This is a genomic window from Thermoanaerobacter sp. RKWS2 (genome assembly GCF_026240795.1).
Classification (GTDB): Bacteria; Bacillota; Thermoanaerobacteria; order Thermoanaerobacterales; family Thermoanaerobacteraceae; genus Thermoanaerobacter; species Thermoanaerobacter ethanolicus.
In genome coordinates, this window is the sequence record NZ_CP110888.1 from 1747844 (window position 1) to 1805514 (window position 57671).

Consider the following 57671-nt stretch of genomic DNA (forward strand, 5'->3'; position numbering starts at 1 on the left):
ATAAGGTAACAAAAAAAATATTAGGACATAACACGCTCCCAATAATGCACCTAAAAAAAGCTTAATAGGTTTGCTGCCCTTTTTAGAAAATTTTCGTGTAAGGGATAAAATAAGATAGTTAATAATTAAATTTTCGAAAAAAATTACGTCTAAATACATTCATACCATCCCCGGGGACTCTTTTAATCCTTATACAATGTATATTCCCATTTGCTTATTTTATTCATATTATAAAATAAAAATCTCAAATTTATTGTAATATTTTGGAATAAAAATAAGGTTGTTTTTGTAGAATTTTTGCATAAAAAAATCTGCAAAGAAACCTTTGCAGATCAGACTGTAGACAAACTTTCGTAAAGGAGATATTTTGCATAAGGAGCGACTTGTTACAAAGCGGTAACAAAACTTAGCAAGACCGAGGGTGGAGGCAGGGCCGAAGCCATGGATGGCGAAGGCGGGCACCTTAAGGCATGGATGCCGATTGTGCCCGGTACCCTGCCGGAGCCCGAAGGTCGAGCTTTAGTTTTGTCGCTTTGGAACATCGGAGCGACGATGCAAAATATCTCCTTTGAATATTTTTTAACTTTGTCAACAAACTGATCTGCAAAGAAACCTTTGCAGATTTATCGTCTCCCTCTTCTTAAAAAAGTAGGTATATCTAAATCATCACTCTCTATAACATTTTCTAATTTTACTTCAGGCTCCCTAGTGTCTTTTTTCTTTGCTGTATCCTTAGATTTTTCATTTCTTTCAAATCCTGTAGCTATAACAGTAATCCTTATTTGGTCCTCTAATGCCTCGTCTATTACTGCACCAAATATAATATTTGCATCAGGGTCTGCAGCTTCATAGATAAAATTAGCCGCTTCATTAACTTCAAATATGGTTAAATTTGGACCTCCTGCAATATTAAGTAATATTCCTCTTGAGCCTTCAATTGAAGTCTCTAATAATGGACTATGGATTGCTTGTTTCGCTGCCTCAGTCGCTTTATTCTCCCCAGAAGCTATACCTATTCCCATATGTGCAAGTCCTGTATTTGTCATAATAGTTTTAACATCAGCAAAATCCACATTTACAAGTCCAGGGACTGCGATAAGGTCGGATATACCTTGAACACCCTGTCTTAAAACATCATCTGCTAATTTAAAAGCATCAATCATTGAAGTCTTTTTTTCAACAACTTGCAATAATCTATCATTAGGAATAGTAATAAGAGCATCTACATGTTTTTTAAGTTCTTCAATGCCCATTTCTGCATGGGCCATCCTTTTTCTCCCTTCAAAGGTAAAAGGCTTGGTAACTACTCCTACAGTCAAAATTCCTAATTCTTTTGCTATTTCCGCCACAACAGGAGCAGCTCCTGTTCCTGTGCCTCCTCCCATGCCAGAAGTGATAAATATCATATCAGCACCTTTTATAACTCGTTCTATTTCTTCTCTAGATTCTTCAGCAGCTTTTTTCCCAATTTCAGGGTTTGCTCCTGCTCCTAACCCTTTTGTTAATTTTTCACCAATTTGTATTTTTATTTCAGCTTTCGATAAATAAAGAGCCTGCTTGTCTGTATTAATTGCAATAAACTCAACACCGCGAAGGCCAGCATCAATCATTCGATTTACAGCATTTCCGCCTCCACCACCAACTCCTATTACTTTAATAGCAGCAAATTGTTCCATATCAGTTTCTATACCTATCACAAAAAACCCTCCTCTTTACGCCCAAAAATCGCTAAATATTTCTTTGAGTTTATCAACTAATTTAGAACTCTTTTTCTCTTTTTTATCAGTCGGTTGGACATTATGCATAAACCTCTTATTGTTATATACATATTTTACCACTCCTACCCCTGCCGAGTAAATAGGAGTTGCTACTCCGATATTTTGCGGAGAACCAATGCGAATGTTTCTATTAAAAATTTTTTGTGCCAACTCTATATTTCCCTTTAAAAAGGAAATGCCTCCACCTGTTATGACTACATTTGTAACAATGTCTTCCAGAACTTTTGCTTCTTCCAATCTCTCATACACAAGCATTAAAAGTTCAGAAACCCTCGCTTCTATTATATCAGATATTTCATTTACATCTGTAGCTGATTTGCTTTTACCTGCTAAACTAGCAATTTTAATTGGTTCCAGCTTTTCAGGGGATAATTTTTCTAAAGTTCCATATTTCTTCTTTATATTTTCGGCTTCTTCAAAAGAAATCTTTAACCCTATAGATAAATCGTTTGTGATATGCCATCCACCGACTGCTATCATAGATGAATAAATAAGGCTGCCATACTTAAAAACAGAAATATCAGTCACTCCTGCACCCACATCAATTAATGCAACCCCCAACTCTTTTTCATCTTTTAAAAGTACTGCTTCGCCCGTAGCTAAAGGGCCTACAATTATTCCCTCTACCTCTAACCCTGCTTTTTTAACGCACTTTTCCATATTTTGAATAGCGGTAACACTACCTGTTACTATAGCGGCATTTACCTCTAACCTTATACCCGCCATTCCAACAGGGTCTTTTATTTCCCCATACCCATCCACAATATATTCTAATGGTATAACATCGATAATTTCTTTATCAGAAGGAATAGCAATGATTTTAGCAGCTTGTAAAACTCTATCCACATCTTGTTTTGTTATTTCTCTATCTTCTCTCGATACTGCTACTACTCCATTGTTTTTATATATAGTCGTCAACCCTCCATATATTTTCAAATACACAGAGGATATTTTTTGGTTGGCCATTCTTTCCGCTTGCTCCACAGACTTTTTTATAGAATAGGCAGTTTCATCTATATCTACAATAACCCCTTTTTTAACCCCATAACACGGATAATAGCCAATCCCAACAATATGCAGTTCTCCATTTTTATCCCCTTCTCCAATAATTGTACATACTTTAGATGTGCCAATGTCTAAACCAACTATTAAATCACCCATTATCAAATCCTCCTTCAGGAGACTGCTATCTTTTTCGCATCTTGTCTATCAGATATCTCCTTATATATGCAAAATTGACAAATAGCCTGCTTCCAAATACAAAAATTGCCGCAAGATAAATAGGAACTCCTAACACATCTCCAATATAAGCAAGGCCTCCTGCCAATATCGCATTGCCAAAAAAGCCAGTTATAAAAATAAGATTATCAAACTTCTCTTCAAGACTAGCTCTAATACCACCAAAAACTGAATCCAACGCTGCAAGAATAGCAACAGATAAATAAGAAACATAAGTGCTGGGGATATTAATTGGCAAAATAAAACCTATCACTATTCCTATTAATAAACTAACTATTATAATATAAGCCATTACTTGTTCTCTCCTTCAACTAAAGGTTTTGCATATCTAAACTTTATCACTCCGTCATATTTTTTAATCAATATATTGTCCGATTTTTTGATATTTACCTCTATTCCCCAAGTAGCTAAAGTATCTACTACTCCACCCTTTAGCTTAAGAGCAGCCTCTAATGTATCAGGGTCTCCAATAGCCTTTATGACATACGGCGCAGAAAAACGCACAGAATTTACATTTACTGTAGGACCAACGCACCTAATTTCTGAAGTAGCAATTAATCTTTGGTCATTTAAAGATATGGCCTCCGCTCCTGCCGCTCTTAGCTCATTTACAACTCGCAATAAGTCCTCATCGTGGACCAGAAATAAATTAGGGTCTTGTCCTGGGGGAACGGCTTGTTTGCTATCATTTATAGTTACAATTACTCCTGGACCTTGAAGGTCAGTCAGTCCTGCTAATTCTTTATATTTTTCTACATCATTTTTCAAAGTTTGAGTAATTACGCTATTCTTGGACGCAGAATCTTCGTAAGCATTTATTTTTGCTTCTAAATCATTAATCTGTTTTAGAAGAGCATCTTTTTCTGACTGCAGTTCCTTTAATTGAGCTGCCAATTCTTCTGCTCTCTGCACAGTAACTACGCCGCTTTTTTTTACTATTTTAAATTGAGTAGAAAGCATTATTCCTAATACTATTGAAACTAAAGCTACGGAAATATATACACTTTTTTTCATAAGTACCCCCATCCTCTATGGCATAAATACTGGATTGCTGTCTCCAATAATTTGAATTGTACCTTTATGATACCCTTTTTCAACCAAATCTTTTAATATTAATTCGGCAAATTTGAAAGAATAATTAATATCAGAAGGATTGTCAAAAGATATATCTATGCCATTTTTTGTAACTAATATAATTTGTCTTTCATTCATATATTTTATAACAGAACAAAAATCAGTACCTTCTATGAGTTCTAAAAGCGTTCCCAAATAACTTTTTTCAAAAATATCATTCAACTTTTTGCCAATTTGATATTTCTCAACTTTTATTCCTTCTATAACAGGAAGTTCAGGGTTATAATCGTCCTTTTTTATTACCACTCCTTCTTTATCTATCATTAAATAGTCTTTTTGATATTTGACTTGTGCAACTATTTGTCTTTCTTTTATAAATATTTCTACAGTATCAGGATATTGAATTTTTACTTTGCTTTCTTTTATATAGGGGTTAGCAAGTAAATTACTTTCTATTTTTTTAGGAGTAACTTTAAAAATATTCATTCCATAATCTATCATAGCCAACTCTTTAATATCATTATAAGATAAAATTTGATTGCCTACAACTTTTATAGTTTTAATCTCAAAATAATTTGATTGAAACATAAAAAGGTAAAGCAAAACTATAAATACTAGCATCACAAACATAAATATTAAAAACCGCTTCTTAAAAGCCCTTTTAACCATTAAACCATCCCCTGCTTGTACTTTTCTTTCGCATATGTAAAACAGCATGACGCTGTTTTACATTATTCTTACAATATCCCCTCCCACACTTTTTAAAGCCTTTTCGATTGATTCATATCCTCTATCAATGTGTTCTGCTTCTTCTACTATTGTAGCACCTACTGCCCCCAAACCTGCAATAATCAAAGCAGCTCCTCCCCTTAAATCTCTTGCTACTACTTTTGCACCCATTAGCTTCTCAACACCACGTATTACCGCTACTCTTCCATCCACTTTTATATCTGCTCCCATTCGTATAAGTTCTTCTGTGTATTTAAATCTATTATCAAATATTGTCTCCGTAACAATAGATGTCCCATCTGCTACAGATAAAACCGAAACCATCTGAGGCTGCAAATCTGTGGGAAAGCCAGGGTATGGCAATGTAACAATCATATCTACTGCTTTGGGGCGCTTATCGCCTATAATTTTTATATAATCATTTCCAGCATGTATTTCGCATCCCGTCTCTCTCAATTTTGACAGCAATGGTTCTAAATGTTCTTTTAAAGCATTTACTACTGTTAATTCTCCTCGTGTCATCGCCGCAGCACAAAGATAAGTACCTGCAACAATTCTATCTGGAATTATGGTGTATTCCGCATCATGCAATCTTTTTACTCCTTCTATGATAATCGTGTTAGTACCAGCTCCTGATATTTTCGCCCCCATAGAGTTTAAGAAATTCTGCAAGTCTTCTATTTCCGGTTCTTTTGCCGCATTTCTAATGATGGTAATACCTTCTGCAAAAACTCCCGCCAACATAATATTTTCTGTAGCTCCTACACTAGGAAGGTCTAAGTGAATTTCATTTCCTCTTATCTTCCCACCTTCACATTTAATATATCCATAAGACTCTTCAATTTTAACTCCTAATCTTCTCAAACCCTTAAGATGTAAATCTATAGGTCTGTGTCCTATATCACAACCTCCTGGAAAACTCATCAAAGCTTTTTTGTTTCTTGATATTAAAGCCCCCATCAAAAATATAGATGACCTCATGGTTCTCATTAAGCTATCAGGTATTTCACTATCTTTTACATCCCTTGCATCTACAATAATATCTCTGCCTTTAAAAGTTATCTTACACCCTAAATGTTCTAAAATTTCTATCATTGAATAAACATCTTTTAATTTTGGACAATCATGTATTACAGAAATCCCTTCATTTAAAATTGATGCTGCAAGGATGGGTAAAACAGAATTTTTAGCGCCATTTACCTTTAACTCACCATACAGCCTGTTCCCTCCATTAATTTTAAATTTCCCCATCTTATCACCCCTAAATTTAATACAGCTTACACCATATACTATGCATAAATAAGATGGGGTGTTACATAAGGTATTAAGTTATGCTTTTTATAAGCTTGTATATCTTCTCCGCAGCATCAATTTTAGAAATTTTTCGTGCATTATCTCTCATTCTAGAGAGTACTTGAGGATTATCAAGAAGATATTTGATTTTTTTGTACAATTCTTCTGCTATCAAATCCTTCTCTAAAATAACATAAGAAGCTCCGGCTTTTTCTAACACCCGGGCATTATACTCTTGGTGATTATTAGCAACATAAGGAGAAGGAATCAAGATTGAAGCAACACCTTTTGCAGTAATTTCTGCCAAAGTAATAGCACCAGCCCTACAGATTATAATGTCTGCAGCAGCATATACATCCTGCATATTGTGACAATAAGGAATTATTTTAACTGTTTCATCTATGTTTATAGTTTCAGTTTTAACTTTTTCCAACACTTTTTCATATTGATTAGCTCCTGTAATTATTAAAACTTGCAGGTTTTTATCCTTTTGCTTTAAAAATTCTACCATTGTAAAATTTATTTTTTCTGCTCCTCTACTTCCCCCTACTGATACTATTAAAGGTTTATCAGAATAAAAACCCAAATTTTTTAAACCTTCCTCTTTAGTAACTTTTAGCAATTCTCTTCTAATTGGATTACCTGTTACCACAACTTTTTCTTTATTTTTAAAATATTTAACTGATTCTTCAAAACTTACCGCTACTACCTTCACAAATCGTGATAGTACCTTATTTGTAAGGCCTGGAAAAGCATTTTGTTCATGAATCAAAGTAGGTATCCCTTTTAAAGCCGCCATCATTAAAACAGGACCACCAACATATCCCCCTGTTCCAATTACTACATCTGGTTTAAATTCTTTTAAAATATCATTTGCTTCCTTAAGCCCCACCATTGCTTTATAAATAGTTTTTAATGTATCCAATGATAATTTCCTTTTAAATCCTTGCACAGTAATTGTCTTTAATTCAAAACCTTCTCTTGGTACCAATTCATTCTCTAAACCTTTTTTTGTACCTACAAATAAAATTTGAGCATCTTTTTCATTTTTTAATATTTCCTTAGCAATGGCTATGGCAGGATAAATATGTCCTCCAGTACCTCCACCAGCAAACAAATATTTCAATTATCATCAACTCCTATCTAAATTTGCAGATCGTGAAATATTTAATAGTATTCCTACTCCTGCCATCATAATAACAGTAGAAGTACCTCCATAACTTATAAAAGGAAGAGACACCCCTGTAGGTGGCATAGAAGAAGTTACAACCGCAACATTTATAAGTGTTTGAACTCCTATAAGACTTGTAATTCCTGTAGCTAAAAGACATCCAAACATATCTGGAGCTTTTGCAGCCACTCTCAAACCTCGCAAAATAAGGTATAAAAACATCAAAAGTATAGTGACTGTACCAACAAGTCCTAATTCTTCTCCAATTATGGAAAATATAAAATCATTGTAAGGCATAGGCAGATACATAAGTTTTTGCCTGCTTCCTCCGAGTCCAACTCCAAATAGTCCTCCCGAGCCTAATGCATAAAGGGATTGTACGATTTGATATCCAGATTTTTGAATATCCTGCCACGGATTTAAAAATGTAAATACCCTTTCCCGTATATACTTAAAAGATGAAAAAACAACGATAGCTGCCCCAATTCCTGCTCCAAATAAAGCTCCCATAAAAGATAATTTAGCACCTGCTACAAAGAGAATTATTACAGCCACAATAAATATAATACCAGCTGTACTAAAATTAGGCTGTAACATTATAAGGCCAAAAAGCAACCCTGCCAATCCTAAGACAGGCATAACTCCCTTTTTGAAACTCTTTGCATAATCGGGATGTTTGTCAAAATATTTTGCCAAGTATATAATAAGAGCATATTTTGCCAATTCAGAAGGCTGGATTGTAAAGCTTCCAACTCCTAACCATCTGGTCGCATTATACCTTTCAACTCCTATTCCAGGAATCAAGACTGCAATAAGCAATCCAATCGAAATAATAAGTAAAGGACCAGCTAACTTTTTTAAAATAGTGTAATCAAAATTCATCATAAAAACCATAGCAAAAAAGCCCAATATTACCCATAACAATTGCCTTTTTAAAAAATAATAGGCATCATTATACATATACTCAGCACTGGCAGAACTAGCACTAAAGACCATAATTACACCAATGGAGACTAGTATTAAAACTGTGAGTAAAATGCCATAATCCACAGGGTACTTTTTTTCATTATTTTACCTCCTCAACTCTGCCACTGCCTTTTTAAAGATTCTTCCCCTCTCTTCAAAATTCCTAAACATATCCCAACTGGCACAAGCTGGTGATAAAAGTACACTATCTCCCTCTTTCGCACTTTCATAAGCTTTTTTAACAGCTTCTTCTAAGGTACCAGCAAAAAGTATGTCATCCTCAGGATAAGAATACTTCCTTGCAGTATCTCTGATTTTTTTTGCAGTTTGCCCTATCAAAATCAATTTCTTTACTTTCCCATTAAAGGCTTTTACAAACTCATCAAATTCACTACCTTTATCATAACCACCAGCAATTAAAACTATAGGGGTTTTTAAGGCCTGTATTGCTTTAATTGAAGCGTCTGGGTTAGTCCCTTTAGAATCGTTATAAAATTTTATACCATTTATTTCATCAACAAACTCAATCCTATGTTCTACACCTTTAAAAGTTTTTAAAGTATTTGCAATAACATCTGCACTAATTCCTGAAAGATATGCTACTGAAGAAGCGGCCAATGCATTCTCTAAATTGTGTTCTCCGGGAATATAAATTTCCTCTATGTCAATAATTTTTTCAGCATTTCCATTAACACTTATATAAATACTTCCATCTTTTACATATGCCCCATTTTCTAATAAACTTTTTCTACTAAAAGGAAAAACTCTGCATTTAGCCTTATTTTTTAGACTCCAAGTAACAGGGTCATCGTAATTGAGAACAGTATATTCATCTTCTCGTTGATTTTCAAAAATTCTTCCTTTTATATCCCTATAATTTTCAAAGGTTTTATGTCTGTCTAAATGATCAGGAGTAATATTTATTATACAGCTTATTTTAGGTTTAAACTCTTTTATAGTCTCTAATTGAAAGCTGCTAATCTCTGCTACTATGAAATCCCCCTCTGTCGCTTCCATGACAGCATAAATAAGTGGATAACCTATATTCCCAGCAACATATACCTTTCTCCCTGCATTTTTAAACATTTCGCCTAATAAAGAAGTAGTAGTTGTTTTGCCATTTGTACCTGTAATTGCATAAATAGGAGCTTTAGAAAACCTATATGCAAACTCCACTTCTCCCAATACTTCAATTTTCTTTTCTTGTGCTGTTTTTACTATATCCGAATCAATAGGAACACCTGGACTTAAAACGACCAAATCTATGCCTTCTAAAAATTCCCTTTTGAATTTACCAAACCTAAAATCTATGGACAAACTTTTAATTTCTTCTAAATTTTCTTTTAATACATCATATTCTTTTCCATCATAAGCTATTACTTTCGCTTTCAAGCTGTCCAACACTTTACACAAAGCTATTCCGCTAACTCCTAAACCTGCCACAAAAATTTTTTTACCCTTTAGCTCCATAATTTGCACTCCTTAGCTTAAACTATAAAAAGATATAAACATAGCAATTAGAGTAACAATCCAAAAAGCGTAGACTACATTTTGTTCTTGCCAACCTGACAATTCAAAATGATGGTGTAAAGGACTCATTTTAAAAACCCTTTTACCAAACAATCTAAAAGACAATACCTGAATAATCACTGAAAGAGCTTCAGCCACATAAATAATGCCTAATAAGGGCAAAATCAAGGGCAATTTAGTCAAAACCGCGGCAGTAGCTATAGCTCCTCCAATAGCTAAGGAACCAGTATCTCCCATAAAAACCTCTGCAGGATGACGATTATACCTCAAAAATCCTAACAATCCTCCTGTCAAAGCAGCGCTAAAAGCTCCATAAGTTATATTATTTAAAAATAAAGCTGTCATAGTGAAAAAAGCCATAACAATAAAAGATACACCAGCTGCTAATCCATCAAGCCCATCTGTCAAGTTTACACTGTTTACTGTTCCAACTATTACAAAAACCATAAAAGGAATATATAAATTGCCAAGGTCAATAGTAGTTTTTAAAAAAGGAAAAATCACTTCTGTTCCCACATATTTTTGAGCAAAATATGAAATGATTGTCGCAAGTAAAAACTGTCCAATAAGTTTTTCTCTCGCTCTCAAACCTAGAGGCCTTTTAAAATAAACCTTTAGAAAATCATCTGCAAATCCTATTAAACCATATCCCAAAAAACCTAATAACAAAATAGCTAAATATTTGTTCCAATGAGAAAAAATTAAAGTAGAAATAACTGTGGCTGTAATAAACATTATTCCCCCCATTGTAGGGGTTCCAGATTTTTTTAAATGGCTTTTAGGCCCATCTTCTCTTACTTTTTGCCCAAATTTTAATTTTCTAAGATAAGGTATAAAAAGAGGACCAGACACCAAGCTTAGCACAAAAGCAACAACTGTAGCCAAAATTATCTTTTGTAACATTTTACTTTACCCTCTCCTGCAAAAATTGTACTATTTGTTCCATTTTCATACCTCTTGAACCTTTTACTAAAATTGAATCCCCTTCTTTGATAATATCTTTCAAAATTTCATTAACCTCTTCATTAGTGTTACAAACAAAAATATTGTTCCCTTTCATCCCACAAACCTTGGATTCTTCTGCAATATATTTCGACATATCACCAGACGTTATCAAAATATCTATATGGCTATCTGCCACCAATTTTCCTATTTCTTTGTGTGCTTCTACTGCATACTCACCTAATTCCAGCATATCTCCTAAAACTGCTATTTTTCTCTTAGCAGGTAAATCCCTTAATACACTTAAAGCTGCTTTCATAGAATCCGGATTAGCATTATATACATCGTCAATAATTTTTATATCACCTATTTCTATTATATTGAGTCTCCTTTTGCCTGGTTGAAAATCTTTTAAAGCCTCTGCCATGTCCTCTACATTAATGCCAAACTCTAATCCAACACAAATAGCAGCAAGAGAATTGTACACATTATGAATACCAGGAATCGAAAGCTTTATTTCTTTCTCCAAATTTTTATATTTTAAAGTATATTTTATATCTTTTTCTCCTTTTTCTATATCGCAAGCTTTAATTTCTCCACTTTTTATACCATATCTGTAATACTTACTTGAATACTGCAGAGGAATTTTTGATAGCATATCATCATCTGCATTTAATACAATCACATTTTCCTCTTTAAAATTTTCAATTAACTCAGTTTTTGCTTTTAATATATTTTCTCTTGAGCCTAATTTTTCGATATGAGCAACTCCTATATTTGTAAAAACTGCTACTTGAGGCTCTGCAATATTCTTTAGCCTCCTAATTTCTCCAAAACCACTCATTCCCATTTCCACTACCGCAATCTGATGAGTATCTTCCAAATTAAAAATTGTCAATGGCAAGCCAATTTCATTATTAAAATTTCCCTCTGTTTTCAAAACTTTATACTTTTTAGACAATATTTGTGCAATCATATCTTTCGTAGTAGTTTTTCCACTGCTACCTGTCACAGCAATAAAAGGAATATTGAATTTTTTTCTATAATAAGAAGCAATTTTATGCAAAGCTTCTAAAGTCTCATTAACGTAAATGACATCAACTGAAAAATCTTTCAAACACTCTACATTTTCCAACCTCGCAGTAATAACTGCAATAGCACCTTTGTCTATTGCATCTTTTACGAAATCTTCTCCATCGTATTTTTCCCCTTTCAAAGGGATAAATAATTCATCTTTTTTGACTTTTCTCGAATCAGTTGAAATTCCTATTACTTTATCCTTTAAACTTCCTTTTATCAATTTTCCCTCAGTAGCTCTTACAATTTCATCTATTAAAAGTTCCATCATCTATTACCGCCTTCAGACAAAATTTCTTTAACTATTTCTCTCTCATCAAAGTGAATAACCTTATCTCCTATAATTTGATAAGTTTCGTGTCCTTTACCTGCAAGTATTATTACATCGTCTTTTTGAGCATTAGTCAGAGCGTAGCTTATCGCTTCTTTTCTATTTTCTATTACAACATAAGGGCAATTAGTCTTTTTTATGCCTTCCTCAATTTGTGAAATTATTTCTCTTGGGTCTTCCGAACGAGGATTATCCGAAGTCAAAATGCAAAAATCCGCATACTTCCCTGCAACTTCTCCCATCAAAGGCCTTTTAGTTTTATCCCTATCTCCTCCAGCACCGAAAAGAAGTATTTTTCTTCCAGTTTTATATTCCTTCAATGCCTCCATTATATTCTGTATTCCGTCAGGAGTATGGGCATAATCTATAATCACATAAAAGTCTTTTCCTGTCTCCACCAGTTCAAATCGACCTTTTACTGTGACCTGACTTAAAGCTTCTCTCACACTTCGCAAAGAAATACCAAGAAAATCAGCCACTGTAATGGCAGCTAAAGCATTGTAGACGCTAAAAATTCCTGGAATTTTTAATGAAATCTCTTCTTTTTTATCTTCAATCTGAACTTTAAACTTTACACCATCTAAACTATTCCTAATATCCTTTGCCATAACATAAGCAAAATCTTTTATACCATAAGTCAAAACTTTTGCTTTAGAACTCTCAATCATCATAGAAGAGTATTTATCATCTATATTGATGACCGACGCACTCTTCGCCATCTTGAATAACTTACTCTTTGTCTTAGCATACTCTTCCATGTTCTGGTGAAAATCTAAATGGTCTTGGGATAAGTTGGTAAAAACTGCTATATCAAATTCACATTCGCCTACTCTATTTAATGCTAAAGAATGAGATGATACCTCCATAACCACATACTTAACACCTTTGTTCACCATAATGCTAAAAAGCTCCTGCAAATCCAATGATTCAGGTGTGGTATGTACAGAAGGTATCACTTCATCCCCTATCATATTTTGTATAGTCCCCACTAGGCCCACTTTATTATTTTGCCTTTCTAAAATCGCTTTTAGCATATAAGTAACAGAGGTTTTGCCATTTGTTCCTGTTACACCAATTAAAGTAAGTTTGCTGGTGGGGTTATTGTAAAAATTAGAAGCTATTTTTGCCATGGCAGCTCGAGCATCTTCTACTAATACTGTTGTAATTCCGGGATATTCTTTTATTTCCCTATCTGTAACAACAGCAACTGCCCCATTTTTAATAGCCTCTTCCACATAGAAAATACCATCGGTTTTAAACCCTTTTATAGCGATAAATAAATATTTATTTTTAGATTTACGGGAATCGTAACACACCCCACTGATGTCTATATTAGGATCTCCTTTTATCTCGCAGTTGACTCCTTTTAAAATATCTATAAGTTTCATGTTAGGCCTCCTCACAAAAATATCTAAAAAGCATACCACCACTAAATAGTATAGCACAATTATAGATTTTGCATAGAGGAAGTTTAATTTTCCTTAGGCCTAAACTCCACTTCTACAGTTTCACCTTTTTTCAAAATCGTACCTTCTTTCGGACTTTGATTTACAGCAAAACCACTGCCTTTTATTCTTATTTTAAGTCCTAAAGAATTTAGAATTTCTGTAGCTTCTTTTACGCTCTTACCAGTTAAATCAGGAACTACTACTTCTTGTATTTTTTCAGCATTTAAGTACAAAATAACTTGTGTGTTTTCTTCTACAATTGCTCCTGGTTTAGGCATTTGGTCAAAAACGGTATCTCCATTTCCTTCTATTATAAAATTAAGCTTATTCGACAAAATAATGTTTTCTGCTTCATAAAGTTTCATATTCCTCACATCCGGTACCACAACCGATGCAGGTTTTTCTATTCCTCTTGGCTGTACTTCCAAATATCTTAAGGTATCTTCTAAAATGCTCTTTACTACAGGTGCAGCCAATTGGCTTCCAAAATGGGTTTCCGGATTATTAGGCTCATCTATTACCACCAACACAATAACTTTTGGATCCTCCGCTGGTGCAAAACCTATAAAAGATGCCACATATTTGCCTGGCATATATTTTTCTGTAGTACCAGTCTTTCCAGCTACATCAAATCCTTCAATATATCCTGCTTTGCCTGTTCCCTCTGACACTACACTTTTTAGTATTTCTCTCATTGTAGAAGAGGTCTGTTCAGAAATGACTTGCCTCACTACTTTTGGTTTAAATTCCTTCACTACTTTTCCATTTGAATCTACAATTGATTTCACAATTAGAGGTTGCATCAATTTTCCTCCATTGGCTATTGCGGAGACAGCAGTAATCATCTGAAGAGGCGTCACAGCAATACCTTGCCCAAAAGAATTAGTGGCTAACTCAACAGGCCCAACACTACTTTCTGCCAATACAAGACCTGGAGCTTCACCAGGAAGAAGTATTCCTGTCCTTTGTCCAAATCCAAAATCATGTATGTATTTATAGAGTTTTTCTACTCCTAGCCTTTGTCCTAACGTCACAAAAACTGCGTTGCAGGAATTTTGAACACCTTGAACAAAATTTTCACTGCCATGGGTAGCCCAGCAATTTATTCTATGTCCAGAAACTATAGTATAGCCCGGACAATAAAACTGTTCATTAAGACCTACAAGTTTTTCTTCTAAAGCTGCAGAAGCAGTAATTGTCTTAAAAACAGAACCAGGTTCATAAGAATCAGAAATAGCTTTATTTCGCCAAGCTTTATACCATTCCTCCTGCGGTCCTTCAAAAGGATTATTAGGATTAAAATTTGGTCTATTAGCCAAAGCCAATATTTCCCCTGTTTTGGGGTCCATAACAATGGCTACTGCTCCTTTTGAAGGCTTAGAATGAACCATCGCTTGGTTAAGAGCCTTTTCTGCAAAATGCTGAATAGTTTCATCTATTGTAAGCACTACGTTATAACCTGGAAGAGGTTCAAAATACTCATCCTCTCCCACATCCATCTTTCTACCTATAGCATCCATTGGAGTAGAAATTCTTCCCGGAATACCTCTTAAAAAGTTGTCAAATGCTAATTCAATACCATCTAAACCTTGGTTGTCAATTCCAGTAAAGCCCAAGACATGAGATGCAAGAGTATTATTTGGATAAAATCTTTTCATGTCCTCAGAAATTATTATTCCATCTATATTAAGCTTTCTTATCTCTGCTGCCTTTTCGTCATCAACTTGTTTAGCAATTAACACTTCTTGTAAGTTTTTATTAGAAATCTTTTGAAGAACTTTTCCTTTATCTAAATTTAATATTTGGGCTAAAGCTTCAGCTACTGCTTCTCTTTGAGAATCAGGTATTTCTTTGGGGATAACACTTATTTTATTAACACTTATATTTTCTGCTAATACTTTGCCATTTCTATCAAATATATTTCCCCTTTTGTCGCTAACAGATACGTCTAAAGTCCATTGAGGAAGTGCCATCTTTTGATATTCTTCACTTTTTACAACCTGTATCCAAAAAAGTCTAAGTATAAGTCCAAAAACTACTATAGAAGATAAAAAAAGTAAAAAAAGAATTCTTCTCTTTACAGATATGGTTGGATATATTTATTATCCCCCCTATCTATTCAACACCCCCAATATCCTCATAAAAAAGTTACTTCTATCTTGTGATTTCTCTTCACCTTTTTTCTCTTCAGCTACTTTAGGCTTTTCTCCCACATTTATATAGACTATCTGATTTTCTTCTGGCAATTGCATTCCTAATTTTTCTTTTGCAATCTCTTCAATTCGAGCAGGATTGCTTAAAGAAGCAATTTGGGCTTTTAATTGTTGATTTAAATTTTCTGTATATTGTACTTGTTTTTCCATTTTATCTAAAGCAATTGACCTTTGATAAATTACAGTATACCTGTAAAGTATCAAAATGCTTAGAGAACTTATAAAAACTACCAAAAGTAAATTCTTTAATTTCCTGTTTTTTTTAGTTTTTCTTACTTGCTCTTTCTTTTCTGAGGTATATGGGGGATACTCGTAATTATATTCTCTTTGTGCTACTATCAATTTATTCTACCTCCATTTCTTTTAGAACTTACAGTTTTTCTGCAACTCTAAGTTTTGCACTGCGAGACCTTGAATTTGTCTCTATTTCCTCTTTGGAAGGTAGTACCGGTTTTTTTGTGATGATTTTTATCAAAGGTTCTTTGCCACAAGTACAAGGCATATTATGTGGACAAGTGCAGGGATTTTCTAATTTTTTAAAAGTATTCTTCACAATTCTATCTTCCAAAGAGTGAAATGTGATTATCGCAATGCGCCCTTTCCCCCGTAATACCTCTACCATATCCTCAATCGCCTTATCTAAACCTTTAAGTTCTTCATTGACTTCTATTCGTATGGCTTGAAATGTTCTTTTTGCTGGATGTGGTCCTTCTCTCCTGGCAGAGGCAGGAACAGCATTTTTTATAATCTCTACTAATTGGAAAGTAGTTTTTATTTCTCCTTTTTCTCTTTCTTTTGCAATAAATTTAGCAATACGCGATGCCCATTTCTCTTCTCCATATTCTCTTATCACTCTTTCTAATTCTTGCTGTGAATACTTGTTCACCACATCATAGGCAGAAAAAGGTGAATTTTTGTCCATTCTCATATCCAGCGGAGCATCTTTCATATAAGAAAAACCGCGTTCAACTTCTTCTAATTGATAAGAAGATACCCCCAAATCCAAAAGGATGCCATCAACCTTGTCAATATCCAAACTTTTAAGTATCTCTTTTATATTTTTAAAATTATCATTTATGTACTCTACATTTTTGTAATTTTTAATCCTTTCTTTGCTAGCTTTTATCGCATCCAAATCTCTATCTATCGCAATTAACTTTCCGGTGGTAAGCCTTTTTAATATTTCTTCAGAATGACCTCCACCACCTAAAGTACCATCTACATATATTCCCTCTGGTTTTATATTTAAATATTCAATTGTCTCCTTAAGCAAAACACTTTTATGGCTATATTCCATTCTTTATCACACCTATATATTTAAGTCGTCAAGATGCTCAGCAATCTCTTCAAAAGAAACATCTGTATTATTAGAATACTCTTCCCAAACCTCTTTACTCCAAATCTCAACCCTTGTAGAAACTCCAATAAATATAACATCTTTTTCTATTTTGGCATGCTCTCTTAAATTAGCAGGTATAAGTATTCTTCCCTGTTTATCAATTTCACATTCCACAGCTCCAGCTAAGAAAAATCTCGTAAATGCTCTTGCGTCTTTTTTGGTAAGTGGCAAAGTTTTAAGTTTGGCCTCAATATTTTTCCACTCATCCAGTGAATATACGAATAAGCAATTGTCCAATCCTTTAGTCAATACAAACCTATCCCCCAGCTCTTCTCTGAATTTAGCGGGGATTATGACTCTTCCTTTTGCATCAATTGTGTGTTCGTATTGACCCATCAACATACAAAACACCAAACTTTCCCTTCACATTCTCCCACTTACCACCACATTGCACCACTTAATATGTTATTCTATATAAATTTAAAAAATCCTGCTAAATTTTTATAAAAAAATAAAAAAAACAGGCTTTGCGCCTGATTTTTATTTTTTAATAGGATTCACAACGGAAAGCACACTATTCTCTTCTCTCAGATGATTTTGAAATCTTTCTCTAACATCTTCAAAGCTTATACTATAAAGCAGATCTAAATAATCCAGTAAATTTATTTCCTTCATATAAAAGTTTATAAAACTGTAAGCTATACTATCGACCGAATTAAATGTTCTTAAAAATTTTCCTATGTATTTTTTCTTTATTCTCTCAAAATCTTCTTCCTTTAAAAATTGTAGATTATTTATTGCATTTAAAATGATATCTCTCACTTTAAAAGGATCTTTAGATTGACCTCCTATTATAGAATAACCGTAATCTATCTCTCCACCGTAATCAAAGCTAAAAGTGCTGTCAATAAGCCCTTCATTGTAAAGCCTCTCATACAAGTCAGAACTTCTGCCTAATGCCATTTCCAAACCTATTTGTATCTCTAAATTTTTCTTTAATAATTTCTTTCCCCCAAAACCCACATCTGTATCTTTAAAACCTAGATTAAAAAGAGGAATGGATACTTGCATATCTTGTACAACTTCTTTTTTATAAACGCTTGAAGGCTCTTTAGGATATATCCTTTCTATTTCTCCCTGTTTTTTATCCTGTCTCACATTTTCTTTTATAACGTCAAGAGTTTTATCTATATCAATATCTCCTACAGCAAACAATACCATATTTTCAGGATGATAAAATGTGTAATAACATTTATACAAGATTTCTTTATTTATTTGCGAAATTGATTCAATCGTACCAGCTATGTCTTTTCTAACTGGATGTACATGATAAAGAGCCTCTAATGCGTTAAAATAAACTCTCCAATTGGGGTCATCTTGATACATCCTTATTTCTTGAGCTATTATTCCCTTTTCTTTTTCCACATTTTCATCTGTAAAATAAGGATTTTGTACAAACTTCACTAAAAGTTTTAGATTTTCATAGAAGTTTTCAGTACTCGCAAATAAATAAGCAGTTGTAGTAAAATTTGTATAAGCGTTAGCTGAAGCCCCTAATTTTGAAAACTGCTCAAAAATACTACCTTCTTCCTCTTCGAACATTTTGTGTTCCAAAAAATGTGCAACCCCATCAGGTACCTCCGTTACATTAGTATCCCCTGGAGCGATAAACTTACTGTCATTAGAACCAAAATGGGTAGCAAATATTGCAAACTGCTTTGTATAACCTCTTTTCGGCATTATATACACTTTCAGGCCATTATCCAATTCTTGTAAAAGTATTTTTTCGTCTATTCTCTCATTGTACAACTGCTGCATAATTATTCCTCCTTTTTGCCGGTCATAAAATACACCGTATCTAATTTAACCTTTTTAGCAACTTCCACTACGTCCTCTTTTGTCACCTTTTCTACTTTTTTAATAAATTCTTCTATATTTAAATCTGCTCCTGCAATTTTTTGTGACAAATAGTAGTCAGATTTAGAAGTAGCATTGTCTTTCATTGCATTCAAAGAGGTCTTTAAGGCTTTTATTGTGGAATCTAATTCATAATCTGAGATATTACCTTCTTCAATTTCTTTTAACTGTTTAAGTATTATATCAAGAGCTTTGTTGTAATTTTCTATCTCTATGCCGCAACTTACCACCATTAAACCTTTAAATCTCTCAAGCCTTGAATAAGCATAATAAGCAAGACTTGCCTTTTCCCTCACATTCATAAAAAGTTTAGAAAAAGGTCCTCCTCCTAATACACCACTGTATACCAAAAGAGGAAAATATTCCTCACTGTTAGCCGGCACATTAGTTCTAAAGCCAAGAGTAAGCTTCCCCTGGGTTACTTCTAAATTTTCTGTCACATATTTTACTTCCTTTACTTCTTTATATATATTTGGGGAAGGAATATTTAATATTTGTCCTCTTTGAAAAGCAAAATATTTTCTAAAAACCTCTTCTACATATTTAGGGTCTACGTTTCCCACTACATATATATCCATCGGCAAAGTATTAATACAATTTTGATAATAGTGGTAAAGATTTTTTTCATCAATAACCTCTAAGTCCTCACTCTTGCCTAATTCGAATATAGCAAAAGGCTCCCCTTTACACATCTCTTCATAACAACGGTCTACCGCATATTTGGTTTTGTCATTTATTCTTGAATCTATTAAATTTTTGTGAATCTCTTTTTCTTGAAGTACATAATCTTTATTAAAAGCATTTCCTTCTGTAAGAGGGTTGAAAACTAACTCTTTTAAAAATTTTACTCCCTCTTCTAAAATATTCTCTTTTATGTACTCCTCTTGAGGTAATTCCAATCTATATTGTTGAAGGTGCCTTTCTCCTTTTTTATACACAGAAACAGCCATAGTAGTGCCGTATAAGTTTTCTAAAAACTTCACCATTTCTTTATAGGTTTTAATACTAGAAGTACCCCTTTTTAAAACAGCAGGCAGCAAAGCGTATTTTGTAGCCTCTTTTCCTAATTGATTGTGGATATAAAGATTAATTGTCACTGTTTTAAATTTGTCTGTAGTATCTATGTACAAATTTATTCCGTTGTTTAATTGTTTCTCAATTAATTCCATGGAATCAACTCCTTCTAAAATAATCCAATTATTTTTTGATTATATGATAATTGTATCACAAAGTCAATAATACATAAACCCGGGGAAAAACCCCAGGTTTTTTACATGCCAGGCGTTATGCGCTTAATAATTTCTGATATCTGTTTTGCAAATTCAGAAACTGGTCTTCCCTCTGAAATACCCTTAGCAATATTATCTATTCTCTTGTACAAATCTGGGTCAGCAGTTATATAAACTCTTTTTATAGACTTATCTGTGTCTTTTACTGTTTTTTCTATTTTCTTTTTCACATCAGTTTCATGAGCGCCTTGTACCCTTGCCTTCATATCCACACCTACAATAGCATTTGTCCCTGAAATTACCACTGTAGCCTTGTTTACTTCTGGTATTTTGGCAACATTTGAAGCTATCTTAGAAGCCCTTACACTCTCAGGTGTCGGTTTTCTTACAGCAGTTGGAGCAGGTGTAGGTGTTGTCGGTGCAGGTGCAGTATATCCTGGGGCTGTCTTAGAAGGCGCAGGAGTAGTCCTTGTAGGGGCTGGTGTATAACGGGCAGGAGTAGGCTTTTTAGTCGCAGTTTTGCATCCTGCCATTGAAACCATTATCATTATCCCAATAAGCATTATTGTAATTATACTTTTTATTTTTTTCAAAGCTATGCACCTCCTCAAAATATATTTTTGCACTTTTATTAAAAAGTATTATGCTAAATTATGGAATTTTTATGAAAAACATTTGAAAAAATTTTGTGAGTAATATATAATGCATATGTAAAACTATTGGAGGGAAGATGAAATGGAAATAGGAATTGTTGGACTACCTAACGTCGGTAAAAGCACTTTGTTTAACGCAATTACAAAAGCAGGTGCAGAATGTGCAAATTACCCCTTTTGCACTATTGAGCCAAATGTCGGAATTGTATCTGTGCCTGATGAAAGGTTAGATTTTTTGTCAAAAATTGAAAATCCCCAAAAAATCATACCTGCAACTATAAAATTTGTTGACATAGCAGGACTTGTAAAAGGGGCAAGTAAAGGAGAGGGTTTAGGAAATAAATTTCTTTCTCATATTAGGGAAGTTGATGCTATATTAAACGTGGTAAGATGCTTTGAAGATAGCAACATTGTCCATGTAGAAGGAAGTATTGATCCTATAAGAGATGTTGAAATAATAACTTTAGAGCTTATACTTGCTGACATGGAAGTTATTGAAAGGCGTCTTCAAAAAACATCAAAACTTGCGCGAAATGATAAAAAAGCAGCCTTTGAAGTGGAAGTACTTGAAAAAATAAAAAAAGGATTAGATGAAGGGAAACCTGTAAGGGCTCTTCAATTTACTGAAGAAGAAAAAAGTTTTGTAAGTCAACTTATGTTGCTTACCTATAAACCTGTTATGTATGTAGCAAATATATCAGAAGAAGACTTAATTTCAGGAGAAGAAAATCAATATGTAAAGCAACTAAAAGAATATGCTGAAAATGAGAATTCCCAAGTTTTAGTTATAAGTGCAAAAATTGAAGAAGAATTAGCTTCTTTAAGTGATGAAGAAAGAAATGAACTTTTGAGAGAATACGGCCTTGCCGAACCTGGCCTTAACAACATAATAAGGCATGGTTACTCTCTCCTTGGACTTATAACCTTTTTCACCGCTGGACCAAAAGAAGTCCACGCTTGGACAATAAAAAAAGGCACAAAAGCACCTCAAGCAGCAGGAAAAATTCATTCAGATTTTGAAAAAGGATTTATAAGGGCAGAAGTGATCTCGTATGAAGATTTAGTAAAAGCTGGTTCACAGGCAGCAGCAAGAGAAATGGGACTTATGAGACTGGAAGGAAAAGATTATGTGATGCAGGATGGGGATATAGTAGTCTTCAGATTTAACGTATAAAAATCGCCATAAAAGGCGATTTTTATACGTTACTCCAGACTTATTTCTACATGTTCCCCATCTTCTTCATCATATACATCTATTATTTTCCCTGTTTCTCCTTTTTCTAGCGCCTCAAGAATTTCTTCTAAATTTATACCTGCATTTGTAACTTCAGAAGGAATAAATTTTCCTCCTATTTTCATTCCCAAGTTGACAAGACTATATGGTATTGCAAGATTCACCTTTAATCTATTGTTAACTATGTCATAAACCTTTATCTTCATCCATTTGAATTTATTTTTTTGACTTGTTTTGGAACTTATTTCTTCTCCCCCATTATCATCGATAGCTTTCAATAGCTCAGCCGCTTCTTCAGCTGTTATTTTGCCCTCTTCTAACATCTTTAAAATTCTCATTTTTTCTTCTTCCATAAAAATACCCCCTCACTCTAAATGAACATTCCCATTGACAGTACGAGCTACTATATTTATTTTATTATAAGCCTTTTCATAGTCTTGAGTTTTCCCTTTAAGATGAGTAGCTCCTCTTACCTCATAAAACATACTTGGCAATTTCACTTGACACTTGCCATTTACTGTGCTCAAATCAAAAGAAACGCCAACCTTTTCATCAGCAATCTCCATTTCGATACTGCCATTAGTAGTACTTGCCTTTAGGGAAGAATTGCTTGAATTGACTTTAAAATCCTCTACAATTATTTTACCATTTATTGTGTTTAAATCTGCATCGTTGAAAGTACTGTCCTCTACAGCTATACTGCCATTAGAAGTGCGACAAACAACCCTTTCACAAGTAGCATCATCCACCTCTATCTTCGCATTTGTAGTGTGGTTCTCTATTTGATAAGACTTTATCTCTTCTAAGTAAATGCTTCCATTGGTAGTGTAAGCCTGCAGACTTTCTCCTTCAATACATTCTATGGAAATTCTGCCATTTGTAGTAGAAAGTGTTATATTTTTATATTTAACCTTAGGAAGATACATTTTAACACTCAAAGCCTTTATCTTTGGAGTCTTCTTTACTTCTAATATTCCATTTTGGCAATTGTATATAATTTCTTCTTCTCCATTTCTGGGAACTACATATCTTGTGGTAATAGAAGCATACTCTTCTTCCCACGTTTCAATATAAATTTCTCCATTTCTCCCTTCTATTCTTATATTAGTATTTTCCGCTACACTATCGCATCGAAATTCTTTTTCAATTGTCTTTCCTAAAGATATTCCTAAAAAAGTATCCAGCAGCCGGTCAACTGTCCTCTCAAAAGTAGAAATTTCTCTTTCTTTCTCTCTTACTGTAGAGATTGCCTTATCAATTTTCTCTTCTATTTTAAAAGGAATTTCTTCTAGCTTTGAAAAACTTTCCTCTTTTTTATTTGCCTTCTCTTTCTCTTCTACCTCTTCTAATTCTTCTTCATAAAAAAATTCTTCTCCCTCTATCGCTTCAAGCAATTGAGCCGCTTCCTCTGCTGTTATCTTCCCCTCCTCTAGCATTTTTAAAATCAATTCTTTTTCTTCATTCATAGAGCTTGCCCCCTAATCCTTACTATTCTTTTAAAAGTTTCAAAGCTTCTTGAACAGTTATTTCACCACTTTCTAACTTCTTCAGGACTTCTTTTTTGTCTACTGTAGGCCTTCTTTCAACTTCATATCCCAAAGCAGCAATCAAATTGTCCAATTTGTTTCTAATTGTAGGATAAGATAAGCCTAATTCTTTTTCCATTTCCCTTATATTTCCCCTCGTCCGTATGAAAAGTTCCAAAAAATCTCTTTGCTCTTTTGACAAATAACAAAATTTACAAAGTTCAAATTTACCTTCAATTGCTGTTCCACATTGAGGACATTCCAGCCTTGTTACCACCATTTTTTCACTGCAAACTGGACATCTACCTATTACTTCATTCATTAATATCACCTCTTAAAAGGCAAGTTTATTATAAAAAGCCTGCTCACATTCGTCATCTTGTTTTTATTATAACACTTATTTTAAAAATGTCAATAAAAATTTTAAATTATTTTAAGTTTTAGTTTAAAAAAATTAATTTTTTAAAGGATAAAAATAAACCAAGCAAAGCTGCTTGGCTTAAACTTCTATAACCTCTTCTTCAAAATCATCAATATATTTTTGATACTCCATTTTTTGTTCTGCTTCTATTACTTTGTCTAACTTAGGCTTTGTAGCAGGATGTTTTGGCACAAAAATAGTGCAGCAGTCTTCATACGGTCTTATAGAGATCTCAAAAGTACCAATCTTTTGAGCTAAATCTATAATCTCTGTCTTATCCATTCCAATGAGAGGCCTAAATATTGGCATAGACACAGAAGCATTGGTTACATATAAACTTTCAATCGTTTGACTTGCAACTTGTCCTAAACTTTCCCCAGTGATTAGAGCCATAGAACCATTCTTTTGAGCAATTTTTTCTGCTATCTTCATCATCATCCTTCTCATGATTATAGTAGTAAATCTTGGTGGACACTTTTCATAAATTTTCAATTGCAAATCAGTAAAATGCACTACATGTAATTTTATCTTTTGGCCATACTGAGAAAGGACTTCGCACAAATCTACAACCTTGTCTTTAGCTCTTTCAGAGGTATAAGGAGGACTGTGAAAATAAACCGCTTCTACTTCTACGCCTCTTTTCATCATCATCCAAGCAGCTACAGGGCTGTCAATGCCTCCTGACAAAAGTACAGTCGCTTTACCGTTTGTCCCAAGAGGAAGGCCTCCTATTCCCTCAATCACTCCCGCGTATACAAAAGCCATTTCTCTTATCTCTACATTTAAAAGCACATCAGGATTATGGACATCTACTTTTAAGTTTTTGATATTTTTCAATACTGCTGCTCCTACTCTGCGGCTGACCTCCATGCTGTTATAAGGAAAAGACTTATTTGGCCTCTTAGTCTCTACTTTAAAAGTCTTTCCTTCGTGTCCTTTCATAAGTTCTACTGCAGCTTTAAATATTTCATCCAAGTTTAAATCGGTTTTTTTAGCTTTTGTTATTCCTACAATACCAAAGACTTTTTTTAATCTTTCTATTACCTCTTCAATATCTCCATCACATTCTACATAAATTCTGCCATGAGTTTTTTCAACTTTAACTTCCTTAAAGTCAGAAAGAGCATGTTTTATATTTTTTATCAATTTATTTTCAAAAAAAGACCTATTATCTCCTTTTAAAGCTAATTCTCCATATTTAATCAATAATATGTCTTGCATATTTTACCTCCGTTTATACTTTCTTAAAAAATTCACTTTTTCTTTTAACACTGATATAGTATAGTCAATTTCTTCTTCTGTATTAAAAATTCCAATGGAAAATCTTATAGCGCTTTCAATAAGGTCCTCTTTAAGACCTATCGCTTTTAAAACATGACTTTGTCCTTTCTTTTTGGAAGAACAAGCCGATCCCGTAGAAACATATATGCCCTTTTCTTCAAGAGCGTGTAAAAGCACCTCTCCCCTCACACCGGCAAAAGAAATATTGAGTATATGTGGCGCTCCCTCTTCAACATTTGGCCCGTTTAAATGAACATCTTTTATTTCAGAAACTATGCCTTGATAAAGTCGCTTCTTTAAGGTCATTAATTTGCTTACATTACCGTGGAAATTTTCTTTGGCTAATTTGCTAGCCACACCAAATCCCACAATTCCTGGCATATTTTCTGTCCCAGACCTTAAATTTTTTTCTTGTCCTCCTCCAAAAATTATTGGCCTAATCTTTACTGATTTATCAATATATAAGGCTCCTACACCTTTAGGGCCGTGTATTTTATGACTGCTTAAAGAAATCATATCTAAATTTTGCTTTTTTAGATCTATATTTATTTTTCCCACTGCCTGTATAGCATCAACATGAAAAATTATACCTCTTTCCTTTGCTATTTCACCTATTTCCTCTATTGGCTCAATCGTACCTATTTCATTGTTAACAGCCATAATTGAAATGAGAATCGTTTTGTCAGTTATAGCTCTTTTTAAGTCTTTTACATCTACTTTTCCTGTTTTATCCACAGCTAAATAGGTTACTTCAAAGCCATTTTCCTCTAAATATTTTAGCACATTAAGTACAGAGGGATGTTCAATAGCGGAAGAAATTATATGATTACCCTTTTTTCTCAAACTCTCCGCTACTCCAATTAAAGCAAGATTGTTTGATTCTGTACCACCAGAAGTAAAAACAATCCCCTCAATATCTCCGTTAATTAGTTTAGCAACATTTTCTCTTGCTTCCTTCATCAATTTTTCAGCCTGATACCCTTTCAAATGTAACGAAGAAGGATTGCCATATTCATTTTCTAAAACCTCTACCATTTTCTCTATAACTTCTTTCCTAACTCGTGTAGTAGCACTGTTGTCAAGGTATACTTCCATAGACATCATCCCTTTTATCTATTTTGCAAACTTGATTAACAAATTAATAGTTCGCTGTACTTCTTCATAGGTAGCCTTTCCATCTTCACTTGCTAATATACACTCCTTAGCATGCTCTTGTATTATAGACATGCCCACTTTTTCTAAAGAAGCTTTTACAGCTGCTATCTGCAATAAAATTTCCTCACAACTTTTTGACTCTTCTACCATTTTTTCTATCCCTGCTATGTGCCCTTTTATCGTCTTTAATCTCATCAAAATATCATTTCTCAAATTATCGCCCATTTACAACACACCCTTTACTAATTTAATTCCTTATATATTAACTTTGCCACAAAATTTGCAAAGAGTCAATTCCTATGTAAAAAAGCCAGCTAATTTGCTGGCTTTTAATAAGGATTTTGATACATTTGTGGCGGCTCAAAAGATGGGAAAGGCTTTTTGTAGAAAATCTCACATACATCTGTTGTAAATTCTTCACAAGCTGCTGGAGTAGGACAGAATCCATAAGAAGGAACTAATAATTGCACATCTACTGCGGATTTTATCACAATCCATACCCCAATTATCACTTCTACAGTGGTAGTAGCTCCTAGATTAACCTTTCCGTACAAGCACTCTGCTAACGCCTCGTATTTCATTATCGCTACACTTGGGTCTGGCACGTAAAGTACAATATCTTTGTTGAAAGTAGTAATATTTCCTGGCAATGTTTGTGTGGTTCCATCCGGATAGTTAATCACAATATCATAAGTCACTTGAAAAGTTGCTTCTACCCTCGCAAATCCTGGCCTATCCGGAAGTGGAGTTATCACAAAACCCGGCGGCGTTACCAAAGATACTGTTATATTTTCACATCCTCCAAAAGAAGGAGTTAAAGTTAGACTTGTTGGTACAAACGTAATAGGAGGTATATTATCAAGGCATAGTCTCTGAGAACAAGCATCATATATCTTAGTCACTTCAATGCAAGCTATTTCTGTAGGTTCAGGAAGTTGCCCTGGCTGTACAGGGCCTGGCACTATCTCTTGTTGCCCCACCATCTTTTTAGAAAAAGCCATATTATTTCCCCCTTTACAGTTACAGCTTTTATTAACTTAAATTATCTTATCTATCTACAATATACGTTTTAATGTATTAGACTGTTACAAAAAATCAAAAAAATAAGTACCTCGATTGAGGCACTTATTTTAGCTTGCCACATAAATTGTTCCTGATTTTTCAATCATCTATAAACGCAAACTCCTTCTTTTATTTAATCTTTTCAATCATTTCTTCTACTTCTTTTGCCCCTTCTTCGTAAAATTTTTCCTCATCAGGAGCTAGTTCTTTCAAAAGCCTCAAAAACTCTCCCGCATGCACTTTTTCCTCATCTGCTATGTCCATTAAAACTGCTTTTGCTAATTCATTATCAGTAGCTTCTGCCAACTGAGTATAAAGTTGAATTGCCTCATACTCTGCCGCCACCATAAAGCGTATAGCCCGTACCAACTCTTCATGGGTGACCTTCCTTTTTTCAGTGAGTCCAGAAAAAGGAGTTCCAAACTCAGGCATAACTAACATCCCCTCTCCTTATGTATTGATTTTATTATATCATAAATTCATGTAATATCAAAAAATTTCAAAAAGTCGAATCAACTCAACGTATTTGTTATTTATTTCAGCATCAAATAAAACAAGCCAATGTGAAAATATAACTTTATTTTCAACATCAGCTTGCTTTATTTAAAATTTTAATTTAAATAAGTAAAGATAGTGGATTCTCTAATGTTTTCTTTAAGTCAAGCAAAAATTTAGCAGCGGTAGCCCCATCTATTAATCGATGGTCAAAAGAAAGGCTAAGTTTCATAATATGCCTTATAACAATATTGTCGTCTAGAACAACTGGTTCTTTATATATTTTGTTGACACCCAATATAGCACTTTCGGGCGGATTTATAATAGGCGTGAAACTATCTATTTCATACATTCCAAGGTTAGTGATAGTAAATGTACTTCCGATTATTTCGTCTGGAGTAAGCTTATTATTTCTCGCTCTTTCGCTTAATTCTTTTATATTTTTTGACAATTCTAATAGACTCTTTTTGTCCGCCTCTTTCACTACAGGAACTATTAAACCATTATCTAAAGCCACTGCAATTCCGAGATTTATACTGCTATTTTTAATTATATATTCTCCTTCTATAGACCAGTTAACTACAGGATTTTTCTTTATAGCTATTACACATGCTTTTGCAATTAAATCGGTATAAGTAAATTTATTATCGCTAATATGATTTAAATTTTCTCTTAAGTTAACCAGTTCTGTGACATCCACTTTAATATCTTCTGTAACATGAGGAATTTCTGACCAGCTTTTTTTCATCCTTTGACTTATGGTTTTGCGAATATTGTCCATTGGCATTCTTTCAACTTTTTCCAATGCTTGACCTTCTATTATTGCTACTTCTTTTTTGGTCCCTCTTCTTCTGTTTTTACTTTTTGCTCAGAAATAAACTTTTTTACGTCTTCTTCAGTAATCCTTCCACCTGGTCCTGTTCCAGTTATTAAAGAAAGGTCTATGTTATTCTCCTTCGCCAACCTTTTTGCTACTGGAGTAGCTTTTATAAACTTTTCCTCACTTTTTTCTACTTCTTCTAACTTTTCCCCTTCAGCTGTAATTATTCCAATAGGAGTAGCTACTGGTACAATTTCTCCTTCATTTACTAAGATCTTCGCCAAAATTCCATCCGCTGGAGATTCTACAACATTGGTAATCTTATCTGTAGAAACCTCGACAATCTCTTCTCCTTTTTTTACAATATCACCAACTTTTTTAAGCCATCTATCTACTCTGCCTTCTTTCATTGTAAGTCCCAATTTAGGCATCACTACATTTACCGGCATAAAATCACCTCTTTACAAAAATCCTATTTGCTGTGCAATTTCAAGCGTTTTTGTTACATTAACTCGATAAGGTCCATTCCGCGATATTCTAAAAATTAATATATCACCTTCTTTTATTATCACTTCTCTTTCTCCATCCAACGCAATAGTACCTTTTTCCATCACCTCATAAGAATAATCTGTATCCATGTTCAATCTTTTACAATCAATTATCCCTACTTTTTCAACGACGCCCGGAGCTATAGGCGCCATGACCGACTCCGGGCTTTCCCCTATTTTTACATATATACCTCCATCCTCATCTTCTGACAATGTTGTTTTATAACCAGCTACAGAAGAAAAGCCGATGTTATTAGGGTGAGCCCTTGTAACAAAAATATCAGTTATTGTCGATATATCCCAAATTGCCCTAGTACCTGTAAAGTTCTCTTTAGAGATTACAGCATCTATCAAAGCAATGTCTATTAACTTACCGTTTTTGTATATTTCTAATCTTTTATCTCTTTTACACAATATCTCTTTGTCAAATTTACCAGAAGATACTACAGAAGCTACAATGCCAGCTATAGTTCCTTCCAACATCATAGGATATACATTATTGGTACCTGTCGAAATTGGCAAAAGTGGTGTCTCGTTAATCACTTTTGCAATAACTCTGTTGGTTCCATCCCCCCTAATGAAACAATGCATCCCACACCAAATTGTTCCATTATTTTCGTAGCTACCATTGTATCTGCAAAACTACCAGTTATAGTCATATCAAGTATCTCCACATCTATTCCCAATTGTTTTAAATAAATTAAGTTATTTTTGGTTTTATATCCAATTTCATAAGTGTCAGGCATTATATATATTTTCTCAGTACCAAATTTTTGAGCAGCCAATATAATTCTTTCTACTATGTTTACCTTTTCATAATTATCAATTACCGTCGCATGTGCAACCAATCGCCTTATATCTTTCCCCGATGACGGATTTGCAATTATCCCTATGGTTTTCATGTCTGCCTCCTTATATTTATCAAACAAAATGCTTTACGTCCTATGCTATTGCCCTTACCGCCTTTATTATATCTTCTTCATTAGGGATTACAACATTCTCAAGAACCGTCGTAAATGGAATTGGTGTATTTAAAGCTCCAATGCGTACTATCTGTGCATCTAGATAATCAAACATTTCTTCAGCTATCAATGCTGCTAACTCACCGCCCCAGCTACCCCTCTTAACTTCTTCTGTAACTATTACTATCTTGTGAGTCTTTTTTAGGGAATTAAAAATTTTTTCTTTGTCAAGAGGGAACAAAGTCCTCGGGTCTATTACTTCCACTTCTATACCCTCTTTTGACAATATTTCTGCTGCTTTTAACGCTTTATGGACCATGAGACCTGTTGCAACTACGGTAACGTCGCTGCCTTCTCTTTTGATATCTGCTACTCCAAGAGGTATGGGTTCATTAGTATCAGGAACATCCCCTTTCATACTGTACAAAACTTTATGTTCCACAAAAACCACCGGGTTGTCATCACGTATTGCAGATATCATTAGACCTAAAGCATCTTTAGGAGTAGAAGGATAAACCACCTTTAATCCCGGCACATGAGTAAACCACGCTTCAAGGCTTTGTGAATGCTGAGCTGCTGCTTGTATTCCTGCACCTGCTGGCATTCTTAAAACCATAGGTATTGTGATTTTCCCGCCAAACATATACCTCATTTTTGCAGCCTGATTGACAAGCTGGTCCATTGCCACTGTTACAAAATCCATAAACATAAGCTCAGCAACAGGTCGCATGCCAGTAGCTGCAGCTCCTATCGAAACACCTGTAATTGCTGTTTCTGAAATAGGAGTATCTCTTACTCTGTCCTCTCCAAATTCATCTATCAAGCCGCGAGTTACGCCAAAAGTCCCTCCAAATCTCCCAATATCTTCTCCTAATAAAAACACTGCCGGGTCTCTTCTCATCTCATTTAAAATAGCTTCTCTTAAAGCCTCTGCATACGTCATATTCCTCATCTTACCCTTACCTCCTCTACTATATCTGTATAAACATCCTCTACCGCTGCCTCTTCTTTTGGATATGGGCTTTCTTCAGCAAACCTTACCGCTTCTTCTACCTCTTCAACTATCCTTGCCTCTATATCTTTTAATTCTTTCTCAGTTGCCACATCATTGTCGAGTATATGTTTACTTAATCGAAGTATTGGATCTTTTGCCAACCATTCTTCCACTTCTTCTTTAGACCTATAAATAGTAGGATCCCCTTCAAAATGCCCTCTATATCTATACGTTTTACATTCAACTAAAGTCGGACCGGCGCCACTTCTAGCCCTGTTTATAGCTTCTTTTGCTACTTCATACACTGCCAATACATCGTTTCCATCCACCGTAACCCCAGGAATACCATAACCAATAGCTCTGTCAGCTACATCTTTGATAGCTTGGTGCTTATCCTGCCTCATAGATATACCATAAAGGTTGTTTTCACAGACAAACACTACTGGTAACTTCCATATAGAGGCTATATTCAACGCCTCGTGAAAAGTACTCTGGTTGGAGGCGCCATCACCAAAGAAACATACTGCCACCTGATCAGTTCCTCTCATTTTAGCGGAAAGAGCTGCACCCGCTGCAATAGGAAAACCTCCACCTACAATACCATTAGCTCCTAAAATTCCTTTAGTGGCATCCGCTATATGCATAGATCCGCCTTTCCCTTTACAGTATCCCGTTTCTTTGCCATATAATTCGGCCATCATATATTTTAGATCGCCACCTTTTGCTATTAAATGACCATGACCTCTGTGAGTACTGGTAATATAGTCTTTATCCTCTAAATTTTCGCATACACCGACAGCTGTAGCCTCTTCACCAATGTATAAATGTACAAAACCTAAAACCTTCCCCTGAGCAAATAGTTCCGCGACTTTTTCTTCAAACTTCCTGATTTTAACCATTCTGGTGTACATATCAAGAAGAACATCTCTTGAAATTTCCATAACTATTCATCTCCTCCTCATTTTATATTTACCGTTATGCAAGCCACTGCAACTTCAATGGTGTCATCTTTGTCTCCAAATTCCGGCTCTTTTATTCCTGCTACCCTCATCCCCCCTTTTATTGCTTTTACATATTTTTCCCCAATGGGAAGTACAGCCTTTATTCCTTCTTCTTCAATTTCTTCTGGCCTTGATACTGCCACTGTAGCCTCTACAACTATCTCATTTAAGTCAACACCCAATATTTCCGTAAGTCCACATAGACAACTATGAGATATCGCATCTTTTACTGCCTTTTGAGCAGCTTTATTGACATCTTGACCGTGTAAATCTACTCCATATCCAAACTCGACTATAAACCTTTTAATAAGTACCGCCTCCATTTCTTAAAATTTTTTATCAAAAACAATGCTATTAAAATTAATATTCAAATTTCATGCCAAAATAAAAAACCCCTTAAATTAAGGGTTAATAAATTATCAATCTCATATTTATACAAAATCATTTGTCTCATTTTGAGATTCCTTTTATTTAGTCTCAATTTGAGACAGCAATTCCTTTACACTTATATTGTATTTTTTTATCTTTCTATAAATAGTAGCTCTACTCAAATTTAACATTTCAGCTGCCTTCAATATATTACCCTTGGCTATTTTTAGTGCTTCTCTTATGTTTTTTTCTTCAATAACTTCAATTGGAAAGACTGTAGTATTATTTTCCTGTTGTGCATTATATCTTCAAATGTATAACTCGCTTTAAATCCTGCTAATTTATTAACAACATTACGAACATATTTCTCTTCTCTAAAAGTTATAACAGTACCTATAATTTTTCTGTTAGCTACTATAGGAACAGCATTTATACGACATGGTATTTTTTGGTTTCGACCATAAAAAACACATTCAACATCGTAATAGGGTTCTGTCTGACTTAGTATATCTTCAATTATATCCACATCTTCAAGTATGGACTGTATATGCATGCCTATAATTTCCTTCTTTGAAATATTTAATATCTTTAATGCTATTTCATTAACCCTCTGAACAACAAAATTATGGTCCATTATAAGCATGCCTTCGTGAATAGAATCAAAAGTAGCGTCTATAAGTTTATGAGATTTGATAAGCGCAAGTTGCTTTTCAATAGAACAAGCTCCAGCAAGTACAATACCTAAATTATGTGGATGTGCGTCTTCTTTTAATCCAGTCATATCAAGGCATCCTATAATATTGCCGTTTTCATCATGAATAGGTGCTGCAGAACATGTGGCTATGTGATGGGTAATGCAATAATGTTCGGCTCCCACCAGTTGTATAGGTTTATTAAGTCTTAAAGCCAAAGCAATCGCATTAGTCCCCACTGCCTCTTCTGTCCATAAAGCCCCTTCAACAAAGTTTAATTTTCTCGTCTCTCCCATTATACTATCATCGCCAATTCTGTCAATAAGATAACCGTCCCTGTCCACCAGAACAAACAAAAAACCCGAGCCAGTTACTTGTTTATATACATTTTCCATAATAGGATGTGCAACAGATATTAAATCCTCATTTTGCCTCAACCTTATTTTCATGTTATCTTCATCTAATATTTCTCCAACGCCTCCAAAAGGGTCTACACCGTAGAACTTACAAAGCTCCCATGACTCTCTGACCTCTTCTTTAACACCTTCAGTAATTACCCCCTCATTAACGTATCTCCACCAAGCCCTCTCCATAAAAGATATAAAATCTTTCATGACACTCCCCCTTAAATCATTTTAAAATTCTCCTCAAATCGAGTAGGAGCTGAATAATTATTTTATTCAGCGTCCTCTCACACCACCGTACGTACCGTTCGGTATACGGCGGTTCATTAGGAATTGTGTACAATTAGATATCTTTGGGATAAACTCTTATAACCTATGCTTTCAAAGTATTTATTTGTAAGAGTCTTATTTAGGATTGGGCTATTGGATATTCTCCAGTAGCCTTTCCTTGTATTGGCGTATTCCCAGGCTTTTTGTTCTTCTACTCCTAGTTTTACTAAGTTATCATGCTTCGTTTTTATCTTCTTCCATTGTTTCCATATACATGCCCTTAGTCTTCGCCTTATCCATTCGTCAAGGGTTTTCATTATGCTTTTCGCGTCTGCTAATCCAAAATAGTTGACCCATCCTGTTGTTATTTGATTTAGTCTTTTTATTCTGTTTTCCATGCTTATTCCCTTGTTCCGATTGGTTATTTCTCTTACTTTTTCCTTAAACCTTTTGATGGATTTTTCATGGATTCTTATTCTTACTTCGTTTTCTTTTGTATAGAATGAAAATCCAAGAAATTTTCTTCTCCATGGTCTATCTACAGCACTTTTTGCTTCGTTGACTTTTAGTTTTAATTTGCTTTCTATGAATTTCTTTATGCTCTTCATTACTCTGTTTCCTGCAGACCTGCTTTTTACATATATGTTGCAGTCATCTGCATATCGGCAGAATTTATGCCCTCGTTTCTCAAGTTCTTTGTCTAGTTCGTCCAACATTATGTTTGCTAATAGGGGACTTAATGGCCCTCCTTGGGGTGTCCCTTCTTCTGTTGATACTTTGATTCCGTTTATCATTACTCCTGATTCTAGGTATCTTCGTATTAACTTTAGTACTCTTTTGTCCCCTATCCGCTTTTCTAGTTTGGACATTATTATGTCGTGGTTTACTCTGTCAAAGAACTTTTCTAAGTCCATATCTACAACCCATGTGTATCCTTCATTTATGTATGCTTCTGCGGCTTTTATTGCGTCTTTTGCACTGCGTCCTGGTCTGAATCCATAACTGCTATCAGAAAATGTATGGTTGTAGACTCTATTTAGTATTTGGGCTATTGCTTGTTGTATTAGTCTGTCTAGTACTGTAGGTATTCCTAGTAGTCTTTTTCCTCCATCAGGTTTGGGAATTTCTACTCTTCGCACTGGTTGTGGTTTGTATTTCCCCTCCAGCAGTTGTTGTTTTATGGTTGGCCAGTTTTCTTTGAGATACGGTAGAAGTTCATCTACTCCCATCCCATCGACTCCATGGCTTCCTTTATTTGCAACAACGCGCTTGTATGCTGCTTCCATGTTCCCTCGTTCTACTATCATTTCAAGCATCTTGCCGGTATATCTTTGTACCTCGTTTCTTCCCTCTTCCGACGCCGATGATATACTATGCACTTCCGTTGTCTTTTGAAATTCCATTTCTCTATTCAACGGATAGCCTCTTTGTTGAGTTGTCTGCAGTCTCTGCATATCTTTCGAGTCCATAAGATTTCCAAAACCTCCTAACGTTCGGTCCTTCCTTATCTATTCATGTCTAGATAAGTACTATGACCTCTGCTGACTTCTCAAGGTTCAGCCATACATCACTGCATGGGTTGTCACTTCAGATTTTACTCCCATGACTTATCCTTGAGACCTCCCCGGGTAAGAACGATAACTTTCATCTCATATATCTGCCAGATTTACTGTATGGGATTCGGGTAGTGTTGGACTTCGTTTTGTTACGCAAACTCATCCATCCCAATTCAGCCTCTTATCTGGTTCTTGTTCATCAGACCGAGATTTTGCCTTAAGCTTCCTTCAGATTCCACCTCACGATGGACACCCTTGCTCTTGGCTAGTGGTTCCCACTACCAAGCCCACAGCGGACTTTCACCGCCTAGTTATCGCCCATGCCGGGCGCACGCAAAAACAAAGGCTTAAAAACTAAGCCTTTGTCACCTTCAACCCCTCATCAGCATGATAAGAACTTCTGACTAAGGGACCAGAAGCTACGTATTTAAAACCTAATTCATATCCTATCTCTTCATATCTCTCAAATTGCTGTGGAGTAACATATTCTGCTACTTCTATATGTTTTGCTGAAGGTCTCAAATACTGTCCTATAGTCATCATGTCACAATCAACACTTCTTAAGTCTTTCATAACTTGTATAACCTCTTCTTCTGTTTCCCCAAGCCCCACCATAATTCCTGACTTAGTAAGAATATAAGGGTCTAGTTCTTTTGACTTTTTTAAAAGGTTTAAAGACCTTGAATAATCAGCTTTTGGCCTCACTTTTGAATAAAGTCTAGGCACTGTTTCTATATTGTGATTTATTATATCTGGCTTGGCTTCTACTACTTTAGCAATAGACTCCTCTTTGCCCATGAAATCAGATACAAGTACCTCGACTGTAACTCCTGGCAATTTTTTAAGTTCATAGATTGTCTTTGCAAAATGTGATGCCCCACCATCCGGCAAATCATCTCTTGTAACACAAGTAACCACCACATGCTTTAATCCTAATTTTTGAGCAGCCTCAGCTACTCTTCTCGGTTCATCCTCATCAAGAGGCTGAGGATGGCCTTTTTCTACCGCACAAAACCTACAGTTTCGTGTACATATATTTCCCATAATCATAAAAGTAGCTGTCTTTCTCGCAAAGCATTCCCCCATGTTGGGACAATTGGCACTTTGACAAACTGTGTTTAAAGACATACTTTTTAAAAAAGCTTCCATCCTGTTTAAATCTTCGTTTAATAGCCTCACTTTGAGCCATTCAGGCTTTTGCATTATCAATCACCGCCAATCTATCTAAAGTTATCTCATTAAAGTGTATACCAAATACTTCACTAAATTTATCAACCATTTTTTCTTTTACTTTTTCTATGTCTTCATTTATTCCAAGTTTTTGCATAGAAGTAACTCCAAACTCAGTAATGCCGCAGGCATTTATTAAGCCAAAATATGAAAGGTCAGTATTTACATTAAAGGCTATTCCATGCCAAGTAATCCAGCGCCTAACAGCGATACCTATGGCGCATATCTTTTCATCTCCTACCCATACTCCGGTGTATTTAGGCTTCCTTCCCGCTTTTATACCATACTCCTCCAGGAGTTTTATAATCGTCTCTTCTAATTTATAAACAAAAAGATGAACATCTTTTTGCCACTTTGCCAAATTAAATATAGGATAGGCAACTATTTGTCCTGGTCCGTGAAAAGTTATTTTACCTCCCCTTTCTACTTTATAAAGCTCCGCTTTTTTCATAAGTTCCTCTAAAGGCACAAGGATGTTTTCGTCAAAACCACCTGAAACTCCTATAGTATATACTGGTGGATGTTGAAGCAATATAAGAATCCCGTCCGTCTCGCCCTTTTTAACTCTTTCAAAGGCTTTAAGCTGTATCTCTTTTCCTTCCATATAAGGTACAATTCCCAGTTTTAAAACTTCTCCCTTTCTCAACATAATCACTCCTTTAACTTATCCTTTATTTATAGGCATTCCTAATGCGTCTTCTGCTGCCTCTTTTACGCTTTCTGAAAGCGTAGGATGAGCATGAATTGCATCTGCCAACTCTTCTAATGTAAATTCTTCTTTTATAGCAAGTACACCTTCATGGATTATCTCTGTAGCGCCAGCACCTATTATTTCCATCCCCACTACCCTATTGTATTTTGCTTCTGCGATTATTTTAACAAATCCATCGTTTTGCCCCATAGTCATAGCTCGTCCTAAAGCCGTATAAGGAAAAGTGCCTATTTTTACATCTCCAAATTTTTCTCTTGCTTGAACTTCATTCAAACCTACCCACGCTATTTCAGGACTTGTATAAAGGCAATTAGGCACTGCATTTAAATCCGCTTCCTTTTCTTCTCCTGCTATATTGTGAACAGCTACAATACCTTGATAAGAAGCCACGTGAGCCAGTTGTATACCTCCTGTAACATCTCCAATTGCATATATATTTTTTATGCTTGTCCTCATGTGAGAGTCCACTTTTATGCCCTTTTTATCCATATCAAGGTTTAAAGCTTCAATTCCATTTACATTGGCAACTCTTCCTACAGCGACTAAAACAGTATCACATTCCACTACCCGAGTATTCCCTTCTGTGGTATAAACTACCTTTAAACCTTCTTCTATCTTTTCTACTTTACTGTTTAAATGTAGTTCAATTTTTTTATGCCTCAAAATTTTTTCCATCGTATCTGCTATGTCTCTATCTAACATAGGCAAAAGTTGAGGAAGCATTTCAATGATGACAACTTTACTTCCTAAAGCAGAATAAATATTTGCAAATTCCAATCCTATAATTCCCGCCCCTATGATGACAATTTTTTCAGGAATTCTTTCAAGTTCTAACGCTTTATCACTTGTAATAACACCTTCTGAGTTAATCCCTTCAATAGGAGGTAAAAACACCTTTGAACCTGTTGCAATTATAAAATTTTCCGCTGTGTATCTTTTATCAACTTCTATAGTGTTTTCATCAACAAACCTACCTCTCCCTTTTATAACATCTATATGGTGTAAGTTCATTAAATAACCTACTCCACCGACAAGTCTTTTTACTACTCTTTCTTTTTTCTGACGAAGTTTTGCAATATCCAATGTATACTGTGCCATTATTCCAAAGTCTTTAGCATCTTTTATGGCATTTATAAGCTCTGCCGCATGAGAATAGACTTTCGTCGGTATGCAACCTCTGTTTAAACAAGTACCCCCTAACGAATCTTCTTCTACAACAGCGACTTTTTTCCCTAATTCGCTGAGTCTAATAGCAGCAGTATAGCCACCAGGCCCTCCGCCTAAAACTATTACATCGTAATCCATTTTTATCCTCCTTTTTGAGTGTATTGATGCTTGATTTATCTTTTTATTTATTTCTACACTTAACCTCAAAAATCCTTCTTTCATCATGTCAATAACATGTCAATTCTATTCAATAATCATTATGCATATATTTTAGCAAAGGGAGGGAAATTTATGGACAAGATTGTGACTAAAAAAGATGAGGATTTTTTACAGTATCTTTATCTTAAAGATAGAAAAATCCTATTGAACACTATAGAAAATGGAAAAACAACAGAAGAAATCATTGTAAAAGACTGTTTAAGTGATTTTGACGCTTGTTACGACGAAGAAGGAAAACTAAACCTGATATACTATAATTCACAAGGAGAAATAGTTTTTTTAATTCAAAAGAAAGAAGGATGGGTAGGAAAAGCTTTATACACTTATAAAGATAAAAAAACGTATATAAGCAATTTTAACCTTTTAACAAAAAATAAAACGCTTCACATATTTTTTACAATTAGTAATTCTAATAATCCTAGAGAAGTCCATTTAATACACCAAAAATGGGCCAAAAATTGGAGCGGCAATAATATAGCTCTTATAAAAAATATTTCTTTCACTCCTTTTTATGACTTATTCATTGATGAAGAGGAAAATATTCATTTAATTTATGTTACAAAAGAAAAAAATAAAAACCAACTTTATTATCTTTACTACGTAAAAGATAACTGGTCGCCAAAATTTCTAATTTCAGAAGCAGAAGGAATATTCTATCCTACAATAACTGTAGATTCGCAAAAAAATGTACATACCTTATGGGTAGAAGAAGATATAATTCAAGAAATAAAATATAGAAAGAAAACCGCTGGAAGCTGGCCAAAAGGCAGTTGGGGTAGTCCCATAACTTTGGCTTATTCTACAAATATTAAAAATTGCTATATCTCCCTTTTAGAAAATACTTTATGGTGCACTTACCTTCAAAACGATAGCTTTTTTGCCACCATGTCCTCTGATGGAGGAAATAGTTGGTGCAAGCCTTTTAAAATTCCTCCTTCTTTTTCTGAATACAACTTTTTTAAGTTAAAAAGCCCAATAGACAAATTTCAAAGCAATTATTTATTTATAAACGATAACGGAGAAGTAATTCCTTCTTTGCAATACAAATTAACCAGGAAAAACGGAGAAAAAGATTCTTACTTCACTTTTTATATAAAAGAAGTTCAGGAGTATTTAAACATCCTAATAAAAAAACTGGAAACTATCAAGGAGGAAAAAACAAGATTAGAAGAAGAACTAAGCAGAAAAAATGTTGAAATTACAATAAAAAACAAAAATATAGCCGATTTACAAGAATTATTAAAACAAATAAATGATGAAAAAATGAAAATTGCCCTTAAAGCGGACAATTACAATACAATGGTAAATAGTTTGATAAGAGAAAATGAAAATCTTAAAAAACAAATAAAAGACTTACAAAATCAAATAATAATTTTAAATGCTAAACTGGAAAATCTACAAAATGTCAGCACTTTTCAAAAAATAAAAAGTATATTTATAAAAAGTGATGAACATTAAATAATTTTGACTATTTTATATCCTGCAGGAATTCTTTCTACTTCGTATATCCCCTTGTAAGGAATGTTGAGCCTTTGCAAAAGGTTTTGTACTACTCGCAAAGATTCCAATCCAAACTTGAGAGAATGGCTACAGCTTTCCGTGATACTTCTGGGAGTTGGTACAAATTCCACCGGAATATTATTTTTCTTTAACATTTTTTCTGCCATTAAACCATGCTGATAAGAGTAAAAGACAATCAATCCATATTTCACTAATACCACCTCAAAATCAGTATATTCCAACAAAGCAAAAGTTGATACAATGTTCCTATCTCACCATAAATTACTTGAAGGAATTTACAGCTGTCTGTAGAATATATGATTTTGAGGAGGTAATAAAAATGAAAATAAAATCAATAATAGCAGTATTAATAGCAATAACTATAATTTTTTCTTTAAATCCTGCCAGTGCTTCAATTTTTTATTCTTATGGATATTTCACTAAAAATACTGTAGCAAATAATTCAATAAGATTTTCTAATTCAAAGAACTTAATAACTATAAAACAACCAGTTTCTTATAATGTCACAGCTAAACAAACAACATCAAACCCATCAAATGCTTCTAATACCACTACTAGCAATGGTTCTACTTCGCAAAATAAAGGGGTAACACTTCAAACAACAAATATTTCTCTTTCCCAAGAGGAAAAAACTTTAATAGAATTAATAAATCAGGAAAGAATAAGCCGTAACTTAAATCCTCTTCAGGTAGATGAAAATCTCTGTAAAGTTGCCAGACTAAAAGCAGAAGACATGAAAGAAAATAACTATTTCTCTCATACTTCTCCAACCTACGGCTCACCTTTCGACATGATGAAAAAATTTGGAATAAATTATTATTTGGCAGGTGAAAATATAGCCTTAAATTCAAATGTTATAAAAGCTCACTATTCTTTAATGAACTCAGAAGGACACAGGGCAAACATTTTAAATCCCTATTATAATAAAATTGGAGTTGGAATAGTAAAAAATAAAGAAGGCAATGGCATAATAGTGGTAGAAATGTTTATAAAAGATTAAATCCGGGTAAATCCCGGATTTAATCTTTTTCCATAAATACTTTATAGGCCTTATAAGCCATATACACATCTACTTTAGAAGATAACTCATAAGGCGCATGCATGCTTAAAAGTGCAACGCCACAGTCTAAAACTTCCATGCCATAATTTGCAACGTATTGGGCAACTGTACCGCCGCCTCCCATGTCAACTTTGCCCAGCTCACCTGTCTGCCATACTACTCCATTTTCATTGAAGAGTTTTCTCACTTTGCCGACAAACTCAGCATTTGCATCATTTGACCCTGCTTTTCCTCTTGAACCAGTGTATTTAGTAATGCATACGCCTTTTCCTAAATAAGCAGTGTTTTGCTTTTCACTGACTTCTGGATAAGTAGGATCAAATGCAGCATTTACATCAGCAGATAGCAGTTCAGAATTAGCCAAAACCCTTCTCAATTTGATATCTGTACTTCCTTCGTATTTTTCTAATATTTCTGCAATAGCATTTTCGAAAAATCTTGATTGCAAACCAGTATTGCCCATACTTCCAATCTCTTCTTTATCAGTAAATATCGCAACAGCCGTTCTCTCTGGCACCTCAAGCTCAAGAATAGCTCTTAAAGAAGTATAAGCACAAACCCTGTCATCTTGACCATAAGCCCCAATCATACTTCTGTCAAAACCTATATCGCGAGGCTTATAGGCAGGCACTAATTCTAACTCAGCACTTAAAAAGTCCTCCTCCACTATGCCATATTTTTCATTTAAATATTTCAAAATATTAGGTTTCACGCTGACTTCCTCAGAAAGAGGAATGCTTCCAATTACAGCATTTAATGCTTCTCCTGTAACCACTTCTGCTGCTTTTTTCTCCATCTGGTCTTTCCCTAAGTGAGGCAATAAATCTGTTATGTAAAGGACAGGGTCATTTTCATCTTCTCCCACTACAATGTTTATCTTCTCACCGTTTGCTTTGACAATTACTCCATGGAGAGCCAAAGGAATTGTCACCCACTGGTATTTTTTAACACCGCCATAGTAATGGGTTTTAAATAAAGCCAAGCCGCCATCTTCATACATTGGATTAGGCTTTAGGTCAATTCTCGGAGAATCAATATGGGATGCTACCGCCTTTATCCCCTTTTGCATTGACTCTTTACCAATTACAGCTAAAACTACTGATTTCCCCTTGTTGTTGTAATACACTTTGCTGCCCGGCTTTAAATTTGTAACTTTTTCAATATTGATAAAGCCATTCTTTTCTGCTATTTCTATAATCTTCTCTGCCGTTTCTCTTTCTGTCTTACATTTTGTCATAAAGTCTTTGTAGTCTTCTCCAAACTGATAAACTTTTTCTTTTTCCTCATCAGAAATTTTTGTCCATGCATCTACGTTTTTGTAACCTAAACGCTTTTCAATTTCCTTTAAATCTTTTTCTTCCAATGAAATTACCCCCCCGTGGTTTTTTGTATGGATGACACTCTGTATCAACAATATGATACGCTTTTTTTGTATAAAAGTCAAATTTAGCCTTATAAAAGATTAGTTTTGTAAAATTGTCTCATTTTTAAGCATATAAATAGCAGCTTGAGTTCTGTCCTTCACATCTAATTTTTTGAAAATATTGTAAACGTGGTTCTTGACAGTTTTCTCGCTTAAAAATAGTTTTTGTGCAATTTCTTTATTGCTATACCCTTTAGAAATAAGTTTAAGAATCTCTATCTCTCTTGGTGTGAGGTCTTTTTTCAAGTTTTCATGGTCTATGTTGTCTATTTCTTCCATTAAAGAAGGATGAATATAAACTCCTCCATTGTAAATAGTCCTTATCGCTTTTATTAAATCGTCATATTCCGCATCCTTTAATATGTACCCTTCTACTCCTAATTTAAGCGCTTCTAAAAGATACTCTCTGTCATTGTAAATAGTTAAAAACAACACTTTACTTGGATGTTTTTCTTCTTTTAACATCTTTGCTGCCTTTATACCATTCATCACGGGCATATTCACATCCATAAGTATTAAATCAGGCATAAATTTCTTTGCAAGTTTATAAGCCTCTTCCCCATTCGAAGCCTGAGAGATAACTTTTATATCATTTTCCATTTCAATAAGCTGGACTAATCCTTTTCTTATCAAGGCATGGTCATCAGCCACTAATAATCTGATCATCCTCAACACCCCTTACAGGTATAGAAATATAAATTTGAGTCCCTTTATTTTTAAAACTGCTTATTTCAAATTTGCCATTTAAAATTTCTACTCTTTCCTTCATGCCCATTAGACCATATCCTTGCCCAATATTTTCTTTATCAAATCCAATGCCATCGTCTTTGATAATTATGCTGATAAATCGCATGCCAAATTCAAATTTAACAGAGGCATTTTTCGCCCTAGAATGCTTTTTTATATTTGTAAGAGCTTCTTGAATAACCCTAAAACAGGTTATCTCAATCTCAGGACTGAGTCTTTTATAATCTGATAAAACAGTAAAATCAACAGCAATGCCCGTTTCTTCTGAAAAATTTTTTATATACCTTGAAAGAGCAGGAATAAGTCCTAAATCGTCAAGAGCTGAAGGTCTTAAATCGTATATTATTTTCCTCACTTCTTTCAACGACTGCTGCACTATATCCTTTAAATTTTTGAGCTCCACTTTCGCCTGTTCAACATCTTTAGTTATCAACCTTTCACAAAGCTCAGACTTTAAAAGCACATTTGCCATAGCTTGTGCGGGACCATCGTGAATTTCCCTTGCAATTCTTTTTCTTTCTTCTTCTTGAGCCTCAATAATTTTTACGCTCAAAGCTTGCTTGTCCTTTAACTGTTCAAACCGCATATTCATTTCTTTCAAATCACTGTTTAAATAATTAAGAGCTATATTAATTTGTGATGCAAGTTTTTCAGCTTTTTCTATAATGGCTTTGGTATCTAAAAGTTTCCTTTCTAATTCATTCCTTTTTTCAATTAATTCTTTTTCCTCCCGTCTTTTTAATGCCAACTCTATTTGTGCTTCTTTTGCCTCTTCATAGGCTTCTTTTATAGCTTGCTCAGAGAGGTGGCCAAATTGTTTGCTTACGAATGCCAGCTTTAACCTGCACTTTTTTCTCTTCTCTCACACAGTTCTACTTCTTTTATCACATTTACAACTTGGACTTTTAGCTCTTCTAATTGCCCTTCTAACTTTCTCGCTTCTTCTTTTGCTTTTTCTAAAATATCAAAAATTTGCTCCTTGCTGTTTTCAATCACTTCAATAGTTTTTTCTACGATATTATCTAATCGCTTTTTATAAGCAACTTCCATGTTAAGACTCATGTATTTCACCTCCTGAGCCTCACTTCTTTTATAATTCGACAAAGAACAAAAAAATCCTGCATTTTAAAGAAAAAATTGCTAAGGTAAAGAAAAAAGCAAAAAAATACCCTTCTCGGGTAATCTTTATCTTTAATTGGTGGAGATGAGGAGATTCGAACTCCTGACCCCCTGCTTGCAAGGCAGGTGCTCTCCCAACTGAGCTACACCCCCACATATCACACGTTTTTTATTATACCACATCCTTTTAAAAATTCAATAGCTATTTTTGTATTTCTACTTTTGAATTTGGTGATTGAGGTACAGGAATCGTAAATTTGTCGCCATTTACATCCACATAGCTGGCAGGCACATCTCCTACTATTATACTTTCTGCTATTGGCATGTGAAGTGTAACTGCTACTTTATCTGATGCTAATGGTGCAATTATGCGTATTGTAGTTTGTATGTCTAAATATATTCTATGCCTTGTCTGATTTATCCCTGCAGGTTCAAACTCTGAACTAAAATCCACATCCACTGCTCCCACAGGCAAAAGCCCAATTTTTATTTTAGGTCCTACATTTGCAAATAAATCACTGGAAAACACAGAACCTAAGGGAATTTTGGCATGCAAAGGTCCTATATTGTTTAAATTTTCCTTGACTTCTTTTGTTATCTTGGCAGCTAAAAGATTCATCTCAATAGTATTTGCTTGAAGCATAGATACCTTGCCATTGTTATCAGTTCTCACATAGATTAAATCTTTATACTCTATTCCTTTTAACACTTTTTCATTTATAGCATCATTTATAGTATTTACAGCTGTTTCTTTTGCTAAAGTTTCACTTACTGCTATAATAGCCGGTTTTAATCGATATTCTGTAAAATAGTATAAAATCGCAAATAAAACAACTATGTAAATCAAATATATGTAAAACGAATTAACGCGCCTCAGTCCCCATTTTTTCCTTTTCAAGCAAAACACCTCCCCTATATTTTATGTTAGAGGAGGTGTTTTGGTTACTCATTTTTTATTTTTTTATAAAAATCATGTTCTGTCATAACAGATATCCCATTTTCCTTTAAAATCCTTGTGGTAATTCCATTTCCATCTATCAAATTTCCCGAAAAAGTGCCATCGTAAATTTCTCCACAGCCGCAAGAAGGGCTTTTAGCCTTAAAAATTGCCTCATTTATCTTGTACATTTTAGCAATTTTTAAAGTCTCATAGGCTCCTCTATAGAAATTTTCTGTAACCTCTTCTCCTTCAATGTTAAAAACCTTATCACCTTTTATCTCAGAGGGTAGACGCGGAGTTGGAAGTCCACCTAATTGCTCAGGACAAACTAAAATAGCCTTCCCTTCTTCTACTAATCTTTTTATTTCTTCTTTTTCATTGTTTCCCCCATCGTATTTACAGTTAACTCCGGCAAGACAAGCACTTACCAAATACATTTTACCATCCCCTATTTATCAGCTAATTCTACTATAGTAACGCCGTCTCCTCCTTCACCGTATTTACCTAATCTAAAAGATTTAACATGCTTATTGCTTCTTAAAAATTGTGATATCCCTGTCCTTAACACCCCTGTACCACGTCCGTGAATAATTGTCACCTCCTTAAGTCCGGCTAAATAAGCATCGTCTATATATTTTTCCACCTCTAATAAAGCATCGTCAAGGTTTTTACCTCTTACATCTATGGAAGTGCTTATAGATTGAGACTTTTCGTGTACAAATTTGCTGTAGCCTTTTTTTACTTCCTCATCTTCTTTCTCCTCTGCTACCCTCAAATTACTTATATGAACTGTCATCTTTAAAATTCCTGCCTGTATTTCTACATTTCCCGATTTGTCAGGAAGAGAAAGTACAATCCCATTTTGGTCCAAAGGTACTATATAGACTGTCTGTCCCTCTTTTAAATTATCAGGGATTCTGCTGTAGTGAGCCTCTTTAGGTTTTAAAACTTCTTCTTCTAATTCTTCTAAATTTTTCTTTAATTCTTCTCTTACTTCTTGTATTATCCTGTCTTTATTTTGTGTGCTTTCTTCTGCCTCTTTTATTTTTTTAATTATTTCCTCGGCGGTAAATTTCGCCTCTTGTATTATTTTTCTCGCCTTTTCTTTCGCCTCTTTTAATATTTTATCCCTTTCACTTTGCAATTTTTTCTTTTCTTTTTCTAATTCCTCTTTTAAAATTTCTACATCTTTCTTTAAAAAAGCTATTTCTTGATTTGCCTTTTCCAATTCCCTTCTTTTACTTTCGACGTCTGCAATTATGTCTTCAAATTTTAAAGCTTCTCCTGAAATATACTTTCTCGCATTTTCTATTATTTGCTGAGGAAGTCCTAATCTTTTAGATATTTCAAAGGCATTGCTTTTGCCAGGAAGGCCTATTATAAGTTTATAGGTAGGCTTTAAAGTTTCAACATCAAATTCCATACTGGCATTTTCTACTCCTGGTGCTTTTAAGGCATACTGCTTTAGCTCACTATAATGGGTAGTAGCTATTGTCTTCGCACCAATCTTATGCAAGGTATCAAGAATACTCATAGCCAAAGCAGCACCTTCTATAGGGTCTGTACCTGCCCCTAATTCATCTAACAAAACAAGGCAATTTTTGTTTACTTTTTGGAGTATACTTACAATATTCGTCATATGAGAAGAAAAAGTGCTTAAGCTTTGTTCAATACTCTGCTCATCTCCTATATCCACAAAAACTTCCTCAAATATTGAAACCTGTGACCTTTCTTCCGCAGGAATATTAAGCCCCGCCATTGCCATTAAAGTTAAAAGTCCCACTGTTTTTAAAGTTACAGTTTTCCCACCTGTATTAGGGCCAGTAATGACTAAAGTATTAAATTGGTCTCCTATATATATATCTATAGGGACAATTACTTCCTGATTTATGAGAGGATGTCTTGCCTTTTTTAAATTAATATATCCCATTGTGTTTAGCTCTGGCCTTACGGCTTTTAGCTTTAAAGAATATTTAGCCTTAGCAAATATAAAATCTAAGTCTGAAACTATTTCAATGTCATCAAATAAAATTTGTGAATACTTTTTGACCTCTTGAGAAAGTTCAAAAAGTATTCTCTGTATCTCCTGCTTCTCTTTTAATTCCACTTGTCTCAATTCGTTGTTTAAGTCAACCACTTGCATAGGTTCAATAAAAAGAGTAGCACCACTGGAGGATTGGTCGTGGACGATACCTTTAAAAGTGCTGCGATATTCTTGTTTTACAGGTACAACGTATCTTCCCTGTCTTACAGTTATAATAGGCTCTTGCAATTCTTTTTGACGTGTAGAAATTATTGAATTCAATGTCGCCCTTATTTTTTCATTTATGCTCAATTTCTGCCTTCTTAAAGCTTTAAGCATTGGAGAAGCATCATCTGCTATTTCATCTTCTGAAATTATTATATTTTCAATCCTTTTTTCCAAATTTTTTATCGGTAAGACTTTTTTATCATATTCTTTTAACCTTACAAATCTATCACTTTCTTGAAGATTTTTAAAATAGCCTTTTATTTGGCTTACCAAGTTAAGAAATTTCTTTATCTTTAAAAGCTCTTGGTTATAAAGCACGGAATCTATTTGTGCTTTTTTTATATAATCCCTTATGTCCTCAAAAGCAAAAGAAATACCTCCATAGGAGGAAATAAAGCTAATTGCCTCATTCAGTAAATCTAATTCCCTCTCTATTTCCTCTATGTCTTTTTTTATGACAATATCTGAAGCTTTTTGTTTGCCTAAATCCGAATCACAATAGCCAACAATAAACTCCACTATCTTGTCAAATTCAAGACTTTTTATTGCTCTACTATTAATTCCTCTCACCATCACAAAACTCCTCTGTAAAAATGTCCTTTTGTATATTTTCCTTCTAAAATTTCAATTTCATTCCCTTTTAAAGCTTCAATATGCATTTTTAAAACTTTCTCTATTTCTTCATCTTTTTCTATTGTATCATGTATCCTCAAAAAGAAAGTCCAGCTTGTTTAAGCTCCTTTATGCTTAACATTAAAAGCACATCTGCGTTTAAAATCTGCATCCTGCAAAAACCATTGCTTTTAAGAGGCATTAATTTGCCTTTTCTGTCTTTTAGAAAATAATAACCTTTTTCACACCTTTCTCTGTCACAGCCTACTAAATTTCTTATTGGACAATATTCCATTGTCATAAGAGGCAGTCTACCATATATTAAAGCTTCAAATTTTACATCACTTCTTTTGGCAATATCTTTAATCTGCTCCAGCGTAAGTTCATAAGATAAAGTCACAGCGTAAGGTTTAAAGTAATCTACAGCTAAATTGTTGAAAATATTCAAAGGATAATCTATAAATATCTCAAAGTCATAATTTTTTGCAATATGATAAAGCCCTAAATTTGAAACCAAAATTTTGTTTATCCCCATATCTTGTAAAAATTCTAATTGAGGCTTTATTCTTTTTATCTCTTCCCTCAATATAGAAGGGAAAGCAGCTATAACCGTTGTCTTTGAATCTTTTGTCAGTTCTAAACCTTTTTTAAAAAGTTTTATATCAAGCTTGTAATTGAAATAGACGTATTCTATACCCAATTGGCTGGCCATCTTCAAATGTTCAAGCTTATCAGTATAAAAAGTTAAACTTACTTCTTCCTTTTTCTCCTTGAAAGAAGGCAGAATAAAAAAGGTATGCTTTTCTTCTCTTTTATAATAGTCTAACTTTCTCTTTTCTAACATTTCTATTGCTTTTCTTCGCGCCTCTTTTATTCCCTTTACAGACATGTAAAGGCCTTTTTCAACTACTACCTCTATTTCTTCTACGTAGAAGGCTGTATCATTTATTTGAGTAAGTTTATCCTTCAAAAAATCTTCATCAATAGAAACTTTTTCTGCTATCTGACTTATTTCATCACTATAAGCTTCTACTGTACGAATTCCTTCTTGTATCTTTATATACAAAGGTTTGCCTTTTTTAACTCCGCATAAATTTTTATAGGAATCTTTTTGGAAGGTAAGTTTTTCAGCTTGTCATTTAACAATGCATCATAAGTTTTATTTAATATTTCTCCTTCTTTTACATAAAACTTAAGAGGTAGTTCTATTATGTCTCCTTCATAAGCTCTATCTACCTTCTTCCCATTTTTAAATATTATTTCAACTTTTTGTCCTTTTTCTCCTTTTTCATCAGAAATCCCATCACCTTTTGCAATATCCCTTAAAAGCCTCAGTTTTGAAGTTTTTGAAGTTACACTTATCACTTCTGCAGCAGCAACTCCCGTGTTTTTAGGGGAAATATAACTCATTTTAGAGGGTTTAACTCCAAAAAGATAGCCAGTAGAAAATCCTCTATTAAAAATTCGAGACATCTCTTCTATAGCTTTACCTGAATCAAAAGCTTTGCTCTCATAAAAACTGTCAATAGCTTCTCTGTAGGCTTTTACAACAGAAGCGACGTACTCGGCATTTTTCATCCTACCTTCTATTTTAAAAGAAGTGATTCCCGCCTCAATGAGTTTTGGTATATGTTCTATAGTACATAAATCCGCCATACTCAAAAGGTGTAAATCCTTTTCTAAAACTTTTCCCTCTTTATCTACAAGAGAATACTTTAAACGGCAGGGTTGTGCACATCTTCCCCTGTTTCCGCTTCTTCCTCCTAGTATACTACTCATAAAGCACTGTCCGGAATAACTGACGCAGAGAGCTCCATGAACAAAAACTTCTATTTCAATGTTAGAATTTTGAACTATATCCTTTATTTCCTTTAATGTAAGCTCTCTTGATAAAATAACCCGTGAAACTCCCTTTTGAGCTAATTCCTGTACTCCTTCTAAATTATGAACTGTCATTTGAGTACTGGCATGAACTTTTAAATCAGGATAATTTTCTCGTAAAAACTTTAATACTCCCATATCCTGCACTATAACTGCATCAACACCTATAGAATACAAAAAATCTAAATAGTTCACCAGCTTTTCAAATTCTTCATTCGCTACAAGGGTATTTACAGTAACGTATACCTTGACATCTCTTAAATGGCAGAATTCTACAGCAGATTTTAAATCATCATAGTCAAAATTGGTTGCATAAGCTCTTGCACCAAAATTTTTTCCTCCTAGATACACTGCATCGCATCCTGCATTAACTGCACTCGTTAAAGCCTCATAATCTCCTGCTGGAGCTAATAATTCAACTTTTTTCATCCAATCACCTTTACTTTTCTTCATCAAAAGTTTCTATAAACTGCCGAAACTCTTCCTCTGTCTCTAAAAGCTGTTGTTTAGTTTTAGTAAGCTCCTCCTCTAATTGTTTTATATAGCGATTTTTTTCTTCTAATTCTGCTTTTAAAGAAAGCAATTCCTTTTTGATAGCATTATTTTCTTCTTTTGCAATAAAAAGTTCATCTGCAATATTTAAAGACGACAAAAGTAGTAGTTGCATTTGTGATAACTTTTCGTAGTTTTGGAGCAATTCTTTAATTACATTGTCTACATAATTGGCAAGTTTTATTACATGCTCTTCAGGATAATCAGATTTTAAAATATATTCATTCCCATTGATAATCACGGTAACTTTATTTAACTCCACAAAAACATCCCCTTAATCTTTTGTTATTTTATTTACTTCTACATTAAAGTGCAATTTCCTTCTTAATTAAGATAAAAGATAAAAAAGGCTGTAAAATAGCCTTTTTTATCTTAATTTGGCTCCTAATTTTTTGTCAAGAGCCTCTACAATGTTGTTGTGAATTACATTTACCTCTTCATCTGTCAAAGTCCTTTCATAAGACCTATACCAGATAGAGAAAGCGACGCTTTTTTTGCCTTCAGGGATGTTAGGACCTTTATAGACGTCAAACAATTCGACTTTATCTATAAGTTTTCCTCCTGTTTCAAGTATAACTTTTTCCACATCTTTTACAAAAATATCTCTATCTACTAAAACTGCTATATCCCTTTCTACAGCTGGATACTTGGGAAGAGGCATGTACCTCTTTTCTACATTAGCATATTGTATTACTTTATCTAAGTTTATTTCTCCACCGTAGACTCTAACAGGTATGTCGTAATTTTCTAAAACATCAGGGTGTATCTCTCCAAATATACCTAATGTTTCGTCACCTAGGAGAATTTTTGCAGACCTTCCTGGATGATAGGAAGGATCTTCTGCCCTTACATATTCTACTCCTTTTATACCCATTACTTCAAAAAGTGCTTCTATTACTCCTTTTAATGAGTAAAAATCCACATCTTTCCCGTACATTCCTATTGCAATAGTCTTTATTTCCTGTGGTAATTCTTTTAAGGGTAATTCTTTTGGCATAAAGACTTTAGATATTTCAAAAACTTTGAAATCTTGTACTTTTCTACTATAGTTGGTATAAGCTACATTCAATATAAAAGGCAGTAGAGTAGTTCTCATAAGGCTTTGGTCTTCTCCCAAAGGATTTATAATTTTAACTGCTTTCCTCAATGGACTGTCTAAAGGCACATTGATTTTATCTAAGTCTTTGCTTCCCATAAAAGATATCGTAACTATTTCATTCAATCCGCAAGCCAACAGCACTTCTTTTATTTTTTCCTCTAATTCCTGTTCTTTTGTCATTGCCCCCAATGTCGTTTGAGCGTTTTTCATTAAGCTATCTTGTATGTTGTTGTATCCAAATAACCTCGCTATTTCTTCTGCAATGTCTGCCTCCATTGTCACATCTCTGCGAAAATGCGGAACTGTTATCTCAAGGTCATCGCCTTTTTGTAGAACTTTAAACTCTAAAGACTCCAATATTTCAATCATTTGAGATGTCGGAAGCTCTGTGCCTAAAAATCTATTAATCCTGTGAGGATTTACAGTTAAAACTGTTTTTTCAATTGGCTTTGGATACTCGTCCACAAGCCCTTTTAAAACTGTACCACCACAGTATTTTTCCATAAGCTGTGCTGCTCTTTCACAAGCTAAAACTGTAATCTCTGGGTCTAAACCTTTTTCAAATCTTGAAGAAGCTTCACTTCTTAAACCCAATTTCTTAGAAGTATGCCTTATATTGCTTCCTTTAAAATTAGCACTTTCTATTAAAATATTTACAGTAGTGTCAGTTATCTCCGTATTTTCTCCTCCCATTACACCTGCCAAACCTATAGCTTTCTTCTCATCAGCAATAACCAACATTGAGCTGTCTAAAGTTCTCTCTTTTCCATCCAATGTAACTAATTTTTCTCCTTCTTTTGCCCTTCTCACAATTATACGCTTGTTTTCAACTTTGTCCAAATCAAAAGCGTGTAAGGGCTGACCTAATTCTAACATCACATAGTTTGTAACATCCACCACGTTATTTATAGGTCTTATTCCAGCTTTTAAAAGACGCATCTGCATCCACATAGGAGAAGGACCTATCTTCACATTCTTAACGACCCTTGCTACATATCTAAAGCACAAATCCGTAGCCTCAATAGTCACTTTTGCAGGATTTTGTTCTTCGCTTTCATTAACTTCTACCACTGGCATTTTAAATTTTTTCTTAAAAGTCGCAGCTACCTCTCTCGCTATTCCTACCATTGACAAACAATCAGGTCTGTTGGGCGTTATCTCAAATTCCAATACATCGTCTTTTAGCTGAAGAGCTTCATTTATATCCATTCCTAATGGAAAAGGTGGTAATATAAAAATTCCGTTTCTTTGATATTCTGGCAGCAGGCTTTCATCAAGTCCTAGCTCTTCAGCAGAACACATCATGCCATTGGATTCTATTCCTCTTAATTTGCCTCTTTTTATCTTAACTCCTCCAGGAAGAGTTGCGCCATGAAGTGCTACTGGTATGTAATCCCCCACTTTAATATTTTGTGCTCCGGTTACAATTTGTAGTTTTTCAGTGCCTACATCTACAATACCAACTAACAATTTATCAGCATTAGGGTGCTTTTCTAATGAAATAATTTTCCCTACCACCACATTTGAAATTTCTTTCCCATAACTTGTTATAGTCTCTACCTTTGACCCTGACATAGTAAGGCCTTCAGCAATAGCTTTCGCATCTTCATCTATGTCAACAAACTCTTTCAACCACGAAAGTGACACTAACATACGACCACCCCTTTAAAACTGTTGTATAAACCTTAAATCATTTTCAAAAAGAAGTCTCAAATCTTCTATTCCGTATTTCAGCATTGTAATCCTATCTATCCCCAATCCAAAAGCAAATCCACTGTATTTTTCAGGATCAATACCAGACATTCTCAAAACATTAGGATGTACCATGCCTGCACCTAAAATTTCAATCCAACCAGTATAGCCACAAACTCTACAACCTTTTCCACCGCAAGCAAAACAGCTCACGTCCATTTCTGCACTGGGTTCTGTAAAGGGAAAATAATGAGGTCTAAATTTGGTTTGAGTGTCTTCTCCAAAAAATTTTTTCGCAAATATATTCAAAACTCCTTTTAAATCTCCCATAGTTATTCCTTCATCTACTACAAGCCCTTCCATCTGATGAAATACTGGAGAGTGAGTTGCATCTATCTCATCAGACCTATAAACCCTTCCAGGAGATATAACCCTTATTGGAGGCTTATTTTTCTCCATAGTCCTTACTTGTACCGGGGATGTTTGAGTCCTCAAAAGTATATCAGAAGTCACATAAAAGGTATCCTGTAAGTCTCTAGCTGGATGGTCCTCTGGAGTATTTAATGCCTCAAAGTTGTAATAAGTAAACTCTATTTCTGGCCCTTCTGCAATAGAAAAGCCTAATCCTAAAAATATCTTTTTAATTTCATCCAATACTTGTGTCATGGGATGTTTGTGACCGTACTCATAAGGTTTACCCGGCATAGTTATGTCTATGTACTCATTTTTTATCCTCTTTTCTTTTTCTAATTGGGCAATTTTATTTTTTGTTTCTGTGAGTAAACCCTCAATTTTCTCTCTAATTTCATTGGCAATTTGACCAATTACAGGTCTTTCTTCAGGCTTTAAGCTTCCCATTCCCCTTAAAATTTGCGTCAATTCGCCTTTTTTACCTAAGTATTTAACTCTTAAGTTTTCAATTTGCTGTAAACTATCAGCTGACAGAATTTCTTTTTGTGCATCTTCATAAAGCTTGCGCAACAATTCTTCCATCTTTAAACCAACCCCTCTTTTGGTGTATTAGTTAAAATAAAAAATCCTCCGTCAATAGGACGAAGAATCCGCGGTACCACCTAAATTAGCATTTTATAAAAAATGCTCACTCATTTGGATAACGGTATGACCGGCAATGCCTACTATTAGTTCAGCACGCTGCTCCGGAGGGAACTTTCCATTATCTACCTAACGATAACACTCTCAGTCTACGGTGTTATCTCCCTGTGATTTTCGATAATGTACTTTACTCCTTCATAGCATTTTGAAATATTTTTTTAAGATTATACCATCCTAATTATTTTTTATCAACCTCTGCCTTTGAGATTCGTATAAAAATATACTAGCAGCGATTGAAACATTTAAAGACTCTGCCTCCCCTGTCATAGGTATTTTCACAAAGTCATCAACCAGATCTACAACACTGACACCTTTTGCTTCATTTCCCAAAACAAAAGCTACTTTATCCGAAATATTGCATTCATGAACTAATTTTTGAGCTTTTAAGTGAGTTGCAAAAACTTTTATTCCTCTTCGCTTAAGTTTTAACAAAATTTGTGAAGTAGTAGCTATGACAGGAATGTGAAAAATAGAACCCATAGAGGCTCTTAAAACCTTTGGATTAAAAATATCCACACAGTTGTTTATAGTAAAAATAGCACTAACCCCAAACGCATCAGCCGTACGTATTATAGTACCTAAATTTCCTGGGTCTTGAATATTGTCTGCTATAACATATACACCCTTTTCTTTTATATACGTATTTTCTTCATATTTTGGTATTTTTATAATCGCCATCACCATTTGTGGAGTTACTGTATCACTTAGTTTCTTAAAGATTCTTTCAGTAGTATGTGCAATTTCAAAATCACCTTTGGGAATATCTATTTTAACCCCTTCCCCCATAACTATGTACTCTATTTCAAAGTCACTTTTTAAAGCCTCCAATACACTTGTAGTACCCTCTACAAAAAACAGTCCTTCTTCGTATCGGCCCTTTTTGTCTTTTAGCTTTTTTATTTTTTTTATAAGGTCATTGTTTTCACTCGTAATTAACATTTCAACCACTCTTTTACAAAATTAGTTAAAGCAAAAGGCCATACAAACTGGCCTTATGCGTTTAACTGCTGCTTAGCTATATTTACTAATTCTGCAAAGGCTTTTTCGTCGTTTATCGCCATTTCTGAAAGCATCTTCCTGTTAATTTCTATTCCAGCCTTTTTAAGACCATTTATAAACCTGCTGTAGGAAATTCCGTGGGCTCTTGCAGCAGCATTTATTCTTGTTATCCAAAGCTTTCTAAAATCTCTCTTTCTTAATTTTCTGCCAATATAAGCATACATTAAAGATTTCATTACTGCTTGATTGGCAACTCTAAAAAGCTTGCTCTTAGCTCCAAAATAACCTTTTGCAAGCTTCAATATTTTCTTACGTCTTCTCCTCGTCACTTTCCCAAATTTTACTCTAGCCATTTTAAAAACCTCCTAATCTATTATGAATAAGGTAATAAGCGTTTGATATTTTTAGCATCCGCACCTACCAAATAAGTAGCTTTTCTCAATCTTCTTTTTCTTTTTGCATTTTTATGTGTTAAAAGGTGACTTTTATAAGCTCTCGACCTTTTAACTTTTCCTGACTTTAACACTTTAAACCTTTTTGCTGCTCCTCTATGTGTTTTCATTTTAGGCATAAATATATCCTCCTTCTGTAATTTTTGCTAACTTTTTGGTGTTAATACCATCATTAAATTTCGCCCCTCAATATTAGGAGCTTTTTCTATAACGCCATACTCACTGAGCTCATTTGCAAACCTTTTTAAAAGGTCTTCTGCCAGCGAAGTGTGAGCTGCTTCCCTTCCTCTAAATCTTATAGTAACTTTTACTTTATTACCTTCTTTTAAAAACTTAATAGCACTTTTTAACTTTACACCAAAGTCATGGTCTTCAATAGTCGGGGACATCCTTATTTCTTTTACATTTATAATCTTTTGCTTTTTCTTTGCCTCTTTTTCTCTTTTACTAAGTTCATACCTATACTTACCAAAATCCATCAATTTGCACACGGGCGGATTGGCTTGAGGGGCAATCTTAACCAAATCAAGATGTCGCTCTTGAGCAATTTTATAAGCTTCCTTTGCCGACATTATACCTATTTGCTTACCGTCTTGGTCAATCAGCCTTACCTCTTTGTCCCTTATTTCCTCATTGACCTGCAGCTCTTTGTTAATAAATACGCACCTCCTAAAAATTATGAAAAAATAAAAGCGGATATAGAAATACCCGCTTCTTTACAATAAAACAAAGATAAATACTTTTGAAGAAACCTTTGCACCTTCGGTGAAAGGTGAGAAGCGGGCGCTTCTACTTATTCGCTTTTTTAGTTTATCATTATTTTATTTTTTTGTCAATATTTATTTTTATGTTTGCTAAACCCTAAAAATTTCTCACATACTCCAAGTAAGAAATATAATTTCTTTTTAGCTCTTCTATAGAGTCTCCACCAAACTTTTTAAGGCTTTCATCAGCAATCACCCAAGCACAAACTGCTTCTAAAACACAGGCAGCAGCTTCAACAGCAGTCACATCTGAACGCTCATAAGCAGCTTTTACTTCCTCTTTAGTATTTATGTCAATAGAAGTAAGGGGTTTTAAAAGAGTAGGAATTGGTTTCATGGCAGCTCTTATCACTATAGGGCTACCGTTAGATATTCCTCCTTCAATTCCTCCTGCATTAT

At 34.3% G+C, this 57671-nt stretch carries 55 protein-coding genes, 1 tRNA gene, 4 pseudogenes and 2 other annotated features (2 of these 62 running past the window's edge); of the genes and pseudogenes, 4 read left to right on the forward strand and 56 right to left on the reverse strand.

The genetic code is table 11. The features are described 5' to 3' along the window. Positions 1-159, reverse strand: partial view of a sigma-E processing peptidase SpoIIGA gene (spoIIGA, locus tag OEI98_RS09265; RefSeq protein WP_004402382.1) — the beginning only. The gene continues 672 nt to the left of window position 1, outside the view; the window shows 159 of its 831 coding nt (coding positions 1-159); it begins with the start codon at positions 157-159; the stop codon falls past the left edge of the window. 282 nt (positions 160-441) lie between these two features. On the opposite strand from spoIIGA, the gene OEI98_RS09270 reads away from it, so the two are divergent. Beyond that, the gene (locus OEI98_RS09270; RefSeq protein ID WP_003869009.1) at positions 442-600 is read left to right on the forward strand and encodes a hypothetical protein; all 159 of its coding nucleotides are present in this window, start codon (positions 442-444) and stop codon (positions 598-600) included. Between the two features lie 23 nt (positions 601-623). On the opposite strand, the gene ftsZ is transcribed toward OEI98_RS09270, so the two are convergent. From ftsZ to OEI98_RS09365, 19 genes are all read right to left on the reverse strand, one after another. After that, on the reverse strand, positions 624-1697 hold the full coding sequence (gene ftsZ, locus OEI98_RS09275; RefSeq protein ID WP_004402383.1) for a cell division protein FtsZ: 1074 nt from the start codon (positions 1695-1697) through the stop codon (positions 624-626). 15 nt (positions 1698-1712) lie between these two features. Beyond that, positions 1713-2939 (reverse strand): cell division protein FtsA, encoded by a 1227-nt coding sequence (ftsA, locus tag OEI98_RS09280; RefSeq protein ID WP_004402384.1) that lies wholly within the window; start codon positions 2937-2939, stop codon positions 1713-1715. A 25-nt stretch (positions 2940-2964) separates the two neighbouring features. Next, a complete protein-coding gene (locus OEI98_RS09285) occupies positions 2965-3309 on the reverse strand; it encodes a small basic family protein (RefSeq protein ID WP_003871210.1) in 345 nt (114 codons plus the stop codon). Further along, entirely contained in the window at positions 3309-4031 is a 723-nt protein-coding gene (locus OEI98_RS09290) for a DUF881 domain-containing protein (RefSeq protein WP_004402385.1), read from the reverse strand. The genes OEI98_RS09285 and OEI98_RS09290 overlap by 1 nt, the downstream gene beginning before the upstream one ends. Positions 4032-4046: 15 nt before the next feature. After that, complete coding sequence (locus OEI98_RS09295; protein WP_004402386.1) at positions 4047-4760, reverse strand: cell division protein FtsQ/DivIB; 714 nt, start codon at positions 4758-4760, stop codon at positions 4047-4049. A 57-nt stretch (positions 4761-4817) separates the two neighbouring features. Continuing rightward, entirely contained in the window at positions 4818-6071 is a 1254-nt protein-coding gene (murA, locus tag OEI98_RS09300; RefSeq protein ID WP_074592608.1) for a UDP-N-acetylglucosamine 1-carboxyvinyltransferase, read from the reverse strand. A 73-nt stretch (positions 6072-6144) separates the two neighbouring features. After that, the gene (gene murG, locus OEI98_RS09305) at positions 6145-7239 is read right to left on the reverse strand and encodes an undecaprenyldiphospho-muramoylpentapeptide beta-N-acetylglucosaminyltransferase (RefSeq protein WP_004402388.1); all 1095 of its coding nucleotides are present in this window, start codon (positions 7237-7239) and stop codon (positions 6145-6147) included. Positions 7240-7245: 6 nt separating this feature from the next. Next, positions 7246-8334 (reverse strand): stage V sporulation protein E, encoded by a 1089-nt coding sequence (gene spoVE / locus OEI98_RS09310; protein ID WP_266037380.1) that lies wholly within the window; start codon positions 8332-8334, stop codon positions 7246-7248. A 21-nt stretch (positions 8335-8355) separates the two neighbouring features. After that, positions 8356-9720, reverse strand: a complete 1365-nt coding sequence (murD, locus tag OEI98_RS09315; protein ID WP_019907793.1) for a UDP-N-acetylmuramoyl-L-alanine--D-glutamate ligase — start codon at positions 9718-9720, stop codon at positions 8356-8358. 12 nt (positions 9721-9732) lie between these two features. Continuing rightward, a complete protein-coding gene (gene mraY, locus OEI98_RS09320; protein ID WP_019907794.1) occupies positions 9733-10683 on the reverse strand; it encodes a phospho-N-acetylmuramoyl-pentapeptide-transferase in 951 nt (316 codons plus the stop codon). A 1-nt stretch (position 10684) separates the two neighbouring features. Continuing rightward, entirely contained in the window at positions 10685-12070 is a 1386-nt protein-coding gene (locus OEI98_RS09325) for a UDP-N-acetylmuramoyl-tripeptide--D-alanyl-D-alanine ligase (protein ID WP_003871202.1), read from the reverse strand. Further along, a complete protein-coding gene (locus OEI98_RS09330) occupies positions 12067-13518 on the reverse strand; it encodes a UDP-N-acetylmuramoyl-L-alanyl-D-glutamate--2,6-diaminopimelate ligase (protein WP_004402393.1) in 1452 nt (483 codons plus the stop codon). The genes OEI98_RS09325 and OEI98_RS09330 overlap by 4 nt, the downstream gene beginning before the upstream one ends. 83 nt (positions 13519-13601) lie before the next feature. Further along, complete coding sequence (locus tag OEI98_RS09335; RefSeq protein WP_266040643.1) at positions 13602-15677, reverse strand: stage V sporulation protein D; 2076 nt, start codon at positions 15675-15677, stop codon at positions 13602-13604. A gap of 12 nt (positions 15678-15689) precedes the next feature. Then, positions 15690-16133, reverse strand: coding sequence for a cell division protein FtsL (gene ftsL, locus OEI98_RS09340; RefSeq protein ID WP_004402396.1), 444 nt, complete (start codon positions 16131-16133; stop codon positions 15690-15692). Between the two features lie 28 nt (positions 16134-16161). Continuing rightward, complete coding sequence (gene rsmH, locus OEI98_RS09345) at positions 16162-17088, reverse strand: 16S rRNA (cytosine(1402)-N(4))-methyltransferase RsmH (RefSeq protein ID WP_266037395.1); 927 nt, start codon at positions 17086-17088, stop codon at positions 16162-16164. 12 nt (positions 17089-17100) lie between these two features. Continuing rightward, the gene (mraZ, locus tag OEI98_RS09350; RefSeq protein ID WP_019907797.1) at positions 17101-17532 is read right to left on the reverse strand and encodes a division/cell wall cluster transcriptional repressor MraZ; all 432 of its coding nucleotides are present in this window, start codon (positions 17530-17532) and stop codon (positions 17101-17103) included. Positions 17533-17670: 138 nt separating this feature from the next. Continuing rightward, on the reverse strand, positions 17671-18948 hold the full coding sequence (gene yfmH, locus OEI98_RS09355; RefSeq protein ID WP_003871538.1) for an EF-P 5-aminopentanol modification-associated protein YfmH: 1278 nt from the start codon (positions 18946-18948) through the stop codon (positions 17671-17673). Between the two features lie 2 nt (positions 18949-18950). Next, on the reverse strand, positions 18951-20216 hold the full coding sequence (gene yfmF / locus OEI98_RS09360; RefSeq protein WP_003871537.1) for an EF-P 5-aminopentanol modification-associated protein YfmF: 1266 nt from the start codon (positions 20214-20216) through the stop codon (positions 18951-18953). Between the two features lie 101 nt (positions 20217-20317). Beyond that, positions 20318-20869 (reverse strand): YhcN/YlaJ family sporulation lipoprotein, encoded by a 552-nt coding sequence (locus tag OEI98_RS09365; RefSeq protein ID WP_003870154.1) that lies wholly within the window; start codon positions 20867-20869, stop codon positions 20318-20320. Positions 20870-21011: 142 nt separating this feature from the next. Here OEI98_RS09365 and ychF point away from each other — a divergent pair, with 142 nt between their 5' ends. Further along, positions 21012-22103, forward strand: coding sequence for a redox-regulated ATPase YchF (gene ychF, locus OEI98_RS09370; RefSeq protein WP_129545143.1), 1092 nt, complete (start codon positions 21012-21014; stop codon positions 22101-22103). A 29-nt stretch (positions 22104-22132) separates the two neighbouring features. Here ychF and OEI98_RS09375 read toward each other — a convergent pair whose 3' ends face one another. From OEI98_RS09375 to lpdA, 19 genes and pseudogenes are all read right to left on the reverse strand, one after another. Further along, positions 22133-22516 (reverse strand): SHOCT-like domain-containing protein, encoded by a 384-nt coding sequence (locus OEI98_RS09375; protein WP_003870156.1) that lies wholly within the window; start codon positions 22514-22516, stop codon positions 22133-22135. Between the two features lie 12 nt (positions 22517-22528). After that, positions 22529-23629 carry a DUF4097 family beta strand repeat-containing protein gene (locus OEI98_RS09380; RefSeq protein ID WP_266037417.1) on the reverse strand — a complete coding sequence of 367 codons (1101 nt, stop codon included), beginning with the start codon at positions 23627-23629 and terminating at the stop codon, positions 22529-22531. Between the two features lie 22 nt (positions 23630-23651). Further along, positions 23652-24011, reverse strand: a complete 360-nt coding sequence (locus tag OEI98_RS09385) for a DUF2089 domain-containing protein (protein ID WP_003870158.1) — start codon at positions 24009-24011, stop codon at positions 23652-23654. 177 nt (positions 24012-24188) lie between these two features. Beyond that, complete coding sequence (gene thiI / locus OEI98_RS09390) at positions 24189-25331, reverse strand: tRNA uracil 4-sulfurtransferase ThiI (RefSeq protein ID WP_266037422.1); 1143 nt, start codon at positions 25329-25331, stop codon at positions 24189-24191. Positions 25332-25334: 3 nt separating this feature from the next. Further along, on the reverse strand, positions 25335-26486 hold the full coding sequence (locus tag OEI98_RS09395; RefSeq protein WP_012269177.1) for a cysteine desulfurase family protein: 1152 nt from the start codon (positions 26484-26486) through the stop codon (positions 25335-25337). Positions 26487-26504: 18 nt separating this feature from the next. Next, positions 26505-26771 (reverse strand): metal-sensitive transcriptional regulator, encoded by a 267-nt coding sequence (locus OEI98_RS09400; RefSeq protein ID WP_003870161.1) that lies wholly within the window; start codon positions 26769-26771, stop codon positions 26505-26507. 104 nt (positions 26772-26875) lie between these two features. Continuing rightward, positions 26876-27547 (reverse strand): hypothetical protein, encoded by a 672-nt coding sequence (locus OEI98_RS09405; RefSeq protein ID WP_266037426.1) that lies wholly within the window; start codon positions 27545-27547, stop codon positions 26876-26878. A gap of 190 nt (positions 27548-27737) precedes the next feature. Then, positions 27738-28040 (reverse strand): ferritin family protein, encoded by a 303-nt coding sequence (locus OEI98_RS09410; RefSeq protein ID WP_019907801.1) that lies wholly within the window; start codon positions 28038-28040, stop codon positions 27738-27740. A 184-nt stretch (positions 28041-28224) separates the two neighbouring features. After that, a pseudogene (locus OEI98_RS15340) lies at positions 28225-29372 on the reverse strand (dihydrolipoamide acetyltransferase family protein). 12 nt (positions 29373-29384) lie between these two features. Continuing rightward, positions 29385-30373 (reverse strand): annotated as a pseudogene (locus tag OEI98_RS15345) (ATP-NAD kinase family protein). Positions 30374-30413: 40 nt separating this feature from the next. Continuing rightward, on the reverse strand, positions 30414-31385 hold the full coding sequence (locus tag OEI98_RS09435; protein WP_006570002.1) for an alpha-ketoacid dehydrogenase subunit beta: 972 nt from the start codon (positions 31383-31385) through the stop codon (positions 30414-30416). Further along, entirely contained in the window at positions 31382-32368 is a 987-nt protein-coding gene (pdhA, locus tag OEI98_RS09440; protein ID WP_003867262.1) for a pyruvate dehydrogenase (acetyl-transferring) E1 component subunit alpha, read from the reverse strand. The genes OEI98_RS09435 and pdhA overlap by 4 nt, the downstream gene beginning before the upstream one ends. A 17-nt stretch (positions 32369-32385) precedes the next feature. Next, complete coding sequence (locus tag OEI98_RS09445; RefSeq protein WP_003867261.1) at positions 32386-32751, reverse strand: Lin0512 family protein; 366 nt, start codon at positions 32749-32751, stop codon at positions 32386-32388. 144 nt (positions 32752-32895) lie between these two features. Then, a complete protein-coding gene (locus tag OEI98_RS15350) occupies positions 32896-33063 on the reverse strand; it encodes a helix-turn-helix domain-containing protein (RefSeq protein WP_416237351.1) in 168 nt (55 codons plus the stop codon). Further along, a complete protein-coding gene (locus tag OEI98_RS09450) occupies positions 33036-34103 on the reverse strand; it encodes a sigma-54-dependent Fis family transcriptional regulator (RefSeq protein WP_266037445.1) in 1068 nt (355 codons plus the stop codon). The genes OEI98_RS15350 and OEI98_RS09450 overlap by 28 nt, the downstream gene beginning before the upstream one ends. Positions 34104-34219: 116 nt before the next feature. After that, positions 34220-35632, reverse strand: coding sequence for a group II intron reverse transcriptase/maturase (gene ltrA / locus OEI98_RS09455; protein WP_266037447.1), 1413 nt, complete (start codon positions 35630-35632; stop codon positions 34220-34222). A 441-nt stretch (positions 35633-36073) separates the two neighbouring features. After that, the gene (lipA, locus tag OEI98_RS09460) at positions 36074-36922 is read right to left on the reverse strand and encodes a lipoyl synthase (protein WP_003870171.1); all 849 of its coding nucleotides are present in this window, start codon (positions 36920-36922) and stop codon (positions 36074-36076) included. Continuing rightward, positions 36909-37595, reverse strand: coding sequence for a lipoyl(octanoyl) transferase LipB (gene lipB, locus OEI98_RS09465; protein WP_028986118.1), 687 nt, complete (start codon positions 37593-37595; stop codon positions 36909-36911). The genes lipA and lipB overlap by 14 nt, the downstream gene beginning before the upstream one ends. Positions 37596-37613: 18 nt before the next feature. Next, positions 37614-38966: a dihydrolipoyl dehydrogenase gene (lpdA, locus tag OEI98_RS09470; RefSeq protein ID WP_039929255.1), complete on the reverse strand. Its 1353-nt coding sequence runs from the start codon at positions 38964-38966 to the stop codon at positions 37614-37616. A gap of 153 nt (positions 38967-39119) precedes the next feature. Here lpdA and OEI98_RS09475 point away from each other — a divergent pair, with 153 nt between their 5' ends. Next, on the forward strand, positions 39120-40505 hold the full coding sequence (locus OEI98_RS09475; RefSeq protein WP_003871500.1) for a hypothetical protein: 1386 nt from the start codon (positions 39120-39122) through the stop codon (positions 40503-40505). Here OEI98_RS09475 and OEI98_RS09480 read toward each other — a convergent pair. Beyond that, complete coding sequence (locus tag OEI98_RS09480; protein WP_003871499.1) at positions 40502-40759, reverse strand: DUF3343 domain-containing protein; 258 nt, start codon at positions 40757-40759, stop codon at positions 40502-40504. The genes OEI98_RS09475 and OEI98_RS09480 overlap by 4 nt on opposite strands. Before the next feature lie 128 nt (positions 40760-40887). On the opposite strand from OEI98_RS09480, the gene OEI98_RS09485 reads away from it, so the two are divergent. Then, positions 40888-41568, forward strand: a complete 681-nt coding sequence (locus OEI98_RS09485; protein ID WP_266037457.1) for a CAP domain-containing protein — start codon at positions 40888-40890, stop codon at positions 41566-41568. Positions 41569-41587: 19 nt separating this feature from the next. Here the strand turns inward: OEI98_RS09485 and OEI98_RS09490 are convergent, their stop codons facing one another. The 16 genes and pseudogenes from OEI98_RS09490 to OEI98_RS09570 all read right to left on the reverse strand — a co-directional run. After that, positions 41588-42991, reverse strand: coding sequence for an aminopeptidase (locus OEI98_RS09490; RefSeq protein WP_003871497.1), 1404 nt, complete (start codon positions 42989-42991; stop codon positions 41588-41590). Between the two features lie 99 nt (positions 42992-43090). Then, positions 43091-43717, reverse strand: a complete 627-nt coding sequence (locus OEI98_RS09495; RefSeq protein WP_004401880.1) for a response regulator — start codon at positions 43715-43717, stop codon at positions 43091-43093. Next, positions 43695-44860 (reverse strand): annotated as a pseudogene (locus OEI98_RS09500) (sensor histidine kinase). Before OEI98_RS09500 ends, OEI98_RS09495 begins: the two are co-directional and overlap by 23 nt. A gap of 134 nt (positions 44861-44994) precedes the next feature. Next, positions 44995-45070 (reverse strand) — tRNA-Ala (locus tag OEI98_RS09510). A gap of 49 nt (positions 45071-45119) precedes the next feature. After that, positions 45120-45815 carry a sporulation protein YunB gene (yunB, locus tag OEI98_RS09515; RefSeq protein WP_003870998.1) on the reverse strand — a complete coding sequence of 232 codons (696 nt, stop codon included), beginning with the start codon at positions 45813-45815 and terminating at the stop codon, positions 45120-45122. Positions 45816-45859: 44 nt separating this feature from the next. Next, entirely contained in the window at positions 45860-46294 is a 435-nt protein-coding gene (locus OEI98_RS09520) for a DUF523 domain-containing protein (protein ID WP_003870999.1), read from the reverse strand. Between the two features lie 11 nt (positions 46295-46305). Further along, positions 46306-48681: an endonuclease MutS2 gene (locus OEI98_RS09525; RefSeq protein ID WP_266037469.1), complete on the reverse strand. Its 2376-nt coding sequence runs from the start codon at positions 48679-48681 to the stop codon at positions 46306-46308. Further along, positions 48681-51030: pseudogene (locus OEI98_RS09530) on the reverse strand (DUF3656 domain-containing U32 family peptidase). The gene OEI98_RS09525 and the pseudogene OEI98_RS09530 overlap by 1 nt, the downstream one beginning before the upstream one ends. A 10-nt stretch (positions 51031-51040) precedes the next feature. Next, positions 51041-51415: a cell division protein ZapA gene (gene zapA, locus OEI98_RS09535; RefSeq protein ID WP_003867245.1), complete on the reverse strand. Its 375-nt coding sequence runs from the start codon at positions 51413-51415 to the stop codon at positions 51041-51043. Positions 51416-51520: 105 nt separating this feature from the next. Further along, on the reverse strand, positions 51521-53905 hold the full coding sequence (pheT, locus tag OEI98_RS09540) for a phenylalanine--tRNA ligase subunit beta (protein WP_042835587.1): 2385 nt from the start codon (positions 53903-53905) through the stop codon (positions 51521-51523). Between the two features lie 12 nt (positions 53906-53917). After that, positions 53918-54937 carry a phenylalanine--tRNA ligase subunit alpha gene (gene pheS / locus OEI98_RS09545; RefSeq protein ID WP_003871003.1) on the reverse strand — a complete coding sequence of 340 codons (1020 nt, stop codon included), beginning with the start codon at positions 54935-54937 and terminating at the stop codon, positions 53918-53920. A 52-nt stretch (positions 54938-54989) separates the two neighbouring features. Beyond that, positions 54990-55205: a binding site (T-box leader), on the reverse strand. Positions 55206-55231: 26 nt separating this feature from the next. Further along, positions 55232-55996 carry a TrmH family RNA methyltransferase gene (locus tag OEI98_RS09550; protein ID WP_266037485.1) on the reverse strand — a complete coding sequence of 255 codons (765 nt, stop codon included), beginning with the start codon at positions 55994-55996 and terminating at the stop codon, positions 55232-55234. A 53-nt stretch (positions 55997-56049) separates the two neighbouring features. Then, positions 56050-56409, reverse strand: a complete 360-nt coding sequence (rplT, locus tag OEI98_RS09555) for a 50S ribosomal protein L20 (protein ID WP_003871005.1) — start codon at positions 56407-56409, stop codon at positions 56050-56052. Between the two features lie 20 nt (positions 56410-56429). Continuing rightward, the gene (rpmI, locus tag OEI98_RS09560; protein ID WP_004401892.1) at positions 56430-56627 is read right to left on the reverse strand and encodes a 50S ribosomal protein L35; all 198 of its coding nucleotides are present in this window, start codon (positions 56625-56627) and stop codon (positions 56430-56432) included. 27 nt (positions 56628-56654) lie between these two features. Further along, positions 56655-57206 (reverse strand): translation initiation factor IF-3, encoded by a 552-nt coding sequence (infC, locus tag OEI98_RS09565; RefSeq protein ID WP_004401900.1) that lies wholly within the window; start codon positions 57204-57206, stop codon positions 56655-56657. Further along, positions 57187-57309, reverse strand: a sequence feature (ribosomal protein L20 leader region). Its footprint overlaps the gene before it by 20 nt. A 60-nt stretch (positions 57310-57369) precedes the next feature. Next, on the reverse strand, positions 57370-57671 hold the 3' end of the coding sequence (locus OEI98_RS09570; RefSeq protein WP_266037491.1) for a chorismate synthase. 751 nt of this gene lie beyond the right edge of the window; 302 of the gene's 1053 nt are visible here — the last part of the coding sequence; the start codon falls outside the window, past its right edge — the gene reads right to left on this strand; its stop codon occupies positions 57370-57372.

Coding starts and splice junctions, on each gene's coding strand:
- OEI98_RS09270 (WP_003869009.1), top strand. CDS start 442: ATGGATGGCGAAGGCGGGCACCTTAAGGCATGGATGCCGATTGTGCCC.
- ftsA (WP_004402384.1), bottom strand. CDS start 2,939: ATGGGTGATTTAATAGTTGGTTTAGACATTGGCACATCTAAAGTATGT.
- OEI98_RS09285 (WP_003871210.1), bottom strand. CDS start 3,309: ATGGCTTATATTATAATAGTTAGTTTATTAATAGGAATAGTGATAGGT.
- OEI98_RS09290 (WP_004402385.1), bottom strand. CDS start 4,031: ATGAAAAAAAGTGTATATATTTCCGTAGCTTTAGTTTCAATAGTATTA.
- OEI98_RS09295 (WP_004402386.1), bottom strand. CDS start 4,760: ATGGTTAAAAGGGCTTTTAAGAAGCGGTTTTTAATATTTATGTTTGTG.
- murA (WP_074592608.1), bottom strand. CDS start 6,071: ATGGGGAAATTTAAAATTAATGGAGGGAACAGGCTGTATGGTGAGTTA.
- murD (WP_019907793.1), bottom strand. CDS start 9,720: ATGGAGCTAAAGGGTAAAAAAATTTTTGTGGCAGGTTTAGGAGTTAGC.
- mraY (WP_019907794.1), bottom strand. CDS start 10,683: ATGTTACAAAAGATAATTTTGGCTACAGTTGTTGCTTTTGTGCTAAGC.
- OEI98_RS09325 (WP_003871202.1), bottom strand. CDS start 12,070: ATGATGGAACTTTTAATAGATGAAATTGTAAGAGCTACTGAGGGAAAA.
- OEI98_RS09330 (WP_004402393.1), bottom strand. CDS start 13,518: ATGAAACTTATAGATATTTTAAAAGGAGTCAACTGCGAGATAAAAGGA.
- rsmH (WP_266037395.1), bottom strand. CDS start 17,088: ATGGAATATAGCCATAAAAGTGTTTTGCTTAAGGAGACAATTGAATAT.
- mraZ (WP_019907797.1), bottom strand. CDS start 17,532: ATGTTGATGGGTCAATACGAACACACAATTGATGCAAAAGGAAGAGTC.
- yfmH (WP_003871538.1), bottom strand. CDS start 18,948: ATGCAGCAGTTGTACAATGAGAGAATAGACGAAAAAATACTTTTACAA.
- yfmF (WP_003871537.1), bottom strand. CDS start 20,216: ATGGAATTAATTGAGAAACAATTAAACAACGGAATAAATTTGTACATA.
- ychF (WP_129545143.1), top strand. CDS start 21,012: ATGGAAATAGGAATTGTTGGACTACCTAACGTCGGTAAAAGCACTTTG.
- OEI98_RS09375 (WP_003870156.1), bottom strand. CDS start 22,516: ATGGAAGAAGAAAAAATGAGAATTTTAAAGATGTTAGAAGAGGGCAAA.
- OEI98_RS09380 (WP_266037417.1), bottom strand. CDS start 23,629: ATGAATGAAGAAAAAGAATTGATTTTAAAAATGCTAGAGGAGGGGAAG.
- OEI98_RS09385 (WP_003870158.1), bottom strand. CDS start 24,011: ATGAATGAAGTAATAGGTAGATGTCCAGTTTGCAGTGAAAAAATGGTG.
- thiI (WP_266037422.1), bottom strand. CDS start 25,331: ATGCAAGACATATTATTGATTAAATATGGAGAATTAGCTTTAAAAGGA.
- OEI98_RS09395 (WP_012269177.1), bottom strand. CDS start 26,486: ATGGAAGTATACCTTGACAACAGTGCTACTACACGAGTTAGGAAAGAA.
- OEI98_RS09400 (WP_003870161.1), bottom strand. CDS start 26,771: ATGGGCGATAATTTGAGAAATGATATTTTGATGAGATTAAAGACGATA.
- OEI98_RS09405 (WP_266037426.1), bottom strand. CDS start 27,547: ATGGCTTTTTCTAAAAAGATGGTGGGGCAACAAGAGATAGTGCCAGGC.
- OEI98_RS09410 (WP_019907801.1), bottom strand. CDS start 28,040: ATGCCTGAGTTTGGAACTCCTTTTTCTGGACTCACTGAAAAAAGGAAG.
- OEI98_RS09435 (WP_006570002.1), bottom strand. CDS start 31,385: ATGAGGAATATGACGTATGCAGAGGCTTTAAGAGAAGCTATTTTAAAT.
- pdhA (WP_003867262.1), bottom strand. CDS start 32,368: ATGGAAATTTCAAGAGATGTTCTTCTTGATATGTACACCAGAATGGTT.
- OEI98_RS09445 (WP_003867261.1), bottom strand. CDS start 32,751: ATGGAGGCGGTACTTATTAAAAGGTTTATAGTCGAGTTTGGATATGGA.
- OEI98_RS09450 (WP_266037445.1), bottom strand. CDS start 34,103: ATGAAAGATTTTATATCTTTTATGGAGAGGGCTTGGTGGAGATACGTT.
- ltrA (WP_266037447.1), bottom strand. CDS start 35,632: ATGGACTCGAAAGATATGCAGAGACTGCAGACAACTCAACAAAGAGGC.
- lipA (WP_003870171.1), bottom strand. CDS start 36,922: ATGCAAAAGCCTGAATGGCTCAAAGTGAGGCTATTAAACGAAGATTTA.
- lpdA (WP_039929255.1), bottom strand. CDS start 38,966: ATGGATTACGATGTAATAGTTTTAGGCGGAGGGCCTGGTGGCTATACT.
- OEI98_RS09475 (WP_003871500.1), top strand. CDS start 39,120: ATGGACAAGATTGTGACTAAAAAAGATGAGGATTTTTTACAGTATCTT.
- OEI98_RS09485 (WP_266037457.1), top strand. CDS start 40,888: ATGAAAATAAAATCAATAATAGCAGTATTAATAGCAATAACTATAATT.
- OEI98_RS09495 (WP_004401880.1), bottom strand. CDS start 43,717: ATGATCAGATTATTAGTGGCTGATGACCATGCCTTGATAAGAAAAGGA.
- OEI98_RS09520 (WP_003870999.1), bottom strand. CDS start 46,294: ATGTATTTGGTAAGTGCTTGTCTTGCCGGAGTTAACTGTAAATACGAT.
- OEI98_RS09525 (WP_266037469.1), bottom strand. CDS start 48,681: ATGGTGAGAGGAATTAATAGTAGAGCAATAAAAAGTCTTGAATTTGAC.
- pheT (WP_042835587.1), bottom strand. CDS start 53,905: ATGTTAGTGTCACTTTCGTGGTTGAAAGAGTTTGTTGACATAGATGAA.
- pheS (WP_003871003.1), bottom strand. CDS start 54,937: ATGGAAGAATTGTTGCGCAAGCTTTATGAAGATGCACAAAAAGAAATT.
- OEI98_RS09550 (WP_266037485.1), bottom strand. CDS start 55,996: ATGTTAATTACGAGTGAAAACAATGACCTTATAAAAAAAATAAAAAAG.
- rplT (WP_003871005.1), bottom strand. CDS start 56,409: ATGGCTAGAGTAAAATTTGGGAAAGTGACGAGGAGAAGACGTAAGAAA.
- rpmI (WP_004401892.1), bottom strand. CDS start 56,627: ATGCCTAAAATGAAAACACATAGAGGAGCAGCAAAAAGGTTTAAAGTG.